We start from the raw sequence: 55331 nt of genomic DNA on the forward strand, positions 1-55331 counted from the left end.
CATCTGCCACAGCCCCATCGGCGGGCTTTGCTGTTCCTGGCGCAGCTCCAACGGATCGTGGCGCCACTGGCCGACCGACGGCAGGCCTTCTTCCTGCGGCGTGCCTGTCAGCTGCTGCGTGAGCCAGAGGCCCAACACCATGCTGACGGCGCCCGGGATCAGCATCGCCGCCTGCCAACCCCAGCGCTGGGCGGCGAAGGCGCTGATCAGCGGCACGATCGCGCCGCCGAGGTTGATCGACATGTTCCAGCAGCCCCACCAGAAGCCACGCTCGTTGCGCGAATACCAGTGGGTCAGCAGCCGCGCGCAGGGCGGCCAGCCCCAGCCCTGAAAGAAGCCGTTCAGCGCCCAGACCGCCAGCAGCAGCGTCAGCGATTCGCCGAAGGCAAACGCCACGTTCAGTAAGCCGGTGGCGAACAGGCCGATCCCCATAAACCTGCGCTGCCCGTGGCCGTCGTGCCACAGCCCGGCGGCGAATTTCGACAGGCCGTAGCTCAGGTAAAACAGCGAGCCGAGCAGGCCGATGTCCCCTTTATCCAGGCCCAAATCCGTTTGCAGCGCCGGCAGCACGTAATTCACGCTTTTGCGCGTCAGGTAAAAGGCGGCGTACCCGATGACCATGTACAGCAGCAGTCGCGGGCGCAGCGCGCGGTAACGATGATCGATTTCAGATGCCGAGCGTGCCTGCATAGCCGCCTCCCTGGTGGTGACTATAAGAAGGTGAAAGGGAAAGGGGATGAGATAAAGTCCGGAGTGGCTAAGACTTTTTCCTAGTTAGTCGGCGGTTTGTTGCAAATTTGTGGGCAGGTTAACAATTACCCGCGTGCCGCACTGCGTTTCCAGCGTCAGCTCGCCGCCCAGCGCGCTGAGCCGCTCGCGCATCCCCTGAATGCCGAGGCCGGGCACCTTGTCCGCACGGATGCCGATGCCGTTGTCCTGTACCTCGAGGTGCAAAAGCGGCCCCTGTTGATACAAGACGATGGCGACTTCGCTGGCCTCGGCGTGTTTGCACACGTTGTTGAGCAGCTCTTGCAGCAGGCGGTAGAGGGTGAAGCGCACCGTTTCGCCGGCGGGCGTGTGGCTCAGCCGGTAATCGAAACGGCAGTGGATGCCCCGTTCGGCAAAGGCGAATTCGCTCAGCAGGTGGTGAAGCGCCTCTTTGAACGCCAGCTCGTCCAGCGCGGGCGGCCGAAGTTGGCGCAGCAGCTGGCGCGTGGAGTGATGAATGCGCCGGGCGAGCTCGCCTATCTGGTGCGCGGCGGCCTGGGTTTGCGCTGGATCGTGCGCCCGTTTGACCAGCTGCGACTGGATTTGAATCGCGGTGATGTTCTGGCCGATTTCATCGTGCAGCTCGCGCGCCAGGTTTTTCCGCGTGTCTTCTTCGGTGTGGATCAGTTTTTCGGTCAGCGCCCGCCGCGCCGCCAGCTCTTCTTCCAGGCGACGCTGATAGTGGTGCAGGTTTTGCGCCAGGTGCTGCTGGCGGCTGATGGCGATACCCAGGCCGATGCCGAGCAGCGCCTGCGTCGCCAGAAAGATTTCCAGCTCGACCAAGTTGCCGAACCCCACGCCGACCTGCCGGGCGAGGGTGATCATCATGCTGCCGAGCAGGCCGGACAGCACGCCGCCCTGCCAGCCGAACTTCCACGCCATCACCACGTTCGGCAGAAACACCACGATCAGCAGCAGGCGTTCGATTTCCGGCGACAGCACCATCTGCGTGCCGATACCGATAACGAAGAACAGGCTGCACCAGATGATTAAGGACGCGCGCAGCGGCGGGTTGGGGGTGTCCAGCCCCAGCAGGTGGTAACGGTGCTGCTGGCGCAGAAATTCAAAGATCAGATAGACGAACGGGGTCAGCAAGACGCCGCCGGTAAACGACGCCAGGCCAAGCAGCATCGCCGGGCTTGGCACAAACGGCGAAAGCAGGGCGGTGTTGAGCAGCGAGGCGGCGGTCACCGCAGCCAGCAGCAGCGTCAGCCGCTGCCAGTAGAGCGGAAAACGGTGCCAGAATCGCTGCGCGAGCGCGGCCGGGAGCAGGGTGATGAACGGCGTGGCCAGCAGGCTGTAACCGCTCATCAGGCGTTCGCCGTGCAGCCAGAACAGCAGTAGCACCGGCGGTATTATCAGAGCGGGCCAATAGCGGCGCGCCAGCAGGATCAGCAGCGCGAGATAGACGCCGTGCGGCAGAAACAGCGCCGCCTGGTTGCCGTTGCGGGTCAGATAGAAACCGAGCGTCCACAGCATCAGCCAGCCGCTGCCCCAGGCTAACAGGATAAACAGCGAGATAACCCAGGGCCGGAAACGGGGTAGCATCAATGCCCCGCCAGAAGTTGATGGTCGAGAGCGAAATGCACCAGCTCGATGGTGCTGTTGCACTGCAGCTTGCCCAGGACGTTGGCGCGATGCACGTGCACCGTTTTATGGCTGAGATCGAGCTTGAAAGCGATCTCCTTTACGCTGTCGCCTTTGACCAGCAGATCGAAGATTTCACGCTCGCGCGGGGTCAACGCTTCCAGCGCCGTGGCCGGCTGCTCGCCGCCGCGCAGCGCCCGCAGCGCGTCGGCGCACAGGTAATGGCCGCCCATATCGACGGAGCGCACCGCCTGCACCAGCTCTTCCGGCCCGCAGCGTTTGGTCAGATAGCCGCTGGCGCCGGCGTCCAGCGCGCTCTGCACGAAGGTGGGGGAGTCATAGATGCTGAGTATGATCGCGCGAAACTGCGGCTTCTGCGCCCGCAGGCGTTTCAACAGGCTCAGGCCGTTTTCATCCGGCATGGCGATGTCCATCACCGCGACGCTGACGTCGTCGCGCAGCAATGCCGGCCAGGCCGCCGCCGCGCTGCCGTATTGCCCCACCACGTCGAGATCGTCCTCGAGGCTCAGCAACTGCGCAAAGCCGGAGCGCACCACCACATGGTCATCCACCAGTATCACACGGATCATTTTTCGCACTCTGTTGCCGAATCATGGCCCTATGATGCCTGCAGCCACGGTGCTGGCAATCAGCCAAGCGCGGTTATGCAATCGGTGTAACAGAATCGTAATAAAAGGGCGCCGCCGGTGCCGTCAACGATCCAAATCGATGGCGAAATGCTGCCACAGCGCGGCGCGGCGTTCCTCTTCCGAATGCAACGTCGTTTCGTGGCGCTGGTGATCTTCGGTCACGATCAGCTTCATGTCGCTGAGGGTCACCCGGCCGTGGGCCGTCGGCCGTGAACACACCAGGCGCTGGGTGAAATGCGACTGCGGCGAGGTGCTGTGGAAGCGGCACATCTCGTCGAACTCATGCAACTCGCGCGGTTGGGCGGTAAAGCGATACAGGGTTTTGGCATGCGAGCGTTGGTCGCCGTTGCGGCGCTCCAGCAGGTAATATTCGCCCTCCTGCTCCAGGTGGAAGGTGCCGCTGGCCTGCGGTTGCGGCTCGGCGGCGACGATCTTCAGCGGCGTCAGGAAGGAATCGCCGAAACCGACGTCCACCAGCCAGGCCTGGTCCGCCAGATCCACCCGCAGCGCCAGATGGTCGTAGGGCGGGCCGAAATGGCCGTCGCGCGCGCGGATCTCGCCGGAGATGAAGCTCACCTTAAAACCGATCTCCCGCAGCAGCAGGGCGAACAACGCGTTCAGCTCATAACAGAAACCGCCGCGGTTACGCTCGACCACCTTGCTGAACAGCGCCTCCGGCGCCAGCCGGATGCCCTGATGATAAATAATGCTCAGGTTCTCGAACGGGACACTCAGCATGTGGCGATGGTGCAGCTGTTGCAACGTGGGGAGGTCAGGGCGGGCGGTGCCGGTAAAGCCGATATGCTGCAGGTAGCGTTGGGTATCCACAGGGTGTCTCGCATGAGAAAAAGTAGGCATAAAATAGCGGGCTTTGCGGCGTTTGTGAGCGCATTACGTGCTGCGCTGTCGCTGCTGCCGCAAACTGTCACTGGTCGGCGCTAGCCTGTTCCCCTGAGTTCAACGTTGCAGGAGAACGGTTATGCAAGATTTCAAACATCGGGTGGCGCTGGTGACCGGCGCTTCCACCGGCATTGGCGAAGCGATCGCCGCCGAGCTGTTTCGGCGCGGCGCCACGGTGGTGATGACCGGCCGCCACGCCGCGCCTCTCGCCGCCGCCGCCTCGCGGCTCGATCCCGAAGGCCGACGGTTGATGACGTTGCGGATGGACGTGCGCGATGCGTCATCGGTGCAGCAGGGCATTGAAGAGACGGTGCGGCGCTGCGGCGCGCTGCATCTGCTGGTCAACAACGCCGGGATCACCGGCCCGCACGAGGTGGACATCGATCGGTACGCGGTCGAAGACTGGCATGAGGTGATCGCCACCTGCCTGAGCGGCACGTTTTTCGGCATGAAGTACGGCCTGCCGGCGATCGTCGCCGGCGGCGGCGGGGCGGTAGTGAACCTCTCTTCCGCCAACGGCGTGGTGGGGATTGCCGGGATTGCGCCTTATACCGCCGCCAAGCATGGCGTGCTGGGCCTGACGCGCTCGGCGGCGCTGGAGTTCGCCACGCGCGGCGTGCGCGTCAACGCCGTCGGGCCGGGCTATGTGGATACGCCGGCGATGAGGGCGCTGCCGGCGTCGGCGTGGGCACAGATGGCCGCTTCGCACCCGATGGGGAGAATGGCGACGCGGGAAGAGGTGGCGAAAACGGTGGCTTTCCTGCTCTCGGACGACAGCAGTTTCACCACCGGCGCGTTTTACAGCATCGACGGCGGCTATATCGCGCGTTAATGGAAAACAGGCCCCTGACGGGCCCGTTCGATTACCAGGATTTACGCGGGTTGCGGGAGACGATGTCGATCTTTTGACACAACAGTTGGGTGATGTCCACCGAGGTGGGCTGAGCGGCGCTGCCGACAAAGTTTTTCAGCACGATGGCGATACGGGCGTAATTGACATAGCCCTCAGGCAACGGCAAATATTCCGACGAGTTAAGCGCAGTGATGCGATCCGAGGTCATCGTTGCCGAAGCGGCCGGCGTTACCGTGCCGGTGCGCCCCCATTGGCAAGCTTTTTCCAGTAGGGTAGTGACGCCGGCATCACCGTTCAGGACATACTTGCCTTGGTAAGTGCCGATGGTGACATCAAGGCTGTTCTGGCCTTTCAGGTTTGCCAACGTGGCGCGCCACAGCACCAGATCGTTTTTCGCGATTGGGAAGTAGATCTCGACGCGTTTGTCCGCCGTCGTCGCCGTTTTGGTGGTGGCGGTCAGCACGCCATTTTGCAGCGTCACCGCCAGATCGGCGGTCGCCGTTTGCGAGAGGCGTGCGCCGCCGAAGGCGTAGACGTTATTCAACGCCAGCGCGCCGCTCTCTTTCCAGCTCGGCTCCGGCAGATGGTTGACGCCATCGCCCAGATAGAGCAGGCGCCACATGTTGATGTAGCCGGGGGCGACGATCTTTTTCATCTCGATGTGGTTGTTGGACCAGCCTTTTTTAATGTCGGCGTTCACCAGATCGAAACCGTCGATATAACATTTTCCGCTCAGATCGCTGGACTTATCGAAGAAGAAATACTCGACGTATTGATAGGGCACGCTGCTGCCGGCATCGGTGTTGTTGGTCATCACGCTGTGCCATTGGCTGTCTTTGATTTTTACCGTACCGCCGTTGTTGCTGGTAAAGACCGGCCGGTAGTTGCGGCAATTGGCGTTACCCCATTCGAAGTGGCAATTTTTAAAGTCCAGCGTGCCGCCCTTAAGGTCGAACAAACCATAGTCGGTATTGGCCAACTGTTCGGTTTCATTGCTAAAGCCGCTGTAGTCGAACGAACAATCGCGGAAGGCCAGGGCATGCACCCCCTGATAGTAGTTTCTGCTGTCGCCGAACAGGCATTTGTAGAAGACGATTTTTTCGCCGGCGTTGGCGGTAGTTTCAGACCAGATCGGCCAGAAACAGCCCCGCACCATGATGCTGTGCCAGCTCTGGATATAGGCGTTATTGCCGAAGACGATGCCTTTGTACAGGTTGGTCAGCCAGACGTTTTGCACCAGCAGTTGGCAGGCCGGCAGGCCGTGCATGTTCGAGGCATCGCTGTAGACGCACAGGCCGCGCAGGTTGGCCGCCGCGCCAGGGGCACCCACGATGCGCAGGTTATAAATCGCCGGCGCCCCCAGAGAGTATTGCACGCGTACGCACTCGATGTTGGCGGCGCCGCTGAAGTCCAGAATGGTGCCTTTAAAATCGACGGAATTTTTCCACAGCTTCAGGTTGGCTGTGGTTTTACAAGGGCGAACGCCGCCGGGGCCAACCAGGGTAATCCCCGCCGGGGTCGTTGGGATAGGCAACTGCCACCACTCTTCGCCTTTGACCTGCAAGAAGTTGCACGCGCGGGTAATGGTCAGCGAGTAATCCAGCTCATCGCCCGGCAGATGCCACCAATCGATGCTGTAATCGCCGTCATTGACGATGCGCTTCCAGCGGCGGTTTTGCGCGTCGACGAGCAGGGTGACGCCGTTGTCCTGGCTGGTGGTATCCGCATCGTCTCGGGTAAATACGCCGTGATGGTAGCGGTTTTCGAGCATCACCGCGGTCTCGCTACCGGCATAGCTGCGCAGGTTGGCGTAATCATTTAATGAAATCATGGAATAGCCCTCGTTTTGGACAATAAGAGGCCGATGCAATATGGCGATTGCAGGGGCGGCGGCATAGGGAAATGGCATTGTGGCCGAAGGGTGAATCGGTTCGCGATCCCGGTCGGCAGAGATAAATTAACAGGCTGAGGCGAGAGGCTTAAGCGTTCAGGGTTGTGCCTGACGCCAGCAAACATCGCCGCCGGGGTTCAGGTTTGGTCTGTAGATACGAGGGTTTGCAACCAGGCCAGAAACGCCGCTGCGCCGGGTTTTTCCAGCGTGCGCGGCGGGTAAACTACGTAGTAGGGTTTGCTGAGCGGCAGCGCCGGTTCGGCCAGGGTGACCAGCTGGCCTTCCGCCAGTTCACGGGCGATCAGCCGCCGCTGGCCGAGTAGCACCCCGCGCCCTTGCACGGCGGCGTCGATGGCCAGTGACGTCAGGTTATAGGTTAGCCCGCGCCGCGCCGGCGGCATTCGATCGGCGGCGGTGAACCACTCGTGCCAGCCCGGCAGAAACTGGCTCTCTTTGCCCCAGTCGACGTGGATCAGCGGCAGCTGCGTCCAGTCGCCGCGATCGCGCAGCGCCGGGCTGCACACCGGCTGCACCCGATCCTGAAACAGCCGCACCTTTTCCAGCAGCGGGTAATCCTGATCGCCGAAGCACAGGGCGAAGTCCGCCGCCGAATGGGCGAAATCGACCGCCGCATGGGTGGCGTGCAGCCGCAGATCGCCGTCGGGGCACTGCGCCAGCCAGTCGTCCAGCGCCGGGTTCAGCCACTTGGAGGCCAACGCCGGCAACGCGAACACCGTCAGCGCCTGTTTGCCGCGCTGGCGCTCGACGTGCTGCTGCGCCACGCGCAGCGTTTCAAACGCTTCCTGGACATACGCCAGGTAGTCCGCGCCCTGTTCGGTCAGCGTGACGCCGCTTTTGGCGCGGATGAACAGCATGATCCCCAGGTGTTGCTCCAACTGGCGGATCTGCTGGCTGACGGCGGCGGCGGTCAGCGCCAGCGTATCCGCCGCACGGGCCAGGCTGCCGGTGCGGGCGGCGGTTTCGAACGCCAGAATGGCGCTCAGCTTGGGCAAGCGCGCGCGGGACGGTGAGTGCATGGGCAGGGCTATCGCTAAGAATCGGTTAGCTTATCCATAACGTATTTTTGTTATGGCGGCAATGCGCCATTCGCTACAGTGAGAGGCATCCGGCTTTCGCACACGAGGGGAACGTCATGCCGCAACTTGCCGATATTATCGATCTGTCCGCCCATCCCATCGACGACGCCGCGTTCCGCGCCCGTTGCCGGCAAACGCTGGAGCGCAGCGGTGCGTTAGTACTGCCGGGATTTCTGCGCGCCGCCGCGCTGGCGACGGTAAGGCTGGAAGGCGCCGAACAGCACCACGCGGCGTTTTACGCCACCAGCAAACACAACGTGTATCTGCGGCCGCAGGACGACGCGCTGCCGGCCGATCACGCGCGCAACCGGCTGGTGGTGTCGTCCAAAGGCTGCATTACCGACGAAGATATTCCGCCGCAGTCGCCGCTGCGCGCGCTGTACGACGCTCCGGCGTTTCGCGCGTTCCTCTGCGCGGTGCTGGATGAGGCGCAGCTGTATCCCTACGCCGATCGGCTGTCGTCGATCAACCTGCATTACGCCCACACCGGCCAGGAGCTGGGCTGGCACTTCGACAACTCGTCGTTCGCCATCACGCTGCTGATCCAGAAACCGCAGGCGGGCGGGCGTTTCGAGTACGTGGAGAACCTGCGCGACGCCGATCGCGGCGAGATGAACTATGCCGGGGTCACGCAGGTGCTGGACGGCGAGCGGGCGGCCAAACGGCTGGCGATGGAGGAGGGGGATTTGGTGCTGTTTCGCGGGCGCAACGCCATGCACCGGGTGACGCCGACCGAAGGCGACATCACGCGCATGCTGGTGGTGCTGGCCTACAATGCGCAGCCGGACGTGATGCTGTCGGAAAGCGCCAGAATGACGTTCTACGGCCGGTTATAGCGGATAAAAAAACCGCCCCGGAGGGCGGTTTGTCGATTCAGTGCGGGTTCTGCTCTTCGTGAGCCTGTTGCTCCCGCTTCACTTCCTGCGCGCGCTTGCGCAGGCCGAACCAGCCCAGCGTCAGCAGCACCGCCAGCACCGGAATGGTGGCGATGGTCCAGGTGCCGTTCGGGTAGTCGAACGCCATCATCACCACGACGATCAGCAGGAACGCCAGCGTCAGCCAGGAGGTGAACGGCGCGCCCGGCATTCTGAACGAGACCGGCTGCGCGCGGCCTTCGCGCACGGCTTTGCGCAGGCGCATCTGGCAAACGATGATAAACGCCCAGGAGGCGATGATGCCGAGCGAAGCGATGTTCAACACGATCTCGAACACCTGCGACGGCACCAGATAGTTGAGCACCACGCCGATCACGTAGATGCCGCAGGTGACCAGGATGCCGGCGTAAGGCACCTGCTGGCTGCTCATTTTGGCCATCAGCTTCGGCGCGGAGCCGCCCATCGCCAGCGAGCGCAGGATGCGGCCGGTAGAGTAGAGGCCGGAGTTGAGGCTGGACAGCGCGGCGGTCAACACCACGATGTTCATGATGGTGCCGATATAAGGCACGCCCAGCTTGCTGAAGAAGGTGACGAACGGGCTTTGGCCGGCCTGATAGGCGTTCCACGGCAGCAGCAGCACCAACAGCACCACGGAGCCGACGTAGAACAGACCGATACGCCAGATCACGCTGTTGATCGCTTTGGGCATCATTTTGGCCGGATCTTTACACTCGCCGGCGGCGGTGCCGATCAGCTCGATGCCGGCGAAGGCGAAGATCACCCCTTGCACCAGCACCAGCGCCGGCAGCAGGCCGTGCGGGAACATGCCGCCGTTTTCGGTGATCAGGTGCATGCCGGTGGTGTGGCCGGCGACCGGCGTGCCGGTGCCGAGGAAGACGACGCCCACAATCAGGAACAGCGCGATGGCGACGACCTTGATCAGCGCGAACCAGAACTCCATCTCGGCGAACCACTTCACGCCGATCATGTTCATGGTGGCGACGATACCGAGCGCGCCGAGGGCGAACAGCCACTGCGGCACGTCGGCGAAGGTGCCCCAGTAGTGCATGTACAGCGCCACCGCGGTGATATCGACGATGCCGGTCATCGCCCAGTTGAGGAAATACATCCAGCCGGCGACGTAAGAGGCTTTCTCACCGAGAAACTCGCGGGCGTAAGAAACGAAGCTGCCGCTGGAAGGGCGATGCAGCACCAGTTCGCCCAGCGCGCGCAGGATGAAGAAAGAGAAGATCCCGCACACCAGGTAGACCAGCGCCAGCGCCGGCCCGGCCAATTCGAGACGGCCGCCGGTACCGAGGAACAAGCCGGTGCCGATCGAACCGCCAATGGCGATCATTTGGATCTGCCGGTTGCCCATGCTTTTGTGATAACCGGATTCATGGGAGTCTAGCCAGCGTCGTCTGGCGGCGTGTTTATCGTCCGCCGACTTTTTTTGTGAGTGCATTATCCGTCCTGTTTACCTGTCTATGATGAACTCCGCCCTGAGCTGCAGAGCAAACGATTGCCATCAACAATCGTAATGAGAATGAGGTCGTGGCATCATTCCGCTGTTTATTGTGTATACAGCCGCCGTTAAATAACGGCGTGGCATGCTACCGTTTCCCGATAAATGTGGCAAAAAAACCTGCGTACAAAGCGTGAACAAAGGTGTGTATTTTTTAAACTGAAAACAAAAGTGCATATTATTCAGTAAGATGAGTCTCATTATCAACACGGAAATATCGAACGATAAAAGTGATTGAAATCACAGAATAATAATTACCGTGCAAACTAAAGGGATTTGAAGGTTATTTCGCGTGGGGGCAAAGGCGAGCGGAAAATAAAGCGGTGGCGCCTGCGCGGCGATGGGCGTGCGCAGGCGAATCGGACGAGGGGGTTTTTTAGGCGGATTCACCGGCCGGCAGAGCCGAAGCCGGCAGGCCGAACAGCTTGTCGAACGCCCAGTTAAACAGGAAGGTGTAGCAAGGAATGATGACGATCAGCGCCATATCCAGCAGCAGCGCCTGCCACAGCGTGATGCCCATCCACCAGGCGATCAGCGGGATCAGGTACACCACCAGCGTCAGCTGAAACCCGATCGCGTGCAAAATGCGGCGCTTGAGGGTGCGGGTGCGCGACGCCTGGCGGCTTTCCCACCACTCGAATAAATAGTTGTAAATGAAGTTCCAGCTGACCGCGATGGTGGTGATCACCACCGCCAGCGGCCCGGTGCTGGCCGGCGCATGGCCCGACAGCAGTGCCAGCCCCAGCGCCGAGATCGTCATGCCGATAAGTTCATAAGCGGTGACATACACCAGTTTGCGTTTGACGCCTTGCATCGTTTTCTCCCGATCTGTTTTTAGTTGCCTCTGTGGCGACGGCGGCTAAGATAGCGTCAATCACATTGATAGAAAAAGTCAGGAGCTGTCAGTTTAACTGACAGGTTGAACGATGAATTTTTCCAGCGACAATATCGAACTGTTTCTGGCGGTGCTCGATCGCGGTTCGTTTTCCGCCGCCGCCCGCGCGCTGCGGCGCGTACCCTCCGCCGTCAGCATGGGCATCGCCAACATGGAGGCGGAGCTCGGTTTCGCACTGTTCGATCGCTCGCACCGCGAACCGACGCCGACTGCGCTGGCGTTGGCCCTGGCGCCGCACGCCCGCCTGATCGCCGGGCAGCTCAAGCAGCTGCAGGTGCACGCCATCGAACTTTCCCAAGGGCTGGAAAGCACGCTTTCGATCGGCGTGGCGTCGGACATCAACGGCGCCGGCCTGCTGGCGGCGGTGAAAACGCTGTCGCAGCGTTATCCGCTGCTGAACATCGAAGTGCTCAGCGCGCCGCAGGACGACGTGCTGCATATGCTGCATCAGGGGCGCATTGGCGTCTGCCTGGCGTTCGGCGGGCTGAACATCAACAGCGCGGAGCAGTTCCACTCCGTCGGCGCGGAGTCGCTGGTGGCGATGGTATCGCCGCAGCATCCGGCGCTGGAGGGCGCGGCGGGCGAGCTGTTTCTCGAGGATCTGATCAACGTGCGGCAGATCATGGTGGCCAGCCGCGATCTGCCGATCGGCGATCTGCGCCCGCAGGTGGCGGAGGCCTACTGGCGCACCGACAGCCTGCCGATGGCGCTGAACATGGTGGAAGCGGGCCTGGGGTGGGGCAATTTCCCGCTGTCGCTGGCCGAGCCGCTGCTGGCGCAGGGGCGGCTGGTGCGGCTGAAATTCAAAAATACCAAGAACGAGCTGCGCTTGCCGATGCATCTGATCTGGCTGAAGAGCCGCCCGCTGGACAAGGCGGCGCGCGAGCTGGTCGAGCTGATGCGCGCGGCGCCGCAGGAGAGCTGACGCCAGGCGCGCTGGCTTATTCCGCGTGGCGTTTGCGCCACCAGAAGCGCACCAGCAGGATGGCGGCAATCGCCAGCGCGACAAACAGCAGGCTGGAGAGTTTTTTATTGAAGCCGGTAAAGAAGCTTTCGATCGCCTGGCCGCCAAAATAGCCGAGCATGACGAAGATCGTCGCCCACAGAATAGCGCCGAGGATGTTGAGCGGCACAAAGCGCGACGGCGGCAGGCGGCTGGCGCCGATCAGCACCGGACCGATGATGCGGAAGCCGTACATAAAGCGCACTCCGATAACGAACAGCATCGGGTGGCGAGCGATCAGCCTTCTGGCGCGCGCGATGCGCTTTTCCTGCCCTTTGAGCCGCGAGATGACCCGGCCTTCGAACCGGCGGCCGGTGAAGTACAGCAGCTGATCCCCCAACGTGCCGCCGAGCGCCACCACCGCTATCACCCACGGCCAGTGCAGCAGCCCTTCGTGGGCGGCGATGCCGCCCAGCAGCGTGATGGTTTCTCCCTCAGCCAGGCAGCCGATAAACAACGCCCAGTAGCCGTAGTCCGTAATGTAGTGGGCCAAATCGGTCATTCCTTACTCCTTATGTGACTGACGCATAAGGGCAAGTATACGCCCGATCGCTAGCCTTGGGCGATCTGGGCCACCAACGCTCTGCGCTGCGCCAGGCTTTCCGCCATTTGTGCCTGTACCTTGGCGTAAATGTGCGGCGGGGCCAGTTCCGGCGTGCCGCCCGTGAACGGCGGGGCCGGGGCGTATTCCAGATAGAGTTGGATCGTTTGGGCAGTGTCTTCGCCGTGCAGTTCGGCGATCAGCGCCAGCGCAAAGTCGATGCCGGCGGTGACGCCGCCGCCGCTGATCACGTTGCCGTCGCGCTCAACGCGTGCAGCGCTGGGTATGGCGCCGAACAGCGCCAGGCTGTCGCGCATCGACCAGTGGCAGGCGGCGCGTTTGCCCGGCAGCAAGCCGGCGGCGGCCAGGATCAGCGAACCGGTGCACACCGAGGTCAGGTAGCGGGCATCGGCGCCCAGCCGCCGGATTTGTCGCATGAACGCTTCATCCTGCAGCGCCTGGGTGCAGCCGCTGCCGCCCGGCACGCACAGCACGTCGCAGCGCGCGATCTCCGGCAGCGGGCGCAGTTGGGTGAAGTGCAGGCCTTCCGATTCGACATCCGCGCCGTCTACCGAAGCGACGACGATTTCCGCGCCCGGCATGTGGCGCAGAAACTGCAGTGGGCCGGTGAAATCGAGCTGGGTGACGCCTTGATAGATGGGAAATACAATCACGAGTGGTTCAGACATGACATTCGCCTCATTTTTATCGTTGGACCTGGGCCATAATAGCCGCCCTGTTTTTGGCTGTTATGACAGATAACCCTCAAAAAGCGCCATCATGAAAACGATCGGTTTTGTGGTTTTTCCCGGTTTCAACCTGCTGGACTTTGCCGGCCCGCTGGCGGCGTTCGATAACGTCAGCCAGTTTACCGATCCGCCGGCCTACCGCTGCGTGGCGATCTCGCCGCAGGGCGGGATGGTCGCCAGCTCGGCCGGGGTGGAGATCGCCACGCAGCCGTGTGGCGACGAGCGTTTCGATACGCTGGTGGTGGCCGGCGGCAGCGGCAACGTGATGGCGGCGCAGTCGCCGGCGCTGGTGGCGTTTCTGACGACCCACAGCCGGCGAGCGCGGCGCATCGCCAGCGTGTGCACCGGCGCGTTTATTCTGGCGGCCTGCGGTTTGCTGGACGGCAAGCGTGCCACCACCCACTGGTATCATGCGGCGCGGCTGCAGCAGAGTTATCCGCGCATCCGCGTCGACAGCAACCGTATCTTCATTCGCGACGGCGATATCTGGACCTCGGCCGGCATCAGCGCCGGCATCGATCTGGCGCTGGCGTTGATAGAAGACGACCTTGGCGCCACGATGGCGGCGGGCGTGGCGCGGCAGCTGGTGGTCTACCACCGGCGCCCCGGCGGGCAGTCGCAGTACTCGCTGTTGCTGGCGTTGAACCCGTCGTCGGATCGCATGCGCGCCGCGCTGTCGTTCGCGCGCGAGCACTTGCACCTGCCGCTGTCGGTGGCGGATCTGGCCGACGCCGCCTGCCTGAGCGAGCGCCAGTTCGGTCGGCTGTTCCGCGCCGAAACCGGGCAGACGCCGGCCAAGGTGATCGAACAGCTGCGGGTGGAGGCGGCCAGGGTGCGCATCGAAGAGAGCGCCGAGCCGCTGGAGGCGATCGCCCGTTCGGTGGGATTCAGCGATCCGGAGCGCATGAGGCGGGCGTTTATCCGGGTATTTGGCCTGTCGCCGCAGGCGATCCGCCGGCTCGGCCGCGCGGGATAACTTTTTTGCCACGCCTGGCGGCGGGGCGCACCAGAGGAGCAACGGATGTATCAGGATTTCGAGAGCGAATTGAACTGGGCGATGCGCCATATGCCGCGCACCCGGGCGGCGGTGGCGGCGTTGCCGGACCTGCACGGGGTGCGGCTGGCGTGCAATATGCACCTGGATCTGAAAATGGCGCCGCTGGTGGCCGGCCTGCTGGACAAGGGCGCGGCGATCTTTCTGACCACCTGCAATCCCACCACGGTGCAGAACGACGTGGTGGCCTGGCTCGAACGACGGGGCGCGCAGGCCTATGCCTGGCGTGACATGAGCGCCGGCGAGTGGTCGGAATCTTTCGACCGCGCGTTGGCCTGGCAGCCGACTCACCTGTGCGAAATGGGGGCGGACTTGACCACCCGTTTGCACCAATCGCCGAACGGCCCGCAGATCGTCGCCGGGCTGGAAGCCACCGGATCGGGCATCAATCGTTTGAACGGCGTGGCGCCGCGCTATCCGATCTTCAACTGGGACGATCTGCCGGTGAAAGAGGGGCTGCACAATCGGCATATGGTTGGGCTGACCGCCTGGCACACCTTCTTCCAGACCACCCATTTGACGCTGCACGAAAAGCGCGTGCTGGTGATCGGCTACGGCCTGGTCGGGCAGGGGACGGCGGCGGCGGCCAGGGCTTACGGCGGCCAGGTGATGGTGGCGGAAATCGATCCGGCGCGCGCGCTGCAGGCGCGTTATGACGGCTGGCAGGTGGTGGATTTGGCGAGCGCCGTCGCGCAGGCGGACGTGATCGCCACCGCGACCGGCGCGAAAAACGTGCTCTCGGCGCAGCATTTGCAGCAGGCGCAGGACGGCGTGTTTATCCTCAACGTCGGCCACGTGGCGGAAGAGATCGACGTCGGCTTCCTGCAAGGCCTGCCGCACCACGAGCCGATGCCTTATGTGAACGCTTACCAACTCAATGAAAAGACGGTCTATTTGCTGGCCAACGGTTCGATGTTCAACCTGACCGCCGGCTACGGCGACAGCCTCAACGCCTTCGACGTGACGCTGGCGGTGATGGCGGCCGGCATCGGCCATATCGTCGGCGCGGGGGCGCGGCAAACGCCGGGGTTGTACCTGCTGCCGCAGTCGGCCTGGCAGCCGGCGCTGTAACTTTTTCTATGCGGGCGTTCATCCCAGAGCGCCCGCGGGCTGCGTCGTTTTTCGGCCGACAGAATTTGTCACAAATCCGCCATACAATCCCAGTGCCAAGCGCTGAACCCTCACATATAATTCGCTGAGTTCAAGCCCCCATTTCAGAGTAATGCCTGTGAAAATACGTGTTTTGGTTCTGACCCTGCTCGCTTTGCAGGCGGGCGCAGGCTTTGCGCCGCGCGCGCTGGCCAGCGACAACGCCGCCGCTCTGCACGCCACCCAGCCGGAGCTGGCCTCCGGCAGCGCGATGGTCGTCGATATGCAAACCCATAAGGTGATGTACGCGCGCAACCCGGATGAAGTGGTGCCGATCGCCTCGATCACCAAGCTGATGACCGCCATGGTCACGCTGGACGCGCACCTGCCGCTCGACGAGATGCTGGCGGTGGATATCCACCAGACGCCGGAGATGAAAGGGGTGTATTCGCGGGTGCGGCTGAACAGCGAAATCAGCCGTAAGGATATGCTGCTGCTGGCGCTGATGTCGTCGGAAAACCGCGCCGCCGCCAGCCTGGCGCACCACTATCCGGGGGGCTACAACGCCTTCATCAAAGCGATGAACGCCAAGGCCAAGGCGCTGGGCATGACCAATACCCATTATGTGGAACCGACCGGGCTCTCTATCCATAACGTGTCGACGGCGCGCGATCTGACCAAGCTGCTGATCGCCACCAAGCAATACCCGTTGATTGGCCAGCTCAGCACCACCACCGAGCGCATGGCCAGCTTCAAAGATCCGAACTATACGCTGCCGTTCCGCAACACCAACCATCTGGTGTATAACCCGAAATGGAACATCCAACTGACCAAGACCGGTTTCACCAACCAGGCGGGCCACTGCCTGGCGATGCGTACGGTAATCGGTAACCGCTCGGTGTCGCTGGTGGTGCTGGACGCCTTCGGCAAATATACCCACTTCGCCGACGCCAACCGGCTGCGCAGCTGGATTGAAACCGGCAAGGTGACGCCGATCCCGGCCGCCGCCCGCGACTATCGTCGGCAAAAAGACGCCAGTCTGGCGAAAAACGCCACCGAATGACCCGCCTGGCGGCCTGCTCGTTTGCAGCAGGCCGCTATCGGCCCTCGGGCCGCCTGATGACAAATCCCCGCTCGCGATCGCCGTCGAAACCCGCTTTGAGATAAAGCTGGTGCGCGCCGGTGCGTTGCTGCCCCGACAGCAGCATCACCTTGTAACAGCCCTTGCGCCAGGCCAGCTGCAGCGCGTATTCGATCATCGCGAGCGCCACGCCGTGGCCGCGATAGGGCTCTGCCGTCACCACGTGCTCGATGACGCCGAACGGCTGCGCCTGGTGCGCCAGCCCCGGGATCAGTGCCAGCATGCAGGTGGCGATCGGCTGTTCCTCGTCTGCCGCCACCACCAGACGGATCGCCGGATCGTCCAGCAGGCGTTGCAGGGTGCGGCGTGCGTCGTCGGTACGCAGCGGCGCATCCTGTGGGCGCAGCTCGCGATACAGAGCCAACAGGCCGTTGAGATCGTCCGGCTGCGCCAGGCGATGAATGATGCTCATGGTTGCTCCTTTCCGCCGCTTCAACGGTAATCCGCTATCCTCCATTAATACCACAACGATTGCCGGAGAGGATGTTATGAGTCAGGTTTCGACCTTTGTCATGTTCCAGGGGGAGGCGCAGCAGGCGATCGACCTCTACAGCCAGGTGTTTGCGCGTTTTCGGCTCATGCAGGTGCAGCATTACGACCCGACGCCGGACGGCCGGCGATTGATCAAGCATGCCGCCATCGATTTCGACCGGCAGAACCTGGTGTTTATCGACAGCCCGATCAGCCATGATTTCAGCTTCACCCCGGCGGTGTCGCTGTTCATCAACCTGCCTAACGAAGAGGCGCTGGAGCAGGCTTTCCACCGCCTGGCGGAGGGCGGCAAGGTGCTGATGCCGCTCGACGACTACGGCTTCAGCGCCCGCTTCGGCTGGCTCAACGATCGCTTTGGGCTCTCCTGGCAGCTCAATGTCCCGGCGGGGGATTTGCCCTGAGGCTAAGGGGAGCGTGCAAAAGGCATGGCAGTTCCTGCTGTTGTTTCATATGCTTATCGCCGGGGCAGCGGCTCTGCCGTGGGGAATACCGACAACATCATGGAAGGGTGCGAATTGATTGATTTTGACCGCTATGTTGAGCAAGCGAAGTCTTACGGTGAGTGGCCGGGGGCACAGGTGGGCACGTCGTCCGGCAGCGTTGAGGGATTGAGCTACCGCCTGTATCGGCAAACTGCCGAGAGCGAAGACGTGATCGTGGTTTATCACGGCGGCGGGGTTAACAGCGCCGCCGGGTATGACATTCTTGCGCGCCACCTGGCTGCCGAGCCAACGCTCGCGGTGTGCCTGGTCGATATTCGCGGGCATGGCGATTCCACGGGAGAGCGGGGGACGGTTGAGCGGCCTGAGCGTATTTGGCGCGATGTCGATATCATCCTGGCGGAAATGCGCCTGCGTTTTCCGTTAGCGCGCAGGCACCTGCTTGGCCATTCCAGCGGCGCCGGGATGTTGCTCAACTACCTGACCCGCTATCCTTGTGAACAGCAGGCGGACAGCCTGACCCTGCTGGCGCCCGAGCTGGGGCCATTTTCCGGGATGGCCCGCGATTTGCCGGTGGCGGCCCGTTTTGCCCAGGTGCGCCAATGGCCCTTTGTGGCCAATGCGCTCAGCGGTGGACGGTGGTTTGGGCAGTCTCGGGCGGTCAGCCTGAATTTTCCCCCGGCCGTGCTGGCCGCCGCCCCCGATTTTGTCTGCCAATACAGCGTTAATATGGCTAACGCGTTGACGCCACGCACCCCGGCAAAGCAACTGGCGGCGCTGCGATTACCGACCTTGCTGCTGGCGGCGGCGCAGGATGAGTTGTTCAGCGCGCAATCCTTGCAGCGTTTCGTCGAACAGCATGGCAGCGTGCATGTTGCCTTTGGCTTGCTTGAGGGCAGTACGCATTTATCGTGCGTCTTTGAGGCCCACGATCATGTCCTACGCTACCTCTCGCGCGTATTCGCTGGCGCGTCTGATGGAGACGTATCCGCGTAGCTGTTTGTTTCTTAATCACTTCTTCTCCGCCATTAACTGGACGGAGGAGTGGTGATTAAGATCACGAAATTAGTTAATAAATCTTTATGAATTTGATTGCAAAGTGTTAACATCCTGCCGCTTTCATTAGGCTTGCTAATGATATTCTTATTGTCAAGGAATGCTCAGGATGGATTACCAAAACGTCTTTCAATTGACGGATCAGGAACGAAACGAGTTATTTTCGGCATTAGATAAAATTGCTTACGATCCCGCCGGCGGTGATGCGTATATTCACGCTATACGAACGGCGATGATTACCCATTTGCCCCACAGATTAAGCGCCGCATTAAGCCAGCAAAAGGCGTCAATCAAACCACGGCCTTACCTTATTTTAAAAAATGTGCCGGTGGATAAAGAAGTTTTCTTTTCCCCTTGTCCGAACCAATACACGCCTTCGGCCAAATCCGGGAATATCAGCGAAAACCTGTTGGTGGGTATTTCTTCGCTAATCGGTGAGCCCTATTCGATGTATTTCGAGGGGAAGGAGCTGATTAATAATCTGATCCCCAAACGTGAAGCCAAAAAAGAGTATACCGGTCTGGGGTTCGATGTTGAACTGGACTTCCATATTGAAAATGCGGCGCTGAAACACCTGGAACAGTTCAACGTCTCGCCGATGGGCCTGCTGCTGGCCGGTGTGCGCCGCGATCCGCACAGCCCGATGACGCGCATCTCCGATTCGCGTCTGGCGATCGCTCAACTGAGCCGCGAGGACGTCGAAATGCTGGCCAGCCCGCTGTACAGCATCAAACTGCCTTACCGCTGGCGCCAATCCACGCAGGCCGGGCGGGAAGAAACCGCGCTTGTGCCGCTGATTTCGCAAAATCACGTATTGCCGGATGTGAGCGCCGTCTTCTATCCCGGCATGATTGCGGCCAGCACGCCGCGAGCGGAAGCCGCGCTGGAGCGTTTCTACGGGCTGGTGAAAGAAAACGCCATCGGCATCGATATTTGCCCGGGCGATTTGGTGTATATCGATAACCGCTTTGCGCTGCATTCGCGCGATAAATTCACGCCTTCTTTCGATGAAAGAGATACGCCGTTGCGCTGGGTGCAACGCGTCTTCATTTCGGCAAGCTTGTGGAATCACCGCAACCTCAATCAGGTTGAAGAGCGCATTTTCTCGATTTAAGGTTATTATTCATGCTGAACGTTTTTCTTTCTATATTGCCGATTTTTTTGTTAATCGTGCTGGGCTATTTGTCAAAACTCTATGTTAAAGACGTCGCCGTATTTTGGGGCTTCTCAGACAAATTCGTTTATTACCTGTTTTTTCCGGCGCTGTTGATATTGGATATCAGTGAGGCGGATTTTAGCGGCGCGGACAGCTTTTATCCCGTAGTGGCGACCATTGTTTCCACGCTGGCCATCGCGTTGATTATTTTCGTTGGCAAACTGTTCTTCAATACGTCGGCCGATCTGTTTACCTCCATTTTTCAGGGCGGAGTCAGATACAACTCTTATGTATTCATCGCGCTGTCGCAATCGCTGTTCGGTAGCGAAGGGGTGGCACTGTCCGGTTTCTTCGTGGCATACATGATCATTCTGACCAACATCATGAGCGTGTTGGTGATGAACCACTACGGCACCGGCAGCAAGAAAAGCCTGAGCGGCGCGCTGCTGGCGCTGACGAAAAACCCGCTGATCATCGGCGCGTTGTTCGGGGTGCTGATGAACCTGTGCAACCTGCACATTACCGGCGCGCTTAAACAGCTGTTCGTTTATCTCTCCAACGCCGCCACGCCGCTGAGCCTGATGTCGGTCGGCGCAGGGTTGATCGTCAGCATGCATATCCGCAAGCTGGTTTCCATCTCTTATGCGACCGTGCTGAAGTTGGTGGCCATGCCGCTGATTACCATTGCGCTGGTGCACTACTTCGGTGCTACCGGCGTGCCGGCCAGCATCGCCATTCTCTATTCCGCCGTGCCTTGCGCCGGCAACGCCTATATTCTGGCGCGGCAAATGGGGGGCGATCATGAAGCGATGGCCTCCATCATCACCTGGACGACGCTGCTGTCGGTTATCACCGTGACGTTCATCCTGGGCAGCGTAGCGCTCTAACGCCGGCGCCGGGCGGCATTCGCCCGCCCGGCGTTTTCCGCAATCCTCTCATATCCTTTCATGACGCTTTACCGCTATGCTAAAAATAGAATGGCCCGTGAATATGAAAAGGATGAATCATTTTGGCAGGAAGTAGCTTACTTACCCTCATCGACGACATCGCCTCGTTGTTGGACGACGTCTCGTTAATGAGCAAAATGGCGGCAAAAAAAACCGCCGGGGTGCTGGGGGACGATCTGGCGCTCAACGCGCAGCAGGTCACCGGCGTTAAAGCCGATCGCGAACTGCCGGTGGTGTGGAGCGTCGCCAAAGGTTCGTTGATCAACAAGGCGATCCTGGTGCCGCTGGCGCTGCTGATCAGCGCTTTTGCACCCTGGGCGATTACGCCGCTGCTGATGGTGGGCGGCGCCTACCTGTGCTACGAAGGGTTCGAAAAGGTGTTTCACAGCCTGAGCCACGGCAAGGCGGCGCAGGAGGAAAAATCGGACGGGCCCGGCGCCAATGAGGACGCTGCGGCCTATGAGAAGCGCAAGGTGAAAGGCGCAATACGCACCGATTTCGTGCTCTCCGCCGAGATTATCGCCATCACGCTGGGCACCGTTGCCGGCGCCACCTTCAGCCAGCAGGTGATCGTTTTGTGCGGCATCGCCGTCGTGATGACGCTCGGCGTGTATGGCATCGTCGCCGGCATCGTCAGGCTGGACGATCTGGGGTTGTATCTGAGCCGCAAAAGCAGCGCGTTAGCGCGCTCCCTCGGCGGCGGCATCGTGCGTGCCGCGCCTTATTTGATGAAAACGTTGTCGATCGTCGGCACGGTCGCCATGTTTATGGTCGGCGGTGGCATCCTGACCCACGGTCTGCCGCCGGTGCATCACCTTTTCGAAGACTGGGCCTCGTACACCACGGTGGTACCGACGTTTGGCCATATCTTGCAGGGGGTGGTTCCGGCTCTGCTGAACGTGGCGTTCGGGCTGGTGGCCGGCGGCGTGGTGCTGGCGGTGATGTCGGCGCTGGGCGCGGTACGCGCGCGTTTCAAGGCATGATGAAAAGTCTCGCCCCGAGAGGGGCGGGACGGTGCAGACGCTTTAAAAAATCAGTTTGAAAACGCCGGTAATCGTCAATAAACCCACGATGAAAATGATGGCGACAATCCACAGAATAATTTTCATTCACTTCTCCCTTATCGGTTAAATGGCGTGCGCGATTGGCGCTAACTCAATGAAATCACTCTTCACTATAGACGCTAACTCTCTATCGTGCGTCGCCATGCATTCAGGGATGCTGATTGTCGCCCGCGCCCAGCGCGCGCTGCATGATGTGGGTGTCGCGCCATTCCCCCAGTTTGAACCCCACGGCCTTTAGCGTCCCAACGCTGGTAAAGCCGAGCGACTGGTGCAGCGCCAGCGAGCCGCGGTTGGCGGCGGAATCGCCGACGATCGCCAGCATCTGGCGCCAGGGGCCTTGCTCACAGCGGGCGATCAGCGCGCTCAGCAGCGCCTTGCCGACGCCTTTGCCCTGTTGCCCCTCGGCGATATACACCGAGTCTTCCACGGTAAAGCGATAGGCCGGCCTGGGGCGATACGGCGTGGCATAGCAGTAGCCCACAATACGGCCTTCGCTTTTCGCCACCAGCCAGGGCAGCCCGGCTTCTTGCACCTTGCTCAGCCGCAGCTGCATTTCCGCCAGGGTCGGCGGCTGTTCTTCAAACGAGGCGGCACCGTACAGCACGTGGTGGGTGTAAATGCGCAGCACGGCGGCCATATCGTCCGGCGTGGCATCGAGGAGGCTGAGTACGGGAGCGGAGAGCGTCATGGTAATGCCTGTTTACCTTGGAAATCAGCGGATAAACGCCATTATGCGCGCCGCTCACCGCCGGGGTAAATCGGGTTTTCTTATGTTGAGATAAGAAAACCCTATGGGGTTGTCAGCCGCACAATGCAGCGCTCTGTGCCAACTGCGGGTCCAACATGGCGATCTGCTGCTCAATCACCGCCGGAAGCGCCGGCCCTGAACGCGCCAGAATTGCCCCGGCTTCCGCCAGTGAAACGCCCATCCGGCGCGCCAGTTCGCCGATTTTCAATAACCGATCTAGCTCCTCCCTTGTGCGTGCCGGGATACTAAAGCCTGACGCCACGTAAGGGACAAGAGTGGGAAGAAAAGATGACGTTTTAAAAATCGGTGGGCGCCAGAGAGGCAAAAGCCCAGCTGGATGGCTGGGCTTCGCAGGTCCCTGAAAGGGAAGGTATAGCATAAGGGCCTTTATCGGCTACGGCGACAATTTCACCTGATTTGTCTGTTTTGTCAACAACAGCGTACTGGTCAGAACAGCATATTTTTGGCATTGATCGACTTAATGACGGCGCGTTGTATGTCAGCAACAAGCTCGCGCGACAGACATTGGGTAAGAAAGCCTCTCTCTTTACGGGCTCTGTTCAGCCGTTGGCGGCTGACTTGCTGCACCAGATCGCCCTTTGCCCAGCGCGTTTGCGGATGAAAGAATCTCATATCTTCGATGAGTTCACGCGTAATTTCGATGTGCAATCCCCGTTCGATCTTGTTCGAATCTCTGGTGGTCGACAGCGGTACGATAATGCAGGCGTTGCCGTTAATTTTGCCGTTTAACACAACAACTAAACGGTTCTTCACCATTTCTGGTGGAATGTGGCCATCATAAAAGCCGGCTTCATACGGTTGGCAGACTGAGAGGGGATAGTTGCCATAGTTGCACTCAAGAATTTCCCCGACCTTGGGGGCAAATTTGATCGGCATCGAGACACTCCTTTGTTGTGAACAATCCGTGTTATGGAGGAGTGAGCATGCGGGCGTTTTGCTTTTAGAGAAAGGTGTGGCGTAAGGAAACGGGGAATGAAAGTGAAATATTGCGGATTCGTACGCAGAATCCGCCTTGATGGTGGCCGAATTTACCAGCCTTTCACCGCGCCGCCGTTGAAGATTTTCTCGGCGGCCTTGGCCACTTCGTCTGACTCGTAGGCCTTGATGAAGTTCTGCACGTTCGGCGCGTCCTTGTTGTCTTCGCGGGTGACGATGATGTTGGTGTACGGCGAGTCCTTATCCTCGATGAAGATGCCGTCTTTGGTCGGCGTCAGACCGGTCTGGTTGATGTAGGTGGTGCTGATGACGGCGACGGTGACCTTTGGATCGTCCAGCACGTGCGGCAGCTGCGCGCCTTCCAGCTCCATGATTTGGTAATGGTGCGGGTTGGCGCTGATGTCCAGGGCGGTGGGCAACAACCCCTTACCTTGTTTCAGCGTAATCAACCCGGTTTTTTCCAGCAGCAGCAGGGCGCGCCCCAGGTTGGTCGGATCAAGCGGGATGGCGATCACCGCGCCGTCCGGCAGCTCTTTGAGCGATTTTATCTTTTTGGAGTAGCCGGCCATCGGGAAGACAAAGGTATTGCCGACTGCCACCAGCTTATAGCCGTGATCTTTGTTTTGCTGTTCGAGGAACGGGCGGTGTTGGAACACGTTGGCGTCCAATTCGCCCTTGTCGGTAGCGTCGTTCGGCAGCAGCGAACCGCTGAAACCGACCAGCTCGACGTCCAGACCATATTTCTCTTTCGCCACTTGCCTGGCGACTTCCGCCACATCCTGTTCCGCGCCGTTGATGACGCCGACTTTGATATGGTCCCGATCGGTTTTTTGATCGCAGCCCTGAAGTGCCAATACGGCGGCGAAGGCCGCCGCCAGAGGGGTGATACGCCAGCGTAAGGTCATCGAAGTCTCCCTGAAAAGAACAATAAAATCAGTTGTTTTTTGTCCTTACAGCTAAGCCTGAACCGCCGATGAAGTCAAACGCTCGTTCAGCATAAACGGCTATAGCTTATAGCCGTTATGCGGCGGGGGATTATCGGCTGAGCGAACGCAGCACCACGATGCCCGGCGTAGCCATCACGTAATCCATAAAAGGCGAATTGACCACCCGCATGTTGGCCTTGCGCGAAGAGGCGTTGCGCAGCACCGGGCCGCTGTCGGTCATCACGAAGATGCCGGTGTGGGTCACGTCCAGCCCGTCCAGGTTGGTGTAAATACCGATGTAATCGCCGGTGCGCAGCTGGGCCAGCACTTTGTCGTCAACGTTGTCGCTGGGGATATAGGTCACGCTGCGTTGTACGTTGGGTAAACCGGGCAGGTAGCTGCTGCCGTCCGCTTTGCGGTTGAGGTTTTTCACGAGGGTAACGGCGTGCGGGCTGAGCTGCGCGGTGATGTCTTCGGCCACCTGGTGCGGCCGTTGCGCCCAGTCGGTGAAGAAGTGTTTGCGCTGCGGGAAGGCGATTTTGCCGTCGACGTAGCGAATGTCGACCAGACGCTGAACGAACTCGCCCTCGCTGCGGGCGGTGCTGAGCGCTTCCACATAATCGATGTAGGTGAAGCAATCCAGCCCGCGGAAGTCGATCACCAACTGCTCGGGCGTGCTTTGCGAACCGATCAGGCGGTTGGCGAGATAGGGCGTGCCGAGAAACTCGCGCGAAATCAAATCGACGGTGCGGCCGTGCGGCTGTGCGGCGGGCCAACCGGCGCGCAGCGTGAGGATCTCACGCAGCTTGCTGCGGGTGCTGGCGTCCATCTCCGGCTGCACGCCCGGCGGCGAAACGGTGACCTCGGTCGGCGGCGTTGCGGGGGTGACGGCGGCGGGGCGATCGGCGCATCCGCTCATGGCGATAGCTAACATCAGTAAAACAACCTTGTTCTGGTTCATACGGCCCTCCCTGGGTGTCGCTGGTTTATCAGAGTAAGTGATAACAGTTCTCATCCGATGGTAGGGGTTAAAAAGTAAACATAGCCTCAATGGCGGCCGATAAATCAGTAACCGATTTCGCTATTGAACGGCAAATACCAGAACAGCGCGATTTCGTGATCGGCGATCTCCGGCTCGGCGCGGTACAGCAAACGGTCGATGCCGCCGAGAATAAACCCGTAATGCTGGTAGCAGCGACAGGCGGCCAGATTGTTGTTCTGCGTTTCGAGCATCATACCCGAGGTTTCCTGCTGCCGCGCCCACTGTTTGGCGCAGTCCAGCAGTGCCCCGGCGATGCCCTGACGGCGCGCGTGAGCGCTGACCGCGATCTCGTCGATCAAGGTGTAACCGTTCCAGTTTTTGCTCAGCGTGATGTGGCCAACGGCTTCGTCCTGGCGATACGCCAGGAAGGTCACGCTGTCTTCGTTGGCGAACGGCGCCAGGGGATACTGTTTACGAAACGGCGCCACCGGGCGGGTTGGCCAGCTGTCGACCGGGCAGTCGAACTGCGGCAGGGCGTAACAGCGGATGGTAAAGCTGAAATCGCCGCGCGTCAGGTAATCATCGGGCAGCGCCTCAATGGCCGCGATGCGGATGGCCGGGGTCATTATGGCAGCTCCCGCAGCAGGCGCGCCGGGTTGCCGGCATAAATTCCCTTGCGGGTAATGTCGCGGGTCACGACCGCCCCGGCGCCGATCACCGCGTCGCTGCAGATCTCCACCGCCAGGATCGTGGCGCCGGAGCCGATGGACACCCGATCGCCGACGCGCGTGCGCCCCCAGCTGGCCGGATCGGCATTGGGCGCGCCGTCTTTGAACAGATCGTTGGCGAAGGTGACGCCGTGGCCGACAAAGCACGCTTCGCCGAGGGTGACGTATTCGCAGATAAAGCTGTGCGACTGAATTTTACTGCGCGCGCCGATGCTGACGTGGCGCTGGATCTCCACGAACGGGCCGACGAAGACATCGTCGCCGAGCCGGCAGCCGTACAGATTGCTGGGCTCGACTACTGTGACGTTGCGCCCGGCGTCGACGTCGACGATCCCCGCCTGGCGGGTGGTGATAACGGATGACATGACCTTCCTCGCAGCCTGGTTTTTATGGTGGGAGTATAAGACAAAGCGTTGCGGCGTTGCGCTTTCCGCACGTTTTTTCGCCGAAAGACTATAATTAGTACAGGGGAGAGAGCCCCGTGGCCGCAATCCTCGCACGGGTAGCTGTCCGTCGGAGGTGTGAAATTCGTTCGCCGATCGCGGCCTACGGCGAGATAGGAGGTGTCTCATGGTCAGTCATGTTTGGGGACTTCTGGCGCATCCCAGCGCCGAGTTCGAACAGATCAAAAGCGAGAATGAAAGCGTCTCGCACCTATACACCCATCACGTGTTGCTCTTGGCAGCAATCCCGGTGGTCTGCGCCTTTATCGGCACCACCCAGTTGGGCTGGCTCTCCGGCGAGGGACATGCCATCAGGCTCGACATGTTTACCGCGCTTTATACCGCCGTGGCGTTTTACCTGCTGATGCTGGCGGGCGTAGCGGCCATGGGGAAAGTCATTCACTGGATGGCGCGGCGCTATGAATCGCGCCCCAGCCTGCACCGCTGCATGGTGTTTGCTGGCTACGTGGCGACCCCGATGTTCCTCAGCGGGATTGTGGCGCTCTATCCGGTCGTCTGGCTGTGTCTGTTTGTCGGCATTATCGGCCTGTGCTATTCGGGCTATCTGCTGAATCTGGGGATCCCGCACTTCCTGAATATCGACAGTAAGGAAGGGTTCATCTTCTCCAGCTCGACCTTCGCTATCGGTATCCTGTTGCTCGAGCTGTTGCTTGGGGTGACGGTGCTGCTGTGGGGGTACGGTTCCTGGTTGTTCTGAGTTAACGGCTGTTGTTATCGCCCCCGCGCCGGTGGAACGGCGCGGGGGCTTTTGCTTTTATACGCGGCGGAAAACCAGCATCACACCGAGCACGATGCCCGCCATGCCCAGCAGGCTCAGCGCCGCCAGCGCGTGGCCGAGCAACAGGTAGTCCAGCAGGGCGGTCACCGCCGGGATCAGATAGAACAGGCTGGTGACCTGCACCAGGTTGCCGCGCTGGATCAGGCGATACAGCAAGAAGGTCGCCAGCACCGAGATCACCACCGCCATCCACAGCAGCGGCAGCACGAACGCCGGCCCCCATTCGACCCGCAGCGGCTCAAACGGCAGCGCCAGCGTACACATCAGCAACCCGACGGCATACTGCAGCGGCAAGACCGCCAGCGGCGGCTGCGTCATGCCTTTTTGCAGCAGGGTGCCGGCGGTCATGCAGCCCAGCGCGATAAAGGCGAACAGCATGCCGCTCAGCGAGAAGTGGGCCACCATCAGGCTTTGGTACACCACCAGCGTCAGCCCGGCCATTGCCAGCGCCAGGCCGAGCGCCCGCAGCCCGGTGCAGCGCCGTTCGGTGATGAACTGGGTGAGGATCGGCTGTACGCCGAGCAGCGTGGCCAGCACGCCGGGCGTAATACCCTGTTCCAGCGCCAGCAGATAGCAGATTTGATAGCTGCCGATCATCAACACGCCAATCAGCGCGACGCGCCGGCGGGTGCCGGGAGCGGGCAGGCACTGGCGCTGCCACAGGCCGATGGCCAACAGCACCGCCAGCGCGATGGCGCAGCGGAAGAACAGGAAAGCGAAGGCGGAGGCGTGTTCCAACCCCCAACGGGAGAAGATCGCGCCGCTGCTCCAAAGCAGGACGAACAGCGTAGCCAGGCCGGCATTGGCCCAGAGAGAAGGTAATCGCATGTCAATTTCACCTGTCGTGAAAATTACAGGCTCCGGCGCGCGCGGCGGTCTACGCCTGAACGCAACAGATCAATAAGCCGGAGGTAAAAAGTCGGTTTGGCTTAGCGCACAACCACAATGCGTGGCGGGTAAGCGGCAACCGCTGAAACGACAGAGGAAACGGCGGGTGGAGCGGAGGAAGCACACAGCAAAACGACGGCCGGAACGGTCGCGTCTGTCGGATCTGTGCTGTGCGCCAGGTAGGTCATGTGAGTTCCTGAAAATCGGGAATGAAACTAATCGCTTCAAACATAACCAGGTTCGCCGGGATGCGCAATCGGAAATCATCATTACTTAATTGATAATGAAAATCATTATCATTAATAAAAGGCTGTGCTATGTTGCTTTGGCCGCGCAGTGTTGACGCAGGGGGCACGGCAAAAGACGTTGCGATTCGCTTTTGCAGAAGGCGGGCAATCGTGATAAATATATTGATATGTTATAATATAACAATTGATGCATGATGAATCCAGTTTGCGACATCCTCCACGTTGATAGGGTTAGCCTGGCCGGCCATGGCGGGGCATTGATACTCGACAACATCCATTTCGCGCTCCGTTCCAGTGAAAAGCTGGCGGTGATCGGCCCTAACGGCAGCGGCAAGTCCAGCCTGTTGCGCGCCCTGATCGGCGAAACGCGGCCGGACAGCGGCGGCATTTACTGGCGAGGGCAAGCCTTGTCCGAGTGGCCGGCGGCGGAGCGCGCCAGAAGCATCGCCTTTCTGGCGCAAAACGATCTGCCGGATTTGCGGCTGTCGGTTGAGGACTACGTGGCGTTGGGCCGTTTACCGCATGGCGAACGCTCTGCGGCGGGAAAACGCATCGTTGACGAGGCCATCGGGGAAACCGGGCTGGCGCCGCTCAGGCACCGCCCGTTGGGGCGGCTCTCGGGCGGCCAGCGTCAGCGCGCTGCGCTGGCTCGGGCGTTGGCGCAGTCTCCCGATCTGTTGTTGCTGGATGAACCGACCAATCACCTCGATCCGCCCGGGCGCTCGGCGCTGCTGTCGTTAGTGAAAAATAAAGAGATTGCCGTGATTGCGGTGCTGCACGATTTGCCCGTGGCAGAGGCGTTTGCCGATCGGATCCTGGTGCTGAACGAAAGCCGCCAGGTCGCCTGTGGTACGCCCGAGGCGGTGTTGCAAACTCCGGTGATTTTGCCGGTGTTCGGCATGAACAGTTTCAAGGTGGCGCATCCCGTCAGCGGGAAAACGCTGCGCATTTTTGACGTTCCCCATTGCGCTTGATCAACCAGAGAGAAACATGAACGCACGCGTATTCATCCTGCTTCTGCTGCTGGCCGCCAGGTCGGCAGCGGCCGAACATTTTCCCGTCACCGTAGAAAGCTGCGGTGTGCCGGTCACCTTCAACCAGGCGCCGCAGCGCGCCGTCATCAACGACATCAACATGGCCGAGATGGCCTTTGCACTGCATCTGCAGGATCGCATTGTCGGGCTGACCGGCATCACCGGCTGGTACAAACTGACGCCCGACTTCAAGGCCGCGATGGGCGCCATTCCCGAACTGGCGCCGAAATATCCCGCTTTGGAAACGCTGCTGGCGGCACAGCCGGATTTCTTTTTCGCCGGCTGGAATTACGGCATGAAGATCGGCGGCGACGTCACGCCGGAGAAGCTCTCCCCGTTCGGCATCAAAACGCTGGTGCTGAGCGAGAGCTGCGTACAGGCCGGCGGGCGGCCGCAAAAGGCCGATATGAACCTGCTGTATGACGATGAGCTGAAGCTCGGCAAGATTTTCGGCAAGCGGCAAGAGGCCACCGCGCTGGTTGAGGGCTGGAAGCGCCGGTTGGCTGCGCTGCCCGCCAGGCCGGCGGGCCAGGCGCCGCTCAAGGTATTCGTCTATGACTCGGGGGAGGAGAAGCCTTTCACCAGCGGCAAATACGCGATGCCGACGGCGATCGTCGAAGCGGCGGGCGGCCGCAACGTGATGGACGGCTTGCCGGCGAGTTGGACGACGGCGTCCTGGGAGGCGGTAGCGGCGGCCGAGCCCGACTTCATTATTCTGCTGGATTACCAGACCGGATCGGGTGCCGATGCGCTGCGGCGCTTCCTCGAGTCCCACCCGTTGATGAAATTAACGCCTGCCGTACGGCACCACCGCTATCTGAAACTGCAGTATGCGGAGCTGACGCCGGGGCCGGCCAACATCGGCGCAGTGGAAAAGCTGGCGCGGGCGCTGTACGCGCCGGAGGCTGAATGAACTCACCGACCCGGCGGTTTATGCTGCTCGCGCCGTTGGCGCTGTCGGTATTATGCGGGTTAATGATCTGGAGCCTGCAGCTGGGCAGCGTCGTGCTGTCATGGCGGCAGACGATGGCGGCATTGGGGCTTTCATCGGCGCCCCTCTCCGGCATGCTGGACACTATCGTCGTGCAACTGCGGGTGCCCAGAGTCTTGCTGGCGGCCTTGACCGGCGCCGGGCTGGCGATGACCGGCGCGCTGCTGCAGACCACCACCCGCAATGAGCTGGCCGATCCTTTTTTATTTGGACTCTCCTCCGGCGCCTCCGCCGGCGCGGTGCTGGTCATCACGCGCTTCGGCGATGCGCTGGGCGCGCTGACGTTGCCGCTGTCCGCCTTCGCCGGCGGCGTTTTGTCCGCCTTGGCGGTGATGATCCTGTTTCGCGTCGGCCGGGTCAGGCGCGCCGAGCAGCTGATCGTCTGCGGCCTGGCGGTCTCGTTTTTGTTCAGCGCGCTCACTAGCTACCTGGTGTTTTCCGGCGATCAGCGGGCGGCCGGTTCGGTGTTGTTCTGGTCGCTCGGCGGGCTGGGGCTGGCGCGCTGGGATAATCTGTTCATTCCGCTGGCGAGTTTCGTGCTGCTGGCCGGGTTTACGGCGCTGCGTTGGCGGGCGCTGGACGCGCTGCTGGCGGGCGAGCAAACCGCCCATTCGATGGGGGTCAACGTGGCGCGCCTGCGCACCGAGACCTTTCTGTGCTGCGCACTGTCCACGGCGTTTCTCGTTTCGCTGACGGGCGTGATCGGCTTTGTCGGGCTGATGGTGCCCTACCTGGCTCGGCGCCTGGTGGGCGTGCGCCACCGTTTGGCCGTGCCGATGTGCGGCCTGCTGGGGGCGACGCTGCTGACCGGCGGCGACATGCTCAGCCGCAGTCTGATCCCCCATCAGGAGCTGCCTATCGGCATCATTACGGCCGGGCTGGGGGGCGCGTTCATCGTGTCCTTGCTGCTGCGTGCGGAACGATGAACGCCACCCTGTTTCAATAGAGCTCCAGATGCAGGCGCTGCTGTTCAATCAGCGTCTGCCACAGGTTTTCCGCCCCGCAGGCTTGCTCCAGCGCCGTCGCCACGGCATGTTCCAGATACTGGCGATTGCCGCACAGGTAGACATGCGCTCCCCGCCGCAGCAAGCCGCTGATGGCATCGGCATGCTCGCCGATCGCATGCTGCACATAATATTTGGCGGCGGCGTCGCGCGAGAAGGCGGTGATGAGGCGCGTGAGTACGCCCGCCGCGTTCAGTGCTTCTAACGCTTCGTGATACAGGAAGTCTTCATCGCGCCGTTTTTCGCCGAAGATCAGCACGGTTTCGCGCCGTTCACCCTGGGCGGCCATTTCGCGCAGCAAGCCTATCAAGGGCGCGATGCCGGTACCGGTACCGATAAGCAGCACCGGCACGGTGGTATCGCGCGGCAGGTAAAAGCCGGGGTTGGCGCGGCAGAAGAGGCGGAAAGGGCCGGGTTGGCTGAGCAGCCAGCCGGTCGCCGTGCCGCGCCGGGTGCGGCCGTCGCGTTCATATCGTACGTCGCGCACGCACAGGTCGAGGCTCTCTGCCTGCGTTGCCGAAGCGATGGAGTAGGCGCGCGGCAGGCAAACGGGCAGCAGCGCCAACAGGTTCTCCAGCGTGACCGTCTGCGGCGGGCAAAAATCGTGCAGTACATCCAGCAGATCGGCGCCGTACAGATAGCTCTCCAGGGCTTTGCGCTGGCGGATCTTGAGCAAGCCTTTGAGCTCTTCGCTGTCGGCCAACTGCGCCAGTTCGCGCAGCGTCGTTTTGCTGAGCTGGCGCAGTTCCCGGCGGTGCAGCGCGTCGGCGGTCTCCGGCCTGCCGAGCCAGTCAGCCAGCCGGGTCAATAATCCTTCGTCGTTCTCCGGCAACAGATAGACGGTATCCCCCGCCCGGTAAACGATGCCGCTGCCGGCGATATTCAACCGCAGGTGCCAGGCCTGCGGCGTGCGTGCGCTGAGCGGCCGCCGTTCAAGGAGGGCGGCGCTGAACGCATGGTCTTCGCCGTAGGCGGTCACGCGCAGATGCAAATCGCGGCCGGCCTGGGCATCACCGGCCAGCACCTTCTCCAGCGTCGTCAGCCAGGTTGCGAAGAACGGTTCGAAGTTAACGTCGGCGTCGACGCGATTGATGATGGCGCGGGCGCCGTATTGCGTCAGACGCGCATCCAGCGCCTGCGTGAAGCCGCAGAAATGCGGGTACGCGGTGTCGCCGAGACCGAAGATGGCGTAGCACAACCGGTGGCGATCCGGCCATTGCGCCAGCGCGTCGGAAAAACGCTCGGCGTTGGCGGGCGGTTCGCCGTCGCCAAATGAGCTGGAGACGATCAGCAGGGCGTCACGTTCGCCCACATCGGCGGGCTGGATGGCGTTGAGTTCTTTCACGACGGGGCGGTAGGGTTGCAGGCTGCTTTGCTCGCCCAGGCGCATCGCCAGCGCCCGGGCGTTGCCCGACTCCGAACCGTAACCAATCAGGATGCGTTCGATAAGGTCGGCCATGGCGGTTACTTGTCGTAGTGGTTGTCGAACTGTTCTTTGGCGAATTCCACCGATTCGAAGTCGGTCATCAGATCGTTGATCACGCGGCGGATGCTGATATAGGCCGCGATATTGCCCTGGGCGTCATACAGCGGCTGCACCGTGGTGTCGACCACGTACAGCACGCCGCCTTTGCCGACGTTCGGAATGATGCCGGTCCAGATGCCGCCTGCCTTGATGGTGTCCCACATCGCTTTGTAAACGGCTTTCGGCACTGAAGGGTGGCGCACGATGCTGTGGGGCTGGCCCACCAGCTCTTCACGGGAAAAGCCGGTCAGTTGGCAAAACAGATCGTTGACGTAGGTGATGGTGCCCTGCAGATCGGTGGTGGAGATCACCATCACTTTATCGAGCGCGGACAACAGCTGGGCGGAATCGAGGGTCTGACTCATGGTAGGTTCCTTCTCATTAACAACTTCGCGGTGATTGCCACGGCGGATGCCATGTATCCGTCATGACAGCTTTGTAATTGATTCTCATTTGCGATTGTGCGGTGAATGGTAATCGGGAAATTTATAAGTTGCAATAAAAATACATCTTTAAGGGCGCAGAAAAGTCACGACGAGGCAGGCAGGGGGAGAGGAAGCCCGCACCGGGTGTGGCGGCGGGCCAATCGGGCGGTCTTAGTGGGGGTCTTCGGCCCAGCCTTTACGTTTGCTGGTTTTGCCGATGCCGGGGTTGAAGCTGTTGGTCGGATCGGCGGTGCGGTAGAACGCCTGCAGATCTGCCTTGGCGTGGTACAGGTGGCCGACGTTATGCTCCGCTGGGTACTCGGCGCCGCGCCGGTTGAGGATCTCGAGCATCTTTTCCTTCAGCGCGTGGCTGTCGACGCCCTTTTTCACCACGTAGTCCTGATGGAAGACGTGGCACATAAAGTGGCCGTAATACAGCTTATGCACCAGCTGGCTGTCGATCTCCGGCGGCAGGGTTTCGAACCAGTCGGTGTCGTTGCGGCGCAGGGCGATATCCAGCGCCAGAATATCCTCCACCTTGTCGGCGTGCACCGCATGGTAGCGCACGGCGGCGCCGGCGGCGGCGAAGCGGTGCAGGAAGGCCTTTTTGCCTTCGTCAGGCGTGCAGGTGAAGAAAGCGCCTTCGGCCTGGGCGAAGTACTCGGTCAGGTAGCGCTGCGCTTCGTCTACGCCGGGGCCGGCCATCTTCAGCAGCAGGTGATGTTCGAAACGTTCGCGGTATTCCTTCATGCGCTTCGGCAGGTGGCTCGGCGCCAGATGGCTCAGGCCCTGCATCAGCCGATCGGTCAGGTTGTGCGGCAGCAGCGGCAGCTTGTTGAGGCTGGCGTCCATACGGCCTTTCAGGGTGAAGAAGCGCGGCATCTGATCGGTGCCGAGCTTGTCGATCATCATGAAGGTGTCTTTGCCGTACACCTCGGCGATGTCGAAGATATCGCGGTGCATGTACTCACCGGCCACCGGCAGGTTTTCGAACTGGCTCAGCATGTGGCGGCGCAGTTCGGTCAGCACCGCGGTGTCGTTGGTGCCGATATAAAACACCTGCTCTTTGCCTTCTTTCTCGAAGGTGTCGAGTCGCACCGCGAACACCGCCAGCTTGCCGGCGCAGCCGGAGGCCTCGTACAGGCGGCGTTTGTCGGCGTTGAAGCGGGAAGGGGTGTCGGCATCGACGTCACGCACCCGGCTGGCGTACTCGTTATCTGAGGCGCGCAGCTCGCCGTATTCGACGTCTGTCGGGCGATAGTCGCCTTTTTCCAGCCGGGTGAGGATCTCTTCCGGCGTGTCGCCGAGGCGGATGCCCAGATGATTCACCAGGCGCAGCTGGCCGTCTTCCCCGAGCTGGGCGTACAGCGCCATTTCGGTATAGGCCGGGCCGCGTTTCACCAGCGAGCCGCCGGAGTTGTTGCACACGCCGCCGATCACCGAGGCGCCGATGCAGGAGGAACCGATCACCGAATGCGGTTCGCGGCCGTAGGGCTTGAGCAATTTCTCGAGGTGGTGCAGGGTGCTGCCGGGGAAGCCGACCACCTGCTTGCCGTTATCCAGCACCTGAATATGGTCGAGGCGCAGGGTGCTGACGATGACGATATCACGGTCATAGTCGTTGCCGCTGGGGGTCGATCCTTCGGTCAGGCCGGTATTGGCGGCCTGCATGATGACGATTTTGTCGGCGGCCACGCAGGCCTGCAGAATGCGCCACAGCTGCAGCAGGCTGGTGGGAAACACCACCGCCAGCGCCTGGCCTTCGCCGGAGCGGAACCCCTTGCGATAGCGCTCGGTGTTGCGATCGCCGGTCAACAGCTGCGGGCCGCCGACGATGTCTTTAAGCTGGTTGATAAATGCCTGATTGCCTGACTGCATGCTGCCTGTCTCCCTGTCATCCCCGTCGCTTTAACCGCGGCGCCGGAGTGCCGCATATAAGCTAAGAGGTTATCAATTAAATAACTTATTAAGCTATCAGCTTGCCAGGCTAATGGCTTGCGGGTTTAGTAGCGCTCGGCGTAGCCGGCCCGGCGCTCTTCGTCGCGTAGCGTCAGGATCTCCACGCCGTCGGCGGTGACCGCCACGGTGTGCTCCCACTGCGCCGACAGTTTTTTGTCGCGCGTCACCACCGTCCAGCCGTCTTTCTTCTGCTTGATGCGGCGGTCGCCCTGATTGATCATCGGCTCGATGGTGAACACCATGCCTTCCTGCAGCACCATACCGCTGCCGGGTTGACCGTAGTGCAACACCGCCGGCTCTTCATGCATATCGCGGCCGATGCCGTGGCCGCAATACTCCCGCACGATGCTGTAGCCGGCCTGCTCGGCGTGCCGCTGGATGGCGTGGCCGATATCCCCCAGGGTCGCGCCCGGTTTTACCGCGCGAATGCCCTGCCACATCGATTCATAGACGTTGTTCACCAGCCGTTTGGCCAGCGGCGTCACCTGGCCGACGCAGTACATCTTGCTGGAGTCGGCGATATAGCCGCCGTTTTCCAGCGTGATGTCTACGTTGATAATCATGCCGGAACGCAGGATTTTGCTGGCCGACGGCACCCCGTGGCACACCACATCGTCGATTGAGGTGTTGAGCACATAGGGGAAATCATACTGCCCTTTGCTGGCCGGGCGCGACTTCAGCTCTTCGACGATAAACGCCTCGGCGCGGTCGTTGATCTCCATGGTGGAGATGCCTTCGACGATAACCTCATCGAGCATAGCAAACACTTTCGCCAGCAGGGCGCCGGAATGGCGCATTTTGGCAATCTCTTCCGGCGTTTTAATCACAATCTGTTTCACCCGACAATCTCCTTCAGCGTCAGCGCATTATCTTTCATCATTTTTTTTACCAGTTGCGGGTAGGTCAGTTCCGGATGGAACTCCGCCAGCATGCCGATCTTGATCCAGTACTCGGCCTGCGCGTTGATCGAACGCGTCATGGTCAGGCTGGCGAGGCGCAGATCGTCATGCAGCGCGTCTGAAATTTTTACGATGCCCATCGGCGTCTCCCTGAGTGAACGATATACGAAGTGTATACGTTTAGGATGGTGGCGATGTGGCATTCTGTGGCGTAAGAAGATTCTGGCAACAACGATTGCCGCCGCCAGACAATGCGTTTATTGTGATGAACGACTTTTTTGCCATGATTTTTCAGAAGGATTTAAGGCGTGACTAAACTACGTGTTGGGGTGATTTTTGGCGGTAAATCGGCGGAGCATGAGGTGTCGCTGCAGTCGGCCAAAAACATTGTGGATGCAATCGACAAAGAGAAGTTTGATGTCACGCTGCTGGGGATCGACAAACAGGGGCAGTGGCACATCAACGACGCCTCCAACTACCTGCTCAACGCCGAGAACCCGGCGCTGATCGCGCTGAACCGCTCGAACAAGAACGTGGCGCTGATCCCGGGCCAGGAAAAACAACAGCTGATCGAAGCGGGCAGCGCCGGCGCGCTGGGCCAACTGGACGTCATCTTCCCGATCGTGCACGGCACGCTGGGGGAGGACGGTTCGCTGCAGGGGCTGCTGCGCATGGCCAATATGCCGTTCGTCGGCGCCGGCGTGCTCGGCTCGGCGGTCAGCATGGACAAAGACGTGACCAAGCGCCTGCTGCGCGACGCCGGGCTGGCGGTGGCGCCGTTCGTCACCCTGACGCGCGCCAACCGCGCCGGATTCACGTTTGAGCAACTGAGCGAGCGCCTCGGCCTGCCGCTGTTCGTCAAGCCGGCCAACCAGGGCTCCTCGGTCGGGGTCAGCAAGGTGGAAAACCGCGCCGAGTTCGACGCGGCGGTATCGCTGGCCTTCAGCTTCGATCATAAGGTGCTGGTGGAGTCGGCGATCGTCGGCCGCGAGATCGAGTGCGCGGTGCTGGGCAACGACGATCCGCAGGCCAGCGTGTGCGGCGAGATCGTGCTGAGCGACGCCTTCTATTCTTACGACACCAAATACATCAATGAGCAGGGCGCTCAGGTGGTGGTGCCGGCGGCAATCGCGCCGGAAGTGAGCGACCACATCCGCGAGGTGGCGCTGAAGGCGTTCCGCACGCTGGAGTGCTTCGGACTGGCGCGGGTGGATGTGTTCCTGACGCCGGACAACCAGGTGGTAATCAACGAAATCAACACGCTGCCGGGCTTCACCAACATCAGCATGTATCCCAAGCTGTGGGCCGCCAGCGGCGTCAGCTATCAGGCGCTGATCACGCGCCTGATCGAATTGGCGCTGGAACGCCACCAGCAGGATCGTGCGCTGAACAGTTCGGTATTCGATCGCTAAACGCGGCAGGGGGCGGCGGTGCCGCCCCCGTCTATCATTTCACCGTCACGTCGATGTCGCCGAAATACTTCTTAGACAGCGCCGCCACCGTGCCTTGCTGTTTCACTTTGGCGATGGCGGCATCCAGTTTTTTCTTCAGCGCCTCATCCCCTTTACGCAGGCCGAAGGCGATACCTTCACCGAGGATTTTGTCGTCGCGCACCGCCTCGCCGACGAAGGCGAAGCCTTTGCCGTCCGGCTGCGACAGGAAGCCGCTTTGCCCCGACGGCGCCATCACCAGCGTGGCGTCGAGCCGACCGGCCGCCAGATCGAGGTAAACCTGATTCTGATCCTGATAAGACACCACGTCCACGCCCGCCGGCGCCCAATGGGTTTTGGCGTAAATCTCCTGAATCGATCCTTGCAGCACGCCCACGTGTTTGCCCGCCAGCGATTTGGCGTCCGGCAGCAGGCCGCTGTCGGCCTTGGCGATCAGGCGGTTCGGCACCTGATAGATGGCGTCGGTAAAGGCGATCGCCTGACGCCGCTGTTCGGTCACGTTCATCGCCGAGTTGATGGCGTCGAACTTGCGCGCCTGCAATGCCGGGATCAGGCTGTCGAACGAGGTTTCCACCCAGCTGCATTTCAACTGCGCGGCGGCGCATACCGCGTCGCCCAGTTCGATGTCGAACCCTTCCAGTTTGCCGTTGGCGGATTTGGATTCGAACGGCGGATACAGCGCTTCCAGGCCGAAGCGCAGGCTGTTTTCCGCCGCCAGCGAAGAGCCGGCGGCCAACAGGCATCCGGCGGCGAACAGCGTTTTCAGTGCTTTCATAGGCAGTGCCCCTTTCCCATGGTCGGACAAAAAATTACGCCTGGCTCAGGCGGCGCGCGCCTTCCAGCAGGGTCTCGTTATCTTTGGAAAAACTCAGCCGGATAAGGCCGGTATTGGTGCCGTCGCTGTAGAACGCCGACAGCGGGATCGTCGCTACCTTCGCTTCGCGGATCAAGCGTACGGCGAAATCATTGTCGCTTTCGTGACTGAAGCCGCTAAAACGGGCCAGCATGAAGAAGCTGCCGTGGCTGGGCAGCAGCTCAAAGCGCGAATCCTGCAAGGCGCTGGCCAGCAGATCGCGCTTTTGTTGGTAAAACGCCGCCAGCCCCAGGTAGCTCTGCGGGTTGGCGAGCGCGGCGGCGAAGGCGTGTTGCATCGGCGTATCGGCGGAGAACACCATAAACTGGTGCACCTTGCGGATCTCGTCCATCAGCGCCGCCGGCGCCAGGCAGTAGCCGACGCGCCAGCCGGTGACGTGGTAGGTTTTACCGAACGACGACACGATCACGCTGCGTTCCGCCAGCTGCGGGTAGCGCGCCATGCTGTGGTGAATATCGCCGTCGAACACCACGTGTTCGTAGACCTCGTCGGACAGGATCACGATGTCGGTGTCGCGGGTCAGGGCGGTCAGGCGTTCGATGTCGTGCTCGTCAAACACCGCGCCGGTCGGGTTGTGCGGCGTGTTGACGATGATCATGCGCGTTTTGCCGTTGATGGCGGCGGCCACTTCGTCCCAGTCGACGCGAAAATCCTGCAGCGACAGTTTGATCGCCACCGGCGTGGCGCCCTGCAGGCGCACGATCGGCGCATAGCTGTCGAACGCCGGTTCGAAATAGATCACCTCGTCGCCGGGATGCACCAGCGCGCTGATCGCCGAGTACAGCCCTTCGCTGGCGCTGGCGATCACCGTGATTTCTTCGTCGGCGTCATAGCGTGCGCCATACAATCGTTCAGCTTTTTCCGCCAGAGCAGCACGTAACGCCGCCACGCCGCTCATTGGCGCGTATTGGTTATGACCTGCGCGCATGGCTTGCGCCGTAGCCTCGATCAGCTGCGGGTCGCCGGCGAAGTTGGGCGCGCCCTGCGACAGATTGAGGGCCTGATGTTCTGCGCTGAGTTGGCCAATGACGGTGAAAATGGTGGTGCCGACGTCCGGCAGCTTCGAGCGGGATGAACAGGCGCTCTGCATGATGGGCTCCAGGCAAACAGGGAAGTGTTGAGCGATTAAGCATCAGCCGGCGTAGGCGGACAAGGGAAAGTTTGTCATACTTGCCATGCACTACGATCATACCTACTCGAGGCCCGCTATGCCGATATCCCTGCCGTCGCTCGACGTGTTGAAAACCTTCGTGGTGGTGGCGCAACGCCTCAACTTTACCCATGCCGCCCGGGAGCTGCACCTGACGCAGGGGGCGGTCAGCCGGCAAATTCTCGGGCTGGAGCAGCGCCTGGGTTATCCGCTGTTCAGCCGCCAGGCGCGCGGTTTGGCGCTGACGCCGCAGGGCGTGCAACTGCTGGCGCCGGTGCAGCAGGCGCTGGGGCAGCTGGACGAGGCGCTGACGCGGGCCGCCGCCCCGCCCGGGGCGCTGCGCATCAAATGCCCGACCTGCGCGATGCGCTGGGTGCTGCCGCGCGTGATTCGCCTGCAGAATGAACGGCCGGACATGCATATCGAGCTGACCGCCTCGGTGTCGCACGGCCTGGATTTCAGCACCGAGCAGTTTGACGCCGCGGTGGTATTCGGCCGGCCGCCGGGTAAAAAGCTGGCCGCGCACCTGCTGTTCGACGAAATCCTCACGCCGGTCTGCACGCCGACGTTTCTGCCGCCGGCGCCCCGGCTGGCGGATTTGACGGACAAAACCCTGCTGCACCCGACGCGCGATCGGCGCGACTGGCTGCGCTGGCTGAAGGCGGCGGGGGCCGATGCGCTGCCGTCCGGCAAGGCTCAGCATTTCGATACTCTCGATCTGGCGATGAGCGCCGCGCTGCAGGGGTTCGGCATCGCCATCGGCGATCTGTGTCTGCTGGAGGAGGATATTCAGGCGCGGCGCGTCGTCACGCCGTTCCCGCTCTGCGTCAGCAGCGGCGCGGCCTATTATCTGGTCTATCCTGAACGCGGGGCGCCGCCGCCGGCGTTGGCGCCGCTGATCGATTTTCTGACGGCGGAGGCCGCCGACAGCCGCGCCCGGCTGCAGAATTACCTGCCGATAACCTGTAATGCTTTGTAAACATTACCGATGCGAATTCCCTTGGCGATGAAACAGAGTGTGGCAAACTGTTTCTTCACTCCGATTAAACCCCGCGGCTTTGGCTGCGGAAACACGCCTGAGATAAAACAAGATGAAATGGCTTTGTGTGGTGAGTATGTTGTCCGGTCTGGCCCTCAGCCCGGCTTTTGCGCAGGAAACGCCGATAACGCAGGGCATTCACGCCCAGCAGCGCGACGCCTTCGTGTCCCATTTGATGAAGCAGATGACGCTGGAAGAGAAGATCGGCCAGCTGCGGCTGATCAGCGTCGGGCCGGATAACCCGAAAGAAGCGATCCGCGAGGGCATCCGCAAAGGGCAGATCGGCGCCATCTTCAATACCGTCACCCGCCCGGACATTCGGGTGATGCAGGATCAGGCGATGCAGCTCAGTCGCCTCAAAATTCCGTTGTTCTTCGCCTATGACGTGGTGCACGGCCAGCGCACCGTGTTCCCGATCAGCCTGGGGCTGGCGGCCAGCTTCGATCTGGAAGCCATTGCGCTCAGCGCCCGCGTGGCGGCGCAGGAGGCCAGCGATGACGGTCTGAACATGACCTTCGCGCCGATGGTCGATATCACCCGCGATCCGCGCTGGGGCCGGGTCTCCGAAGGCTTCGGCGAAGACACCTGGCTGGTGTCGAAAATCGCCAAAGTGATGGTCGACGGTTATCAAAACGGCGACCCGGCCAAGCCCGGTTCGGTGATGGCCAGCGTTAAGCACTTTGCGTTGTACGGCGCCGTCGAAGGCGGCCGCGATTACAACACCGTCGACATGAGCCCGCTGCGCATGTATCAGGACTATCTGCCGCCTTACAAAGCGGCGGTGGATGCCGGCAGCGGCGGGGTGATGGTGTCGCTTAACTCGGTGAACGGCGTGCCGGCCACCGCCAACCCGTGGCTGCTGAAAGACCTGCTGCGCGACCAGTGGGGCTTTAAAGGCATCACAATCAGCGACCATGGCGCAATTAAAGAGCTGATTAAACACGGCGTGGCCGCCGACGCGCGCGACGCGGTACGCCTGGCAATCACCTCCGGCGTCGACATGAGCATGAGCGACGAGTTTTACGACAAATACCTGCCGGGTCTGGTGAAAGACGGGCTGGTGCCTGAAAGCGATATCGATCGCGCCTGCCGCGACGTGCTGAACACCAAGTACGACATGGGGCTGTTCACCGATCCGTATGTGCATCTGGGCCCGGCGGGTTCCGACCCGCAGGACACCAACGCCGAAAGCCGTCTGCACCGCGCCGAGGCGCGGGTGGTGGCACGCAAAACGATGGTGTTGCTGAAGAACGATAAGCAGACGCTGCCGCTGAGCAAGCAGGCGACCATCGCGCTGGTCGGGCCGATGGCCGACAGCCAGCGCGACGTGATGGGCAGCTGGTCGGCCGCCGGAGTGGTCAAGCAGTCGGTGACCCTGCGTGAAGGGCTGGAGCAGGCGGTGGGCGACAAGGCGCGCATTCTTTACGCCAAGGGCGCCAACGTCACGCAGGATAAGGGCATCATCGACTACCTGAACGAGTATGAGCCGGCGGTGGCGTTCGATACCCGTTCGCCGCAGCAGATGATCGACGAAGCGGTACAGGCGGCGAACAAGGCCGACGTGGTCGTGGCGGTGGTGGGAGAATCGCAGGGTATGGCGCATGAGGCCTCCAGCCGCGCCGATATCACCATCCCGCAGAGCCAGCGCGATCTGATCGCCGCGCTGAAAGCCACCGGCAAGCCGCTGGTGCTGGTGCTGATGAACGGCCGGCCGCTGGCGCTGAGCTGGGAGAGCGAGCAGGCGGACGCGATGCTGGAAACCTGGTACAGCGGCACCGAGGGCGGCAACGCGGTGGCGGACGTGCTGTTCGGCGACTACAACCCGTCGGGCAAGCTGCCGATGACCTTCCCGCGCTCGGTCGGCCAGATCCCGATGTACTACAACCACCTGAACACCGGCCGCCCGTTCGGCAAGGAGAATCCGGGCAAGTACACCTCGCGCTACTTCGATTCGCCGAACGGCCCGCTGTATCCGTTCGGTTACGGCCTGAGCTACACCACCTTCAGCCTGTCGGATCTGAAACTGTCCAGCCCGACGATGGCGCGCAACGGCAAGCTAACCGCCAGCGTCACGCTGAAAAATACCGGCAAGTACGACGGTGCCACGGTGGTGCAGCTGTATCTGCAGGACGTGACCGCCTCGGTCAGCCGGCCGGTAAAAGAGCTGCGCAACTTCAAGAAAGTGACGCTGAAGGCCGGCCAGTCGCAGCAGGTTGAGCTGCCGATTAGCGAAGACGATCTGAAGTTCTACAACGCCAGCCTGAAATGGGGGGCGGAGCCGGGCAAATTCAACGTGTTCGTCGGCCTAGACTCCGACAACGTGCAGGCGCAAAGTTTTACGCTGAAGTAACCCTGTCCCCCTCGTTCGCCGCGCTGAGCGAGGGGGCATCCATTCCCGCTAACGTCATCGGAGCTTGCCTCATGAAACGCTATCTGGACTGCAGCGCCAGCGATCTGGCCGATATCGGCAAAGCCGACCTGCTCTATGCCATCCGCGCCAGCGAAGGGCGCATTTTGGTCAGCGAAACCATCGCGGTCACTCAGCCGCTGCTCAATAACGTCACCAACGCCGAGCTGGCGGCCAGCCAGGGCGCCGACCTGCTGCTGCTGAACCTGTTCGACGTCGACCGTCCGCACATCGCGGGCCTGCCCGCCGACGTGCCGCCGCAGGAGGCGCTGCGCACGCTGCAGCGCTTGACCGGGCGGGTGATCGGCGTGAACCTGGAGGCCGTCGATCCGGCCTTCGCCACCGAACATAACGATTTCTGGCAGATGACGGCGGGGCGTGCCGCCACCGCCGAGAATGCCCGCAAGCTGTATCAGCTCGGCGCGCGTATGCTGGTGCTGACCGGCAACCCGAACAACGGCGTCAGCAATCAGGCGATCGCCGCCGCGCTGAAAGCGATTCGCGATGAAGTGGGCGACGAGATGGTGCTGGTGACCGGCAAGATGCACGGGGCCGGTATCGTGCGCGAAAGCGGCAGCCAGCTGATCGGTGAGCAGGATATCGCGCTGTTCGTGGAGAACGGTGCGGACATCGTGCTGTTGCCGGCGCCGGGCACCATTCCCGGCATGTCGCAGGAGAAAGTGGCGGCGCTGATCGCCTTTGCCCAGCGGCAGGGCGCGCTGGCGATGACGGCGATCGGCACCTCGCAAGAGGGCGCCGACGTGCAGACCGTGCGGCAGATTGCGCTGATGAGCAAAATGGCCGGGGCGGACCTGCACCATATCGGCGATACCGGCTATCTGGGGCTGGCGCTGCCGGAAAACATCTTCGCTTACAGCGTGGCGATTCGCGGCGTGCGCCACACCTACAGCCGCATGGCGCGCTCGGTGAACCGCTAAGCCTGGGGCTTTTGCGCCGTCACGATGCTGAAATAGCCGAGCGACGGCAACACCTGAGCAGGCCCGAAGCCGACGTCGCGCAGCAGGTCGCCGATTTCCCTGCCGGAGTATTGGCGGCCCTGCGTCCATCCCATCATCATCAGGCTGTACCCCGCGGCGGCAGGCGGCCCGTCGCCGTCATCGTTGTACAGCACTTCGTGGATCACGATCCTGCCCCCGGGCGGGAGGGCCGCATAGCTCTTTTGCGCCAGGAAGCGGTTCTTGTCCATCGGCCAGTCGTGGAAAATATTGGAGTACAGGTGCAGATCCGCCGCCGGGTAGGGATCGCGCCACATATCGCCGCTGTGGGTGCCGATGCGCTGGCTGAGACCGTAATGGCGCGCGTAGTCGGCGGCGAGCGGGCACACCTCCGGCAGATCGAACACGGTGCAGGTCAACGTCGGCCAGTGGGCCGCCAGGCTGATGGCATGGGCGCCGGAGGCGCCGCCGATATCCAGCGCCGCGCGGCAGGCACCGAGGGGCAACAGCGCCGGCCAAACGCTGGCCGAGCCCATGCTCAGGCTGTGCATGGCGTGGGTAAACCGCCGCATTCTGTCGGCGTCGAGCGTATGGGTTTCAAACAGCTCCTGCTCGCCGTACACCTGCGAGGTATTTTTTCTGATGGCGCTTTCCAGGTTTTTCAGCGAGAAAATTTCGCTATTTTCAACCATCAAATCCCAGAAGTAGCCGAAATAATGCGGGTTGTTTTTTAACAAAAAGGTTTCCGCTTCCGGCGTGAGAGAGAATGTTTCACCGTCTCTGTCTATCAATTTCAATGCCAATAACGCCATGACCAACGTTTCCGCCGGGCGTCTTTCCACATTGGCCTGAGCGCATATATCGGTCAGGTTGCGGGGGTGCAAAGCAATAAATTCAAAGATGCCCAGGCGATGCGCGATAAGCACCGCCGGATAGAGATATAAATTCATCGTGATATCGAGAATGGTTTTGTCGTCGCATTGCGGCGGCCGGACGGAATAGTTCATGTGAATCCCCTCCCACTAGGCATGGCGCGTCTTAACAGGCTATGTCACGCCTATGATTTTAGCAAAGGGCGGGAGCACGATTGACCGCAGGCCAACACTTCCGTTGCAAATAATTCCTGGGTGAGATTATTTTTAATATGAATTGAGCGCGGCCAATATCGAGCATGAAAAAATGATACCGGGCGAGGGTCATTACCCTATCGTGCGTTTTTATTTTATTGGGGGTTAACTTAATCACAGTTATTAACGCGTTAGGGTTGTGCTAATCTAGGCCGCCGTTATACCGTAGCGGTGTTCGCATTCTTTTTGTGAATAATTAAAACTTAACTATTTCATTATTAAAACGAGTTAACAATGAAAAAAAGCATTCTGACCGGCATGATTGCCGCGACTCTGGGCCTGTTCAACACCGCTAACGCTGAAGGGATGGATCCTGCCGCATTGAAAAACGTTTATGACATCACGCGCAATACCGCCGGGCTGATGTCTTACTGCGTCGATAAAGGCTTCCTGAAAGCCGACAGCATCGACAACGCCAAGAAAATGGTGGCCTACGTGGCGGCTATTCCCGGCGGCGTCGACACCCGCGATGGCGACAAGCGCGAAGCGATGGGCCGTGAAGGCAATGTGCTGAACGACGACGGCAAAGTGGTTGCGTTGGAAAAAGAAGCGCCGCAGGGGCTGCAGACATGGTGCCAGCAGGCTGACGAAGGGATCCGCCAGGGTCTGACGTCTATCGGTCAATAAGTCTTCTTCACGCGCCCTTACAGGGCCGATGGGATCCGTCGCCGCACCGGCGGATCCGCTTCCAGGATCGCATTCACGCCTCGTTTTACCTCCCGAGTACCCGCATCCGGTTTGATCCCGCTGATTGTTTCGCCATGCTCATCGCTATATTATTTGCTATACAACGATAATCAACCGGTCACTGCCATGTTTAACTTTCTCCCGCGCCTGCTGTTGGCGCTTGTTTTGTTTTCCACCGCCGCCCAGGCGGATCGCCAGGTCACCGATCAACTCAACCGCCAGGTGACGTTGCCCGATCGCATCACCCGCGCGGTGGTGCTGCAACACCAGACGCTGAACCTGTTGGTGCAGCTTGATGCGATGCCGCAGGTGGTCGGCGTGCTCAGCAGTTGGAAAAAGCAGCTGGGGCCAAACTACCTGCGGCTGGCGCCGACGTTGGCAACCCTGCCGATGCCGGGCGATCTGACTTCGGTGAACATCGAGAGCCTGCTCGGCCTGCATCCGCAGGTGGTGTTCGTGGCCAATTACGCGCCGCCGGAGATGATTGCGCAGATCGAACGGGCGGGTATTCCGGTGGTGGCGGTCTCGCTGCGCCGCGAGGCAGCCGATCAGGCGGGCAAAATGAACCCCCAGCTGAGCGATGAAGATCGGGCCTATACGCTGGGGCTGCAGGACGGCATTCGCCTGATCGGCGAAGTGATGTCGCGTCAGCCTCAGGCCGAAGCCCTGATTAAGGACGTCATTCAGCAGCGCATGCTGGTCGCCGAACGGCTGCGCGATCTGCCGGAAGATCGGCGGGTGCGGGTGTATATGGCCAACCCCGATCTCACCACCTACGGCGCCGGCAAGTATACCGGGTTGATGATGCGGCACGCCGGGGCGCTCAACGTGGCGGCGAAGGAAATTCAGGGGTTTAAACAGGTTTCTATCGAGGATGTCCTGAAGTGGGATCCGGCGGTGATTTTCGTGCAGGAGCGCTACCCGGACGTGGTGAAACAGATCCTGACGTCACCGCAGTGGCAGCCGATCGACGCGGTGAAGAATAAGCGGGTCTACCTGATGCCGGAGTACGCCAAGGCCTGGGGATATCCGATGCCGGAGGCGATGGCGCTGGGTGAGTTGTGGATGGCGAAAAAACTTTACCCGCAGCGCTTTGCCGATATCAATCTGCAGCAGCGGGTCGACGCTTACTATCAACGTTATTACCGCGCCACCTGCTGCCAGAGCGGGCAATGAGGCTGGGCTGGCTGGCGTTGTTGACGCTGTGCTGCGCGCTGTTTTCGCTCGGCGTTGGCCGCTTTCAGGTGCCGATGACGCACAGCCTGATGATTTTGCTGGAGCCGTTCACCGGGCAACATTATGCCGGCATCGATGCTATCCAACGCCAGGTGATCCTGGGTGTGCGCGTGCCGCGAGTGCTGTTGGCGATGGGCGCCGGCGCGGCGCTGGCCCTGTGTGGCGCGGCTTTGCAAGGCGTCTTTCGCAACCCGCTGGTCGATCCGCATATTATCGGCGTGTCTTCCGGCGCGGCGTTTGGCGGCACGCTGGCTATCCTGCTCAGCCTGCCGTTGGCGGCGCTGCTGCTGTCGGCTTTTGTTTTCGGCATGGCGGCGCTGCTGCTGATTTTCACTCTCACCAGCGCCATTGCACGGCGCAATATTCTCTCTTTGGTACTGGCGGGGGTGATCCTCAGCGGCTTTTTCTCCGCCTGCGTCAGCCTGATGCAATATCTGGCGGATACCGAAGAGAAACTGCCGAGCATCGTGTTTTGGCTGCTCGGCAGCTTTGCCACCGCCGATCGGCAAAAGCTGCTGATGCTGTTTGTGCCTTTGCTGTTGGCCGGCGGCTTGCTGTTGGCGCTGCGCTGGCGCATCAATCTGCTGTCGTTGGGCGATGAGGATGCCGGTGCATTAGGCATCAACGTTGAGCGTACCCGCTGGCTGATTTTGACGCTGTGCGCCGCCATCGTGGCCGCCCAGGTGGCGGTCAGCGGCAGCATCGGCTGGGTCGGCTTGGTGATCCCGCACGTGGCGAGGCGGCTGGTGGGGCCGGATCACCGGCGCCTGCTGCCGGCTTCGCTTTGCCTGGGGGCTCTGTACATGCTGTTGATTGACGATTTGGCGCGCACGCTGAGCAGCAGCGAAATCCCGCTGGGCATTCTGACCGCGCTGATTGGCGCGCCGCTGTTCGCGCTGCTGCTGCGCCGCGCGCAAGTGAGAGGCTGGCATGACTGACACCTTATTGGCCGCCAGCGGCGTGAGTTTCGCCTGGCCGGGCGGGGCACCGCTGTTCCAGCATCTGGACATTCAGCTGCGGCGCGGCGAAGTGCTGGCGGTATTGGGCCCGAATGGGCGTGGCAAGAGCACGCTGCTGCAGCTGTTGTTAGGCAGCCTGACGCCGCAATCCGGCGAGATTGAGCGCCACGGTGAGATGGGCTTTGTCCCGCAGCACTTTGCGCCGCCGTTCGCCTATCGGGTGCTGGATATCGTATTGATGGGGCGGGCGCGTCATGTCGGCCTGTTCCGTTCACCGTCAGCCGAGGACCATCGGCTGGCGAGAGAAGCGTTGCAGTCGTTGGATTTGCAGCACCTGGCAGAGCGTGAGTTTGGCAGCCTATCCGGCGGCCAACGTCAATTAGTGATGATCGCCCGCGCGTTGGCGATGCGCTGCGAGGTGTTGATTCTGGATGAACCGACTTCGGCGCTGGATCTGCATTACCAGGATCGGGTGTTGAGCCTGATGGCCCGCCTGGCGCGGGAGCAGCGGTTGGCGGTGGTGTTCTCCACGCATCAGCCCAACCAGGCTCACGCGGTGGCCGATCGGGCTTTGCTGCTGGACAAGGAAGGGCGCAGCCGGCTCGGGGCCTGCCGCGAGGTGTTAACGGCGCAATCCTTGTCACCCCTGTTCGAGCTGGCGATCGAACGGGTGCCGCTGACGGTGGCGGGCCGCCGTTACGCGACGCTGGTGCCGCTGTATCGCAGCCAACTGGAGCGACATGATGAGTGATATCCTGCTGTTTGCCGCCGGCAGCCTGCGGCTGGCGTTTGCGCCGCTGCTGTCGGCTTTTCAGCGGCACGCCGGGCAAAAAGTCACGGCGGAATTCGGCCCGGCGGGTTTGTTGCGCCAACGGATAGAGAATGGTGAGCGGCCACAGCTGTTCGCTTCGGCCAACCTGGCGCACCCGCAAAGGCTGGCGGATCTCGGTATCGCGGGGGCGGTGCAGATTTTTGCGCGCAATCGGCTCTGCGTGACGGTTCGCAACGTGCCGGCATTAACCGAGCGTCCGCTGCCGGAGGTGCTGTTCGATCCGCACTGGCGCCTTGCCACCTCGACACCGGGGGCAGATCCTTCCGGCGATTATGCGCAGCAGCTTTTCGAACGCTGTGAGCAATACTGGCCGGGGCAAGGGGAAGCGTTGCGCCGCCGGGCGCTGCCGTTGGTTGGCGGTATGGATTCCGCCCCGGTACCGGCGGGCCGGCTGGCGGCGGAATATCTGATAGGCGGCGGGCAGGCGGATATTTTTCTCGGCTACGCCAGCTATGCTCCGGCTTTAGCCGCCTACCCGACGTTGGCGGTGCGGCCGTTGGCGCCGCCGCTGGACATTGAGGCGGATTACGGTTTATGCCTGTTGGATGACGGCGCACAGCGGTTGGCCGCATTTATCTTGAGCGAACAAGGGCAGGAAATCCTGAGCCGACACGGATTTATGCGGTGCGCGGAATGACTCGCCGGGCCAGGCGGCCCGGGGAATCTTACCAGAACAGCGGGGTGGTGTTTTCAGCCAGAAACGCCAGCAGGGTTTCGTTGACCGCCGCCGGGTTTTCCTTGTTGCTTATATGCCCGGCGTTGGGGATCAGCACGTGACGACAGCCGAGAAGATCGGCCATGCGCTGGCCTTCCGCCGGCGGGCGCGGTTTATCCTGCGCGCCGGTGATGACGATGCTGGCGGCGGTGATGTTTTTCAGCAGCGGCAGCTTGTCGGGGCGACCGAAGATCATCCGGCCCAGCGGGACGATGCTCTCGCGCAGGCGATCGGCGGGCAGGCTCTGCAGATGGGCCAGCAATGGCTGCGACAACGCATCGGGTACTTCGTCGGAATAAAACTGCGCGGCGATGTATTCCAGCAGCGGTGAAGTGATGGCGCCGGCCTGTTCAACGGCTGCCAGCATGCCCATATAGCGCTGCCGCGCCTCCGGCGTTTCGTCGCCCAGATAGCTGTCCAGCAGCGCCAGCACCTTGACCCGCTCCGGCGCCAGCGCCGCCAGTTCGGCGCCCCACATGCCGCCGACGGACAGGCCGACGATGCCGAACTCTTCAATATCCAAATGATCCATCAGCGCCAAATGATCGGCGGCGATATCCGACAGGCTGTTTCGCCCGGCCGGCAGCGCCGGTGAGTCGCCGTGGCCCCAGAGATCCGGCACGATCAGGCGGTAGTGTTTCGCCAGCGCTTCGAACTGCGGTGCCCACATGTTCAGATCGAACAGATAGCTGTGGCCCAGCAGCAACGGAAAGCCTGAGCCCACGTCGAGATAATGCAGGGATTTGCCCATCGTTGGCATCTTATCGGTTCCTTATATAAAGAGAGTCCGGCTGCTTATATCACACTCATATTCAACCTGCGGTATTAATTTACCTTAAATTACTTAGGTAAACCCTTATTTTTAATTTCTCTTGATAACAAGACGTCAATGAAAGGTGACGCTAAGGATAATATTCTGGTGACGATAAGAGCCTTGGTTTATGCTGGCGCTCCTTTCAAGATGGAATAGGTAAACAGGGAGTCACGATGAAAAGACTTTTCAGACTATTAATTATTTTGCTTGTCATTTTGCTGCTGGCGGCGGTGCTGTGGTGGTTCTTCGGGCGTGGTAATCCGAATGCGCTGTGGCAAATCGTCAGCCAACAGTGCGTGCCTAATCAGCAGCAGAACAACGATCCGGCGCCCTGCTTAAAGGTTGATTTAACCGAGGGTTATGTGCTGTTTAAGGACAGCAAAGGCCCCTATCACGATCTGGTGATGCCAACCGAAAAAGTCAGCGGCATCGAGAGCCCGGCATTGCAGACGGAGCACGCGCCGCCTTATTTCGCCCAGGCCTGGAATAACCGGGAACATATATCCGGCGAGCTGGGTAAACCGTTAAAAGATGCGTGGCTTTCTCTGGCGGTCAATTCGAAATATGGCCGCTCTCAGAATCTGCTGCATATTCACGTTGCCTGCCTGCGTCAGGATGTCTATAACGCGCTGGGGCAGCAGGCGGAACAATTAGATCAACAGTGGCGCCCGCTGGCGGTGAAATTGGTCGGCCACCAATATCTGGCCAGAAAATTGACGGGCACCGATTTAACCCAGGAAGATCCTTTCCGGTTACTGCAGAACTATGTGGTCGAGCAGGGCGACAGCATCGGCAATTATGGCCTGGCGCTGGCGGTCAGCCCACAGGGCGAGATGCTGCTGTTGGCGAACCGTTTGAAGTTGACCGACCTGAACCTGGGCTCAGCCGGCGAAATTCAGGACTACCAATGCGCGGTGGCGGGGAACTGAAGGTGATGACAACCCGCCGGCTGCTGCGTTAGCCGGCGGCTGTAGTGCGTTCAAAGCTTCTTCAGCAGTTCCAGCAGCTGCGCTTCGCTTTTCTCCGCCAGCCCGTCGATGGCCAGCTTGATGATGTCGGAGCGGGTGATACGCACGATGCCGCTGCGCGCCGCCTGTACGATCACCTCATCGATGGCTTCAATGTGGTTGTCCGTCAGGCTGACGGAGATCGCCTTGTAGGTGCGCTTGCGGCCGGCCGGTTTGGCTTCCGGCGCGGGCGCCGCGACCGGCAGCGTGTGCGAGGTGGCGCTGTTGATGAATTCGTCTTCCGACATGCGGTGGGTGGGGGTGCGCTTCTTCACAGGATCACCTCTTTCACCAGGCATTCAATTTCGCTCTGCGCCTTTTCGTTGTTCGCCTCATGCACGGTGATGGCTTCGCCCCAGGCGTCGCGGTAAATCTTGCGGTCGCACAGGCGGTGGCTCACCAGCGTGAACTCCGGGTATTCGCTCAGCACCTGCGCCGCTTCGTTGGCTTCATTGATGAAGATATTGGTCGGGCACATGTTCAGCACGATGTAGCCTTTGACCTTCTCGTTGTATTCCTGCGCGGTGGAGAACATCTCCGACAGATAGCCGACGGTGTCGAGATCCATCTGCGAAGGGCGCAGCGGCGAGAGGAACAGATCGGCGGCCAGCAGACCGGAGCGCAGTTCGGCGCTGTCGCGGCCGGCGGTGTCGACGATCACGTAGTCGTAATGGCGATCCAGCTCCAGCAGCGTTTCCTTGATTTTGCCCGACGCGGCCACCACCGGAATGTGCGGCAACCCTTCGACGTTCTGGCGGTCGTTGTACCAGGTCATGATCGATTTCTGGTCGTCGGCATCGACGATGATCGCCGTCTTGCCTTGCTTAAGAATCAGATACCCGGCGATATTCACCGCTTTCGTCGATTTGCCGACGCCGCCTTTTTGCGAGCCAATCAGGACAATCATGCTGCCATCTCTCAAGTTATTAAGCTGATAACTTATTAAGTTAATGTGCTTATTAGGTTGATAATCAAACAGGTTAACAAGAACAACTCGCGAACAATATGCACCAACTGCGGCGGCTTGCCAAGCCAGTATGTCGTTAACTGTGCGGCTTATTTTGCGCTGGAGGGCCCGGATGGGTAAGTAGGAATTCTCTGGGAAGTGGCGATGCGGAGGCGGGTTTTGTTAATTTAACAGCTTAATAAGTTAGTGGCCCATTAAGCTGTTGTCGACATTATTTCTTCATCATCGCCTTCAGGTTGGCGAACGGGTTGTGGGTGGCGACGCCGACATCTTTCTGCGCGTCTTCACCGGCCACCACCGTCGAACCGTATTGATCGGCTTCGGTGTATTTCGAGTGCTCGTGGTCGTGGCAATACAGGCACAGCATTTCCCAGTTGCTGCCGTCTTCGGGGTTGTTGCTGTGATCGTGATCGATGTGGTGCACCGTCAGTTCGCGCAGGTTGGAATAAACGAATTCGCGCGAGCAGCGCCCGCACACCCAGGGGAACAGTTTCAGCGCTTTTTCGCGGTAGCCGGTTTCCAGCTTCGCATAGTTTTTGGGGATATAGGCCATGGTGGTCGTCCGTCGTGAATCACTATGCGGCAAATAATACCACACTGCGTGCGGCTACAACGTGCGGCTCATCACCGTGACGGCTTCGCCGGCGATCTGGCGTTGCTCCAGCGAGCGCCAGCCGAGTTTCTGATACAGCGCCTGCTGATCGGGCGTGTACAAATAGAGTTCGTCTATGCCCTGGGTCCGGCCGTGTTCGACGCAGCGTGCAATCAGGCGACGGGCAATGCCTTGGCCGCGGTGCTGCGGGTGAGTGAAGACTTCGCTCAGCCAGTATTGGCGCTCCGGTTTATCCGCCAGTTCATACAACGTCAGGCTGGCGGTACCGAGAATCTGTTGCTGCGGCGACAGCGCCAACAGCACGACGCCCCGCTGCCCGGGCGCGCAGCGTTCGGCCAGACGCTGGCTGATGGTGTCGCGGCTGCTCCATTGCGCAAAGGCGCCCCATTCCTGATGCAGTAACTCGGCCAGTTCGTCAATACGCCGGCGATGTGCCGGCAGAGGTTCGATACGCACGGTGCGACCATTTCGTTGCCCGGAAGATAAGCCACTATAGCCGGCGAGAGCGGTTAATGAAACGTCTCCACCGCCCAGTCGATAAACGCCCGCAGCTTGCCGCTGAGGTGGCGGTTGGACGGGTAGACCACGTACATCTGCTCCGGCGGCGGCTGCCAGTCGTGCAGCAGGCTGACCAGTTCACTGCTGTCGAGGTGCGGCTGCGCCATAAAGCGATAGGTCTGGATGATGCCCAACCCGGCCAGGCTCGCCGCCAGCAGCGCGTTGCCTTCGTTGATGCTGACCGGATAGCGTTGCTGGATGGCGATCTCTTTGCCGCGCTCGACATAGCGTTGCGGATGGATGCGATCGTTGACCGGATGGCGATAGTGCACCATCGGGAAACCCTGCTCCAGATCGCACGGGTGGCGCGGCGTGCCGTGGCGCGCCAGGTAGGCCGGGGTGGCGCAGCTCACCCAGTCCAGATCGAACAGGCGGCGGGCGATCAGGCTGGAATCGGCCAGCGGGCCGCTGCGGATCACGCAGTCGGTGCTGTCGCTAATGAGATCGATAACGCGGTCGCCGACGCTCAGATCGATCTGTATCTGCGGGTAGCGCGCCAGAAAATCGGGCAGGGCGGGCAACAGCAGCCGGCGCGCGGTGCCGCCGCCGGTGTCGATGCGCAGCACGCCTTGCGGAGAGCTTTGCGATTCGGTCAGGCAGCCTTCCATCTGCTCCAAATCCGCTAGCCATTTCACCGTATTCTGGTAATAGCATTCGCCTTCGCGGGTGACCGACACGCTGCGGGTGGTGCGCTGAAACAGCTTGGTCTGCAGGTGATCTTCCAGGCTCTGGATCAGCTTGGTCACCGTGGCTTTCGGCATGCCCAGCGAATCGGCGGCGCGGGTAAAGCCGCCGGTTTCCACCACGCGGTTAAACACCCGGATGGCGAGTAGATGATGGTCCATAGGCTCTCAGCGCAACGCCCCGGCGGCGGCCGGGGCGCGTTTCTGCGGATAAATAAGGATTAACACTGTTTAGCGCCTATCACGCCGGAGCGCAAGCTGAGGCCGAACACCAACGCGGCGGAGAGGATCAGTGCGCCGCCGAACAGCATGGCGCTGCTGACGCCCTGCCAGTCCACCACCTCGCCGCCCAGCAGTGCGCCGGAGGCCAGCGCGATCTGCACCACGCATACCAGCAGCGCCTGGCCGGCTTCCGGCGCCTGCGGCACCGCGGCGAACATCCAGTTGGTGGCGCATACCGGCACCGCGCCGAAGGCCAGTCCCCAGACCATCACCATCAGCGTGGCGCCGCCAAGGCCGCTGAGCAGCGGCGAGACGATGAGGATGGCTGCCAGCATGGCGGCGATCAGGATGAAGGTGGCGCGCAGGCTGTATTCCCCCAGACGCTCGCCGAGGAAGGTGCCCAGCAGGCCGATGGCGCCATAGGCCAACAGCTGCAGCGAGATTGCCGACGGGCTGAGGACGAACACCTGTTGCAGCAGGGGCCGCAGATAGGTGTAGGCGGCGAAGTGGCCGATGAACAACAGCACGATGGCGATCAGGCCGATGCGCGCCATCGGCAGGCGCAGCGGCAGCACCAGATCGCGCGGCGTGACCGGCCGGGAAGGCGGCACCGAGGTCAGCAAACGCAGCTGCGCCAGCAGTACGCCGACCGCCAATGCCGCACCGCCGAAGAAGGCGGCGCGCCAGCCGAACAGATCGCCGATC

Annotated in this window: 59 protein-coding genes (2 of these 59 running past the window's edge); 25 read left to right on the forward strand and 34 right to left on the reverse strand. The window is 61.2% G+C overall.

What is annotated here, in order from left to right; all coding sequences use genetic code 11:
* The 4 genes from uhpC to EKL15_RS09435 form a co-directional block, all read right to left on the reverse strand.
* Window positions 1–714, reverse strand: partial view of an MFS transporter family glucose-6-phosphate receptor UhpC gene (gene uhpC / locus EKL15_RS09420; protein WP_225529591.1) — the 5' portion only. The gene continues 615 nt to the left of window position 1, outside the view; only the first 714 of its 1329 coding nucleotides appear in the window; it begins with the start codon at window positions 712–714; the stop codon falls past the left edge of the window.
* 60 nt (window positions 715–774) lie between these two features.
* Window positions 775–2316 (reverse strand): MASE1 domain-containing protein, encoded by a 1542-nt coding sequence (locus tag EKL15_RS09425; RefSeq protein WP_203089303.1) that lies wholly within the window; start codon window positions 2314–2316, stop codon window positions 775–777.
* Complete coding sequence (locus EKL15_RS09430; RefSeq protein ID WP_203089305.1) at window positions 2316–2945, reverse strand: response regulator transcription factor; 630 nt, start codon at window positions 2943–2945, stop codon at window positions 2316–2318. Before EKL15_RS09430 ends, EKL15_RS09425 begins: the two co-directional genes overlap by 1 nt.
* 123 nt (window positions 2946–3068) lie before the next feature.
* Window positions 3069–3833, reverse strand: a complete 765-nt coding sequence (locus EKL15_RS09435; protein WP_203089307.1) for an arylamine N-acetyltransferase — start codon at window positions 3831–3833, stop codon at window positions 3069–3071.
* Window positions 3834–3984: 151 nt separating this feature from the next.
* Between EKL15_RS09435 and EKL15_RS09440 the strand changes: the two genes are divergently transcribed.
* Window positions 3985–4737 (forward strand): SDR family NAD(P)-dependent oxidoreductase, encoded by a 753-nt coding sequence (locus EKL15_RS09440; protein ID WP_203089309.1) that lies wholly within the window; start codon window positions 3985–3987, stop codon window positions 4735–4737.
* A 31-nt stretch (window positions 4738–4768) separates the two neighbouring features.
* Here EKL15_RS09440 and EKL15_RS09445 read toward each other — a convergent pair whose 3' ends face one another.
* Both EKL15_RS09445 and EKL15_RS09450 read right to left on the reverse strand, forming a co-directional pair.
* Window positions 4769–6589: a hypothetical protein gene (locus EKL15_RS09445; RefSeq protein WP_203089311.1), complete on the reverse strand. Its 1821-nt coding sequence runs from the start codon at window positions 6587–6589 to the stop codon at window positions 4769–4771.
* 197 nt (window positions 6590–6786) lie between these two features.
* A complete protein-coding gene (locus EKL15_RS09450; protein ID WP_203089313.1) occupies window positions 6787–7686 on the reverse strand; it encodes a LysR substrate-binding domain-containing protein in 900 nt (299 codons plus the stop codon).
* 116 nt (window positions 7687–7802) lie between these two features.
* Between EKL15_RS09450 and EKL15_RS09455 the strand changes: the two genes are divergently transcribed.
* Window positions 7803–8582 carry a 2OG-Fe(II) oxygenase gene (locus tag EKL15_RS09455; RefSeq protein WP_203089315.1) on the forward strand — a complete coding sequence of 260 codons (780 nt, stop codon included), beginning with the start codon at window positions 7803–7805 and terminating at the stop codon, window positions 8580–8582.
* 37 nt (window positions 8583–8619) lie between these two features.
* Here the strand turns inward: EKL15_RS09455 and ansP are convergent, their stop codons facing one another.
* Together ansP and EKL15_RS09465 are read right to left on the reverse strand one after the other, a co-directional pair.
* Entirely contained in the window at window positions 8620–10086 is a 1467-nt protein-coding gene (gene ansP / locus EKL15_RS09460) for an L-asparagine permease (RefSeq protein ID WP_203089317.1), read from the reverse strand.
* A gap of 436 nt (window positions 10087–10522) precedes the next feature.
* Window positions 10523–10960, reverse strand: coding sequence for a PACE efflux transporter (locus tag EKL15_RS09465; RefSeq protein WP_203089323.1), 438 nt, complete (start codon window positions 10958–10960; stop codon window positions 10523–10525).
* 112 nt (window positions 10961–11072) lie between these two features.
* On the opposite strand from EKL15_RS09465, the gene EKL15_RS09470 reads away from it, so the two are divergent.
* Window positions 11073–11966 (forward strand): LysR family transcriptional regulator, encoded by an 894-nt coding sequence (locus EKL15_RS09470; protein ID WP_060440473.1) that lies wholly within the window; start codon window positions 11073–11075, stop codon window positions 11964–11966.
* Window positions 11967–11982: 16 nt separating this feature from the next.
* Here EKL15_RS09470 and EKL15_RS09475 read toward each other — a convergent pair whose 3' ends face one another.
* Together EKL15_RS09475 and EKL15_RS09480 are read right to left on the reverse strand one after the other, a co-directional pair.
* Entirely contained in the window at window positions 11983–12546 is a 564-nt protein-coding gene (locus tag EKL15_RS09475) for a DedA family protein (protein ID WP_060420973.1), read from the reverse strand.
* 50 nt (window positions 12547–12596) lie between these two features.
* The gene (locus tag EKL15_RS09480; protein ID WP_060420976.1) at window positions 12597–13274 is read right to left on the reverse strand and encodes a DJ-1/PfpI family protein; all 678 of its coding nucleotides are present in this window, start codon (window positions 13272–13274) and stop codon (window positions 12597–12599) included.
* A gap of 91 nt (window positions 13275–13365) precedes the next feature.
* On the opposite strand from EKL15_RS09480, the gene EKL15_RS09485 reads away from it, so the two are divergent.
* The 3 genes from EKL15_RS09485 (at window position 13366) to pbpG (ending at window position 16540) form a co-directional block, all read left to right on the forward strand.
* Complete coding sequence (locus tag EKL15_RS09485) at window positions 13366–14310, forward strand: GlxA family transcriptional regulator (protein WP_049201103.1); 945 nt, start codon at window positions 13366–13368, stop codon at window positions 14308–14310.
* Between the two features lie 45 nt (window positions 14311–14355).
* Window positions 14356–15459, forward strand: a complete 1104-nt coding sequence (locus tag EKL15_RS09490) for an adenosylhomocysteinase (protein WP_100396143.1) — start codon at window positions 14356–14358, stop codon at window positions 15457–15459.
* A 151-nt stretch (window positions 15460–15610) separates the two neighbouring features.
* Window positions 15611–16540, forward strand: coding sequence for a D-alanyl-D-alanine endopeptidase (pbpG, locus tag EKL15_RS09495; protein WP_038879897.1), 930 nt, complete (start codon window positions 15611–15613; stop codon window positions 16538–16540).
* A 34-nt stretch (window positions 16541–16574) separates the two neighbouring features.
* Here the strand turns inward: pbpG and EKL15_RS09500 are convergent, their stop codons facing one another.
* A complete protein-coding gene (locus EKL15_RS09500) occupies window positions 16575–17030 on the reverse strand; it encodes a GNAT family N-acetyltransferase (RefSeq protein ID WP_033637538.1) in 456 nt (151 codons plus the stop codon).
* A 76-nt stretch (window positions 17031–17106) separates the two neighbouring features.
* Between EKL15_RS09500 and EKL15_RS09505 the strand changes: the two genes are divergently transcribed.
* From EKL15_RS09505 to EKL15_RS09525, 5 genes are all read left to right on the forward strand, one after another.
* Complete coding sequence (locus EKL15_RS09505) at window positions 17107–17511, forward strand: VOC family protein (RefSeq protein ID WP_047728359.1); 405 nt, start codon at window positions 17107–17109, stop codon at window positions 17509–17511.
* A gap of 24 nt (window positions 17512–17535) precedes the next feature.
* Window positions 17536–18546: an alpha/beta fold hydrolase gene (locus tag EKL15_RS09510; RefSeq protein WP_238423679.1), complete on the forward strand. Its 1011-nt coding sequence runs from the start codon at window positions 17536–17538 to the stop codon at window positions 18544–18546.
* A gap of 169 nt (window positions 18547–18715) precedes the next feature.
* A complete protein-coding gene (locus EKL15_RS09515) occupies window positions 18716–19720 on the forward strand; it encodes a TauD/TfdA family dioxygenase (protein ID WP_070914071.1) in 1005 nt (334 codons plus the stop codon).
* Between the two features lie 11 nt (window positions 19721–19731).
* Complete coding sequence (locus EKL15_RS09520; RefSeq protein ID WP_025301959.1) at window positions 19732–20649, forward strand: AEC family transporter; 918 nt, start codon at window positions 19732–19734, stop codon at window positions 20647–20649.
* Between the two features lie 122 nt (window positions 20650–20771).
* On the forward strand, window positions 20772–21692 hold the full coding sequence (locus EKL15_RS09525) for a DUF808 domain-containing protein (protein WP_084826634.1): 921 nt from the start codon (window positions 20772–20774) through the stop codon (window positions 21690–21692).
* 229 nt (window positions 21693–21921) lie between these two features.
* On the opposite strand, the gene EKL15_RS09530 is transcribed toward EKL15_RS09525, so the two are convergent.
* From EKL15_RS09530 to EKL15_RS09560, 7 genes are all read right to left on the reverse strand, one after another.
* Window positions 21922–22461 carry a GNAT family N-acetyltransferase gene (locus EKL15_RS09530; protein ID WP_070914069.1) on the reverse strand — a complete coding sequence of 180 codons (540 nt, stop codon included), beginning with the start codon at window positions 22459–22461 and terminating at the stop codon, window positions 21922–21924.
* A 112-nt stretch (window positions 22462–22573) separates the two neighbouring features.
* Complete coding sequence (locus EKL15_RS09535; protein WP_172906356.1) at window positions 22574–22729, reverse strand: hypothetical protein; 156 nt, start codon at window positions 22727–22729, stop codon at window positions 22574–22576.
* A 239-nt stretch (window positions 22730–22968) separates the two neighbouring features.
* On the reverse strand, window positions 22969–23418 hold the full coding sequence (locus EKL15_RS09540) for a type II toxin-antitoxin system PemK/MazF family toxin (RefSeq protein WP_060440468.1): 450 nt from the start codon (window positions 23416–23418) through the stop codon (window positions 22969–22971).
* 152 nt (window positions 23419–23570) lie between these two features.
* Window positions 23571–24383, reverse strand: coding sequence for a MetQ/NlpA family lipoprotein (locus EKL15_RS09545; RefSeq protein ID WP_049201095.1), 813 nt, complete (start codon window positions 24381–24383; stop codon window positions 23571–23573).
* Window positions 24384–24513: 130 nt separating this feature from the next.
* The gene (locus tag EKL15_RS09550; protein ID WP_203089324.1) at window positions 24514–25365 is read right to left on the reverse strand and encodes a DUF1460 domain-containing protein; all 852 of its coding nucleotides are present in this window, start codon (window positions 25363–25365) and stop codon (window positions 24514–24516) included.
* Window positions 25366–25469: 104 nt separating this feature from the next.
* Window positions 25470–26012, reverse strand: coding sequence for a GNAT family N-acetyltransferase (locus EKL15_RS09555; protein ID WP_100396140.1), 543 nt, complete (start codon window positions 26010–26012; stop codon window positions 25470–25472).
* Complete coding sequence (locus EKL15_RS09560) at window positions 26012–26479, reverse strand: acyltransferase (RefSeq protein ID WP_060421008.1); 468 nt, start codon at window positions 26477–26479, stop codon at window positions 26012–26014. The genes EKL15_RS09555 and EKL15_RS09560 overlap by 1 nt, the downstream gene beginning before the upstream one ends.
* Window positions 26480–26684: 205 nt before the next feature.
* Here EKL15_RS09560 and EKL15_RS09565 point away from each other — a divergent pair, with 205 nt between their 5' ends.
* The gene (locus EKL15_RS09565; protein ID WP_004939641.1) at window positions 26685–27275 is read left to right on the forward strand and encodes a Yip1 family protein; all 591 of its coding nucleotides are present in this window, start codon (window positions 26685–26687) and stop codon (window positions 27273–27275) included.
* A gap of 57 nt (window positions 27276–27332) precedes the next feature.
* Here EKL15_RS09565 and EKL15_RS09570 read toward each other — a convergent pair whose 3' ends face one another.
* Window positions 27333–28184, reverse strand: coding sequence for a DMT family transporter (locus tag EKL15_RS09570; protein WP_203089325.1), 852 nt, complete (start codon window positions 28182–28184; stop codon window positions 27333–27335).
* 565 nt (window positions 28185–28749) lie between these two features.
* Here EKL15_RS09570 and EKL15_RS09575 point away from each other — a divergent pair.
* From EKL15_RS09575 to EKL15_RS09585, 3 genes are read left to right on the forward strand one after another with little or no spacing between them, the layout of a single operon-like run.
* Window positions 28750–29466: an ABC transporter ATP-binding protein gene (locus tag EKL15_RS09575; RefSeq protein WP_187322763.1), complete on the forward strand. Its 717-nt coding sequence runs from the start codon at window positions 28750–28752 to the stop codon at window positions 29464–29466.
* Window positions 29467–29482: 16 nt separating this feature from the next.
* Complete coding sequence (locus EKL15_RS09580; protein ID WP_180548250.1) at window positions 29483–30439, forward strand: ABC transporter substrate-binding protein; 957 nt, start codon at window positions 29483–29485, stop codon at window positions 30437–30439.
* On the forward strand, window positions 30436–31443 hold the full coding sequence (locus EKL15_RS09585) for an iron ABC transporter permease (RefSeq protein ID WP_060440462.1): 1008 nt from the start codon (window positions 30436–30438) through the stop codon (window positions 31441–31443). Before EKL15_RS09580 ends, EKL15_RS09585 begins: the two co-directional genes overlap by 4 nt.
* A 13-nt stretch (window positions 31444–31456) precedes the next feature.
* On the opposite strand, the gene EKL15_RS09590 is transcribed toward EKL15_RS09585, so the two are convergent.
* The 5 genes from EKL15_RS09590 to EKL15_RS09610 all read right to left on the reverse strand — a co-directional run bounded on the left by EKL15_RS09590 (window position 31457) and on the right by EKL15_RS09610 (window position 36469).
* On the reverse strand, window positions 31457–32980 hold the full coding sequence (locus EKL15_RS09590; protein ID WP_203089327.1) for a sulfite reductase flavoprotein subunit alpha: 1524 nt from the start codon (window positions 32978–32980) through the stop codon (window positions 31457–31459).
* 5 nt (window positions 32981–32985) lie between these two features.
* Window positions 32986–33411, reverse strand: a complete 426-nt coding sequence (locus EKL15_RS09595; RefSeq protein WP_060421025.1) for a PAS domain-containing protein — start codon at window positions 33409–33411, stop codon at window positions 32986–32988.
* A gap of 231 nt (window positions 33412–33642) precedes the next feature.
* Window positions 33643–35349, reverse strand: a complete 1707-nt coding sequence (dld, locus tag EKL15_RS09600) for a D-lactate dehydrogenase (protein ID WP_060440460.1) — start codon at window positions 35347–35349, stop codon at window positions 33643–33645.
* Between the two features lie 125 nt (window positions 35350–35474).
* On the reverse strand, window positions 35475–36269 hold the full coding sequence (gene map, locus EKL15_RS09605) for a type I methionyl aminopeptidase (RefSeq protein ID WP_197813840.1): 795 nt from the start codon (window positions 36267–36269) through the stop codon (window positions 35475–35477).
* Window positions 36266–36469 (reverse strand): ParD-like family protein, encoded by a 204-nt coding sequence (locus EKL15_RS09610; RefSeq protein WP_006324220.1) that lies wholly within the window; start codon window positions 36467–36469, stop codon window positions 36266–36268. Before EKL15_RS09610 ends, map begins: the two co-directional genes overlap by 4 nt.
* 168 nt (window positions 36470–36637) lie before the next feature.
* Between EKL15_RS09610 and ddlA the strand changes: the two genes are divergently transcribed.
* Window positions 36638–37741: a D-alanine--D-alanine ligase gene (ddlA, locus tag EKL15_RS09615; RefSeq protein WP_060387420.1), complete on the forward strand. Its 1104-nt coding sequence runs from the start codon at window positions 36638–36640 to the stop codon at window positions 37739–37741.
* A gap of 34 nt (window positions 37742–37775) precedes the next feature.
* On the opposite strand, the gene EKL15_RS09620 is transcribed toward ddlA, so the two are convergent.
* Both EKL15_RS09620 and EKL15_RS09625 read right to left on the reverse strand, forming a co-directional pair.
* Window positions 37776–38555 (reverse strand): ABC transporter substrate-binding protein, encoded by a 780-nt coding sequence (locus EKL15_RS09620; RefSeq protein ID WP_203089329.1) that lies wholly within the window; start codon window positions 38553–38555, stop codon window positions 37776–37778.
* Window positions 38556–38589: 34 nt separating this feature from the next.
* Complete coding sequence (locus tag EKL15_RS09625) at window positions 38590–39744, reverse strand: pyridoxal phosphate-dependent aminotransferase (RefSeq protein ID WP_203089331.1); 1155 nt, start codon at window positions 39742–39744, stop codon at window positions 38590–38592.
* A gap of 118 nt (window positions 39745–39862) precedes the next feature.
* On the opposite strand from EKL15_RS09625, the gene EKL15_RS09630 reads away from it, so the two are divergent.
* From EKL15_RS09630 to EKL15_RS09640, 3 genes are all read left to right on the forward strand, one after another.
* Window positions 39863–40783: a LysR substrate-binding domain-containing protein gene (locus EKL15_RS09630; protein WP_141958415.1), complete on the forward strand. Its 921-nt coding sequence runs from the start codon at window positions 39863–39865 to the stop codon at window positions 40781–40783.
* A 112-nt stretch (window positions 40784–40895) separates the two neighbouring features.
* A complete protein-coding gene (gene bglX, locus EKL15_RS09635; RefSeq protein ID WP_060440457.1) occupies window positions 40896–43193 on the forward strand; it encodes a beta-glucosidase BglX in 2298 nt (765 codons plus the stop codon).
* Between the two features lie 71 nt (window positions 43194–43264).
* Window positions 43265–44188: a hypothetical protein gene (locus EKL15_RS09640; protein ID WP_060558889.1), complete on the forward strand. Its 924-nt coding sequence runs from the start codon at window positions 43265–43267 to the stop codon at window positions 44186–44188.
* On the opposite strand, the gene EKL15_RS09645 is transcribed toward EKL15_RS09640, so the two are convergent.
* Entirely contained in the window at window positions 44185–45213 is a 1029-nt protein-coding gene (locus tag EKL15_RS09645; RefSeq protein WP_141958419.1) for a methyltransferase, read from the reverse strand. The genes EKL15_RS09640 and EKL15_RS09645 overlap by 4 nt on opposite strands.
* A 354-nt stretch (window positions 45214–45567) precedes the next feature.
* On the opposite strand from EKL15_RS09645, the gene EKL15_RS09650 reads away from it, so the two are divergent.
* The 5 genes from EKL15_RS09650 to EKL15_RS09670 all read left to right on the forward strand — a co-directional run bounded on the left by EKL15_RS09650 (window position 45568) and on the right by EKL15_RS09670 (window position 49684).
* Window positions 45568–45960: a hypothetical protein gene (locus tag EKL15_RS09650; RefSeq protein WP_060421050.1), complete on the forward strand. Its 393-nt coding sequence runs from the start codon at window positions 45568–45570 to the stop codon at window positions 45958–45960.
* A gap of 186 nt (window positions 45961–46146) precedes the next feature.
* The gene (locus tag EKL15_RS09655; RefSeq protein ID WP_060440455.1) at window positions 46147–47196 is read left to right on the forward strand and encodes an ABC transporter substrate-binding protein; all 1050 of its coding nucleotides are present in this window, start codon (window positions 46147–46149) and stop codon (window positions 47194–47196) included.
* Window positions 47193–48194, forward strand: coding sequence for an iron ABC transporter permease (locus tag EKL15_RS09660; RefSeq protein WP_049201062.1), 1002 nt, complete (start codon window positions 47193–47195; stop codon window positions 48192–48194). Before EKL15_RS09655 ends, EKL15_RS09660 begins: the two co-directional genes overlap by 4 nt.
* Window positions 48187–48966 (forward strand): ABC transporter ATP-binding protein, encoded by a 780-nt coding sequence (locus EKL15_RS09665; RefSeq protein ID WP_147839593.1) that lies wholly within the window; start codon window positions 48187–48189, stop codon window positions 48964–48966. Before EKL15_RS09660 ends, EKL15_RS09665 begins: the two co-directional genes overlap by 8 nt.
* Window positions 48959–49684 carry a substrate-binding domain-containing protein gene (locus tag EKL15_RS09670; RefSeq protein WP_100396129.1) on the forward strand — a complete coding sequence of 242 codons (726 nt, stop codon included), beginning with the start codon at window positions 48959–48961 and terminating at the stop codon, window positions 49682–49684. The genes EKL15_RS09665 and EKL15_RS09670 overlap by 8 nt, the downstream gene beginning before the upstream one ends.
* A gap of 28 nt (window positions 49685–49712) precedes the next feature.
* On the opposite strand, the gene EKL15_RS09675 is transcribed toward EKL15_RS09670, so the two are convergent.
* The gene (locus EKL15_RS09675) at window positions 49713–50513 is read right to left on the reverse strand and encodes an alpha/beta fold hydrolase (protein WP_203089422.1); all 801 of its coding nucleotides are present in this window, start codon (window positions 50511–50513) and stop codon (window positions 49713–49715) included.
* Between the two features lie 236 nt (window positions 50514–50749).
* Here EKL15_RS09675 and EKL15_RS09680 point away from each other — a divergent pair, with 236 nt between their 5' ends.
* Entirely contained in the window at window positions 50750–51505 is a 756-nt protein-coding gene (locus tag EKL15_RS09680) for a CDP-diacylglycerol diphosphatase (protein WP_203089333.1), read from the forward strand.
* Between the two features lie 50 nt (window positions 51506–51555).
* Here EKL15_RS09680 and EKL15_RS09685 read toward each other — a convergent pair whose 3' ends face one another.
* The 6 genes from EKL15_RS09685 to EKL15_RS09710 form a co-directional block, all read right to left on the reverse strand.
* Window positions 51556–51858 (reverse strand): hypothetical protein, encoded by a 303-nt coding sequence (locus EKL15_RS09685; RefSeq protein ID WP_049201052.1) that lies wholly within the window; start codon window positions 51856–51858, stop codon window positions 51556–51558.
* Window positions 51855–52490, reverse strand: a complete 636-nt coding sequence (locus EKL15_RS09690) for an AAA family ATPase (protein ID WP_038879975.1) — start codon at window positions 52488–52490, stop codon at window positions 51855–51857. Before EKL15_RS09690 ends, EKL15_RS09685 begins: the two co-directional genes overlap by 4 nt.
* Window positions 52491–52761: 271 nt before the next feature.
* On the reverse strand, window positions 52762–53103 hold the full coding sequence (gene yajD / locus EKL15_RS09695) for an HNH nuclease YajD (RefSeq protein WP_016928619.1): 342 nt from the start codon (window positions 53101–53103) through the stop codon (window positions 52762–52764).
* A gap of 54 nt (window positions 53104–53157) precedes the next feature.
* Window positions 53158–53619: a GNAT family N-acetyltransferase gene (locus EKL15_RS09700; RefSeq protein ID WP_060421064.1), complete on the reverse strand. Its 462-nt coding sequence runs from the start codon at window positions 53617–53619 to the stop codon at window positions 53158–53160.
* Window positions 53620–53672: 53 nt separating this feature from the next.
* Window positions 53673–54566: a LysR family transcriptional regulator gene (locus EKL15_RS09705; RefSeq protein ID WP_060421066.1), complete on the reverse strand. Its 894-nt coding sequence runs from the start codon at window positions 54564–54566 to the stop codon at window positions 53673–53675.
* 59 nt (window positions 54567–54625) lie between these two features.
* A protein-coding gene (locus EKL15_RS09710) for an MFS transporter (protein WP_048233016.1) crosses the window boundary here: on the reverse strand, window positions 54626–55331 show its 3' portion. Its footprint extends 479 nt past the window's final position; 706 of the gene's 1185 nt are visible here — the last part of the coding sequence; the start codon falls outside the window, past its right edge — the gene reads right to left on this strand; the stop codon is at window positions 54626–54628.

It is taken from the genome of Serratia sp. 4542 (assembly GCF_016805595.1).
In the GTDB taxonomy this organism is placed as follows: domain Bacteria; phylum Pseudomonadota; class Gammaproteobacteria; order Enterobacterales; family Enterobacteriaceae; genus Serratia; species Serratia nevei.

Bases quoted from the DNA above. Each gene is read 5' to 3' on its own strand.
- EKL15_RS09425 (WP_203089303.1), bottom strand. From the start codon at position 2,316: ATGCTACCCCGTTTCCGGCCCTGGGTTATCTCGCTGTTTATCCTGTTA.
- EKL15_RS09430 (WP_203089305.1), bottom strand. From the start codon at position 2,945: ATGATCCGTGTGATACTGGTGGATGACCATGTGGTGGTGCGCTCCGGC.
- EKL15_RS09440 (WP_203089309.1), top strand. From the start codon at position 3,985: ATGCAAGATTTCAAACATCGGGTGGCGCTGGTGACCGGCGCTTCCACC.
- EKL15_RS09445 (WP_203089311.1), bottom strand. From the start codon at position 6,589: ATGATTTCATTAAATGATTACGCCAACCTGCGCAGCTATGCCGGTAGC.
- EKL15_RS09450 (WP_203089313.1), bottom strand. From the start codon at position 7,686: ATGCACTCACCGTCCCGCGCGCGCTTGCCCAAGCTGAGCGCCATTCTG.
- EKL15_RS09455 (WP_203089315.1), top strand. From the start codon at position 7,803: ATGCCGCAACTTGCCGATATTATCGATCTGTCCGCCCATCCCATCGAC.
- ansP (WP_203089317.1), bottom strand. From the start codon at position 10,086: ATGCACTCACAAAAAAAGTCGGCGGACGATAAACACGCCGCCAGACGA.
- EKL15_RS09465 (WP_203089323.1), bottom strand. From the start codon at position 10,960: ATGCAAGGCGTCAAACGCAAACTGGTGTATGTCACCGCTTATGAACTT.
- EKL15_RS09470 (WP_060440473.1), top strand. From the start codon at position 11,073: ATGAATTTTTCCAGCGACAATATCGAACTGTTTCTGGCGGTGCTCGAT.
- EKL15_RS09475 (WP_060420973.1), bottom strand. From the start codon at position 12,546: ATGACCGATTTGGCCCACTACATTACGGACTACGGCTACTGGGCGTTG.
- EKL15_RS09480 (WP_060420976.1), bottom strand. From the start codon at position 13,274: ATGTCTGAACCACTCGTGATTGTATTTCCCATCTATCAAGGCGTCACC.
- EKL15_RS09485 (WP_049201103.1), top strand. From the start codon at position 13,366: ATGAAAACGATCGGTTTTGTGGTTTTTCCCGGTTTCAACCTGCTGGAC.
- EKL15_RS09490 (WP_100396143.1), top strand. From the start codon at position 14,356: ATGTATCAGGATTTCGAGAGCGAATTGAACTGGGCGATGCGCCATATG.
- pbpG (WP_038879897.1), top strand. From the start codon at position 15,611: ATGCCTGTGAAAATACGTGTTTTGGTTCTGACCCTGCTCGCTTTGCAG.
- EKL15_RS09500 (WP_033637538.1), bottom strand. From the start codon at position 17,030: ATGAGCATCATTCATCGCCTGGCGCAGCCGGACGATCTCAACGGCCTG.
- EKL15_RS09505 (WP_047728359.1), top strand. From the start codon at position 17,107: ATGAGTCAGGTTTCGACCTTTGTCATGTTCCAGGGGGAGGCGCAGCAG.
- EKL15_RS09510 (WP_238423679.1), top strand. From the start codon at position 17,536: ATGGCAGTTCCTGCTGTTGTTTCATATGCTTATCGCCGGGGCAGCGGC.
- EKL15_RS09515 (WP_070914071.1), top strand. From the start codon at position 18,716: ATGGATTACCAAAACGTCTTTCAATTGACGGATCAGGAACGAAACGAG.
- EKL15_RS09520 (WP_025301959.1), top strand. From the start codon at position 19,732: ATGCTGAACGTTTTTCTTTCTATATTGCCGATTTTTTTGTTAATCGTG.
- EKL15_RS09530 (WP_070914069.1), bottom strand. From the start codon at position 22,461: ATGACGCTCTCCGCTCCCGTACTCAGCCTCCTCGATGCCACGCCGGAC.
- EKL15_RS09540 (WP_060440468.1), bottom strand. From the start codon at position 23,418: ATGCCGATCAAATTTGCCCCCAAGGTCGGGGAAATTCTTGAGTGCAAC.
- EKL15_RS09545 (WP_049201095.1), bottom strand. From the start codon at position 24,383: ATGACCTTACGCTGGCGTATCACCCCTCTGGCGGCGGCCTTCGCCGCC.
- EKL15_RS09550 (WP_203089324.1), bottom strand. From the start codon at position 25,365: ATGAACCAGAACAAGGTTGTTTTACTGATGTTAGCTATCGCCATGAGC.
- EKL15_RS09555 (WP_100396140.1), bottom strand. From the start codon at position 26,012: ATGACCCCGGCCATCCGCATCGCGGCCATTGAGGCGCTGCCCGATGAT.
- EKL15_RS09560 (WP_060421008.1), bottom strand. From the start codon at position 26,479: ATGTCATCCGTTATCACCACCCGCCAGGCGGGGATCGTCGACGTCGAC.
- EKL15_RS09565 (WP_004939641.1), top strand. From the start codon at position 26,685: ATGGTCAGTCATGTTTGGGGACTTCTGGCGCATCCCAGCGCCGAGTTC.
- EKL15_RS09570 (WP_203089325.1), bottom strand. From the start codon at position 28,184: ATGCGATTACCTTCTCTCTGGGCCAATGCCGGCCTGGCTACGCTGTTC.
- EKL15_RS09580 (WP_180548250.1), top strand. From the start codon at position 29,483: ATGAACGCACGCGTATTCATCCTGCTTCTGCTGCTGGCCGCCAGGTCG.
- EKL15_RS09585 (WP_060440462.1), top strand. From the start codon at position 30,436: ATGAACTCACCGACCCGGCGGTTTATGCTGCTCGCGCCGTTGGCGCTG.
- EKL15_RS09590 (WP_203089327.1), bottom strand. From the start codon at position 32,980: ATGGCCGACCTTATCGAACGCATCCTGATTGGTTACGGTTCGGAGTCG.
- EKL15_RS09595 (WP_060421025.1), bottom strand. From the start codon at position 33,411: ATGAGTCAGACCCTCGATTCCGCCCAGCTGTTGTCCGCGCTCGATAAA.
- dld (WP_060440460.1), bottom strand. From the start codon at position 35,349: ATGCAGTCAGGCAATCAGGCATTTATCAACCAGCTTAAAGACATCGTC.
- EKL15_RS09610 (WP_006324220.1), bottom strand. From the start codon at position 36,469: ATGGGCATCGTAAAAATTTCAGACGCGCTGCATGACGATCTGCGCCTC.
- EKL15_RS09620 (WP_203089329.1), bottom strand. From the start codon at position 38,555: ATGAAAGCACTGAAAACGCTGTTCGCCGCCGGATGCCTGTTGGCCGCC.
- EKL15_RS09625 (WP_203089331.1), bottom strand. From the start codon at position 39,744: ATGCAGAGCGCCTGTTCATCCCGCTCGAAGCTGCCGGACGTCGGCACC.
- EKL15_RS09630 (WP_141958415.1), top strand. From the start codon at position 39,863: ATGCCGATATCCCTGCCGTCGCTCGACGTGTTGAAAACCTTCGTGGTG.
- bglX (WP_060440457.1), top strand. From the start codon at position 40,896: ATGAAATGGCTTTGTGTGGTGAGTATGTTGTCCGGTCTGGCCCTCAGC.
- EKL15_RS09640 (WP_060558889.1), top strand. From the start codon at position 43,265: ATGAAACGCTATCTGGACTGCAGCGCCAGCGATCTGGCCGATATCGGC.
- EKL15_RS09645 (WP_141958419.1), bottom strand. From the start codon at position 45,213: ATGAACTATTCCGTCCGGCCGCCGCAATGCGACGACAAAACCATTCTC.
- EKL15_RS09650 (WP_060421050.1), top strand. From the start codon at position 45,568: ATGAAAAAAAGCATTCTGACCGGCATGATTGCCGCGACTCTGGGCCTG.
- EKL15_RS09655 (WP_060440455.1), top strand. From the start codon at position 46,147: ATGTTTAACTTTCTCCCGCGCCTGCTGTTGGCGCTTGTTTTGTTTTCC.
- EKL15_RS09660 (WP_049201062.1), top strand. From the start codon at position 47,193: ATGAGGCTGGGCTGGCTGGCGTTGTTGACGCTGTGCTGCGCGCTGTTT.
- EKL15_RS09665 (WP_147839593.1), top strand. From the start codon at position 48,187: ATGACTGACACCTTATTGGCCGCCAGCGGCGTGAGTTTCGCCTGGCCG.
- EKL15_RS09670 (WP_100396129.1), top strand. From the start codon at position 48,959: ATGAGTGATATCCTGCTGTTTGCCGCCGGCAGCCTGCGGCTGGCGTTT.
- EKL15_RS09675 (WP_203089422.1), bottom strand. From the start codon at position 50,513: ATGGGCAAATCCCTGCATTATCTCGACGTGGGCTCAGGCTTTCCGTTG.
- EKL15_RS09680 (WP_203089333.1), top strand. From the start codon at position 50,750: ATGAAAAGACTTTTCAGACTATTAATTATTTTGCTTGTCATTTTGCTG.
- EKL15_RS09690 (WP_038879975.1), bottom strand. From the start codon at position 52,490: ATGATTGTCCTGATTGGCTCGCAAAAAGGCGGCGTCGGCAAATCGACG.
- yajD (WP_016928619.1), bottom strand. From the start codon at position 53,103: ATGGCCTATATCCCCAAAAACTATGCGAAGCTGGAAACCGGCTACCGC.
- EKL15_RS09705 (WP_060421066.1), bottom strand. From the start codon at position 54,566: ATGGACCATCATCTACTCGCCATCCGGGTGTTTAACCGCGTGGTGGAA.